Origin of the sequence: Burkholderia stagnalis (assembly GCF_902830275.1) — a bacterium.
Classification (GTDB): domain Bacteria; phylum Pseudomonadota; class Gammaproteobacteria; order Burkholderiales; family Burkholderiaceae; genus Burkholderia; species Burkholderia stagnalis.
Window position 1 is genome coordinate 57,672 of the sequence record NZ_CADESW010000015.1, and the last position, 55,691, is coordinate 113,362.

The 55,691-nt window shown below is 68.2% G+C and carries 53 protein-coding genes (2 of these 53 cut by a window edge); 20 read left to right on the top strand and 33 right to left on the bottom strand.

Annotation, left to right across the window (positions count from 1 at the left end; genetic code table 11):
- The 4 genes from mfd to HWY45_RS24040 all read left to right on the top strand — a co-directional run.
- Positions 1–3,063: the 3' portion of a transcription-repair coupling factor gene (mfd, locus tag HWY45_RS24025; protein ID WP_059565542.1), read on the top strand. The gene continues 414 nt to the left of window position 1, outside the view; 3,063 of the gene's 3,477 nt are visible here — the last part of the coding sequence; its start codon lies beyond the left edge, outside the window; it ends in the stop codon at positions 3,061–3,063.
- A 117-nt stretch (positions 3,064–3,180) separates the two neighbouring features.
- Positions 3,181–4,401 carry an acetylornithine deacetylase gene (gene argE, locus HWY45_RS24030; protein ID WP_059885130.1) on the top strand — a complete coding sequence of 407 codons (1,221 nt, stop codon included), beginning with the start codon at positions 3,181–3,183 and terminating at the stop codon, positions 4,399–4,401.
- A gap of 59 nt (positions 4,402–4,460) precedes the next feature.
- Complete coding sequence (locus HWY45_RS24035; protein WP_059809548.1) at positions 4,461–5,477, top strand: threonine/serine dehydratase family protein; 1,017 nt, start codon at positions 4,461–4,463, stop codon at positions 5,475–5,477.
- A 293-nt stretch (positions 5,478–5,770) separates the two neighbouring features.
- Positions 5,771–6,205, top strand: coding sequence for a DUF3574 domain-containing protein (locus tag HWY45_RS24040; protein WP_059885133.1), 435 nt, complete (start codon positions 5,771–5,773; stop codon positions 6,203–6,205).
- An 80-nt stretch (positions 6,206–6,285) separates the two neighbouring features.
- Here HWY45_RS24040 and HWY45_RS24045 read toward each other — a convergent pair whose 3' ends face one another.
- Entirely contained in the window at positions 6,286–8,817 is a 2,532-nt protein-coding gene (locus tag HWY45_RS24045) for a penicillin-binding protein 1A (protein ID WP_059885207.1), read from the bottom strand.
- Between the two features lie 464 nt (positions 8,818–9,281).
- On the opposite strand from HWY45_RS24045, the gene HWY45_RS24050 reads away from it, so the two are divergent.
- The 4 genes from HWY45_RS24050 to HWY45_RS24065 all read left to right on the top strand — a co-directional run bounded on the left by HWY45_RS24050 (position 9,282) and on the right by HWY45_RS24065 (position 12,644).
- Positions 9,282–9,962 (top strand): PspA/IM30 family protein, encoded by a 681-nt coding sequence (locus HWY45_RS24050; RefSeq protein WP_059565549.1) that lies wholly within the window; start codon positions 9,282–9,284, stop codon positions 9,960–9,962.
- A gap of 79 nt (positions 9,963–10,041) precedes the next feature.
- Positions 10,042–11,211, top strand: a complete 1,170-nt coding sequence (locus HWY45_RS24055) for a tetratricopeptide repeat protein (protein ID WP_059885135.1) — start codon at positions 10,042–10,044, stop codon at positions 11,209–11,211.
- Positions 11,212–11,436: 225 nt separating this feature from the next.
- Complete coding sequence (gene mscL / locus HWY45_RS24060) at positions 11,437–11,868, top strand: large conductance mechanosensitive channel protein MscL (RefSeq protein WP_010092114.1); 432 nt, start codon at positions 11,437–11,439, stop codon at positions 11,866–11,868.
- A gap of 329 nt (positions 11,869–12,197) precedes the next feature.
- Positions 12,198–12,644 (top strand): hypothetical protein, encoded by a 447-nt coding sequence (locus HWY45_RS24065; protein ID WP_017331909.1) that lies wholly within the window; start codon positions 12,198–12,200, stop codon positions 12,642–12,644.
- 84 nt (positions 12,645–12,728) lie between these two features.
- On the opposite strand, the gene HWY45_RS24070 is transcribed toward HWY45_RS24065, so the two are convergent.
- Positions 12,729–13,619, bottom strand: coding sequence for an NAD(P)-dependent oxidoreductase (locus tag HWY45_RS24070; RefSeq protein ID WP_059885137.1), 891 nt, complete (start codon positions 13,617–13,619; stop codon positions 12,729–12,731).
- A gap of 148 nt (positions 13,620–13,767) precedes the next feature.
- On the opposite strand from HWY45_RS24070, the gene HWY45_RS24075 reads away from it, so the two are divergent.
- Positions 13,768–13,977 carry a dodecin gene (locus HWY45_RS24075; protein WP_059565555.1) on the top strand — a complete coding sequence of 70 codons (210 nt, stop codon included), beginning with the start codon at positions 13,768–13,770 and terminating at the stop codon, positions 13,975–13,977.
- 161 nt (positions 13,978–14,138) lie between these two features.
- Complete coding sequence (locus tag HWY45_RS24080; RefSeq protein WP_011885102.1) at positions 14,139–15,068, top strand: LysR substrate-binding domain-containing protein; 930 nt, start codon at positions 14,139–14,141, stop codon at positions 15,066–15,068.
- 80 nt (positions 15,069–15,148) lie between these two features.
- Here the strand turns inward: HWY45_RS24080 and HWY45_RS24085 are convergent, their stop codons facing one another.
- On the bottom strand, positions 15,149–16,567 hold the full coding sequence (locus tag HWY45_RS24085; protein WP_059885139.1) for an 8-oxoguanine deaminase: 1,419 nt from the start codon (positions 16,565–16,567) through the stop codon (positions 15,149–15,151).
- Between the two features lie 495 nt (positions 16,568–17,062).
- Here HWY45_RS24085 and uraH point away from each other — a divergent pair, with 495 nt between their 5' ends.
- Both uraH and HWY45_RS24095 read left to right on the top strand, forming a co-directional pair.
- Positions 17,063–17,416: a hydroxyisourate hydrolase gene (uraH, locus tag HWY45_RS24090; RefSeq protein ID WP_059565559.1), complete on the top strand. Its 354-nt coding sequence runs from the start codon at positions 17,063–17,065 to the stop codon at positions 17,414–17,416.
- A gap of 54 nt (positions 17,417–17,470) precedes the next feature.
- A complete protein-coding gene (locus HWY45_RS24095) occupies positions 17,471–18,664 on the top strand; it encodes a urate hydroxylase PuuD (RefSeq protein ID WP_059565561.1) in 1,194 nt (397 codons plus the stop codon).
- A gap of 105 nt (positions 18,665–18,769) precedes the next feature.
- On the opposite strand, the gene HWY45_RS24100 is transcribed toward HWY45_RS24095, so the two are convergent.
- Both HWY45_RS24100 and HWY45_RS24105 read right to left on the bottom strand, forming a co-directional pair.
- A complete protein-coding gene (locus HWY45_RS24100) occupies positions 18,770–19,180 on the bottom strand; it encodes an ACT domain-containing protein (RefSeq protein WP_059885142.1) in 411 nt (136 codons plus the stop codon).
- Positions 19,181–19,262: 82 nt separating this feature from the next.
- A complete protein-coding gene (locus HWY45_RS24105; RefSeq protein ID WP_059885144.1) occupies positions 19,263–20,183 on the bottom strand; it encodes a LysR substrate-binding domain-containing protein in 921 nt (306 codons plus the stop codon).
- A gap of 134 nt (positions 20,184–20,317) precedes the next feature.
- Here HWY45_RS24105 and HWY45_RS24110 point away from each other — a divergent pair, with 134 nt between their 5' ends.
- The gene (locus HWY45_RS24110) at positions 20,318–21,133 is read left to right on the top strand and encodes an aminotransferase class IV family protein (protein ID WP_059885146.1); all 816 of its coding nucleotides are present in this window, start codon (positions 20,318–20,320) and stop codon (positions 21,131–21,133) included.
- Between the two features lie 154 nt (positions 21,134–21,287).
- Here the strand turns inward: HWY45_RS24110 and HWY45_RS24115 are convergent, their stop codons facing one another.
- The 11 genes from HWY45_RS24115 to HWY45_RS24165 form a co-directional block, all read right to left on the bottom strand.
- A complete protein-coding gene (locus tag HWY45_RS24115) occupies positions 21,288–21,800 on the bottom strand; it encodes an ureidoglycolate lyase (RefSeq protein WP_059885148.1) in 513 nt (170 codons plus the stop codon).
- A complete protein-coding gene (gene alc, locus HWY45_RS24120) occupies positions 21,797–22,810 on the bottom strand; it encodes an allantoicase (RefSeq protein WP_059885150.1) in 1,014 nt (337 codons plus the stop codon). Before alc ends, HWY45_RS24115 begins: the two co-directional genes overlap by 4 nt.
- A gap of 72 nt (positions 22,811–22,882) precedes the next feature.
- The gene (uraD, locus tag HWY45_RS24125; protein WP_059565576.1) at positions 22,883–23,404 is read right to left on the bottom strand and encodes a 2-oxo-4-hydroxy-4-carboxy-5-ureidoimidazoline decarboxylase; all 522 of its coding nucleotides are present in this window, start codon (positions 23,402–23,404) and stop codon (positions 22,883–22,885) included.
- Positions 23,401–24,354 carry an allantoinase PuuE gene (gene puuE / locus HWY45_RS24130; RefSeq protein WP_059565577.1) on the bottom strand — a complete coding sequence of 318 codons (954 nt, stop codon included), beginning with the start codon at positions 24,352–24,354 and terminating at the stop codon, positions 23,401–23,403. The genes uraD and puuE overlap by 4 nt, the downstream gene beginning before the upstream one ends.
- Before the next feature lie 171 nt (positions 24,355–24,525).
- Positions 24,526–25,353, bottom strand: coding sequence for an aspartate/glutamate racemase family protein (locus HWY45_RS24135; protein WP_059885152.1), 828 nt, complete (start codon positions 25,351–25,353; stop codon positions 24,526–24,528).
- Positions 25,354–25,363: 10 nt separating this feature from the next.
- The gene (locus tag HWY45_RS24140; protein ID WP_059885154.1) at positions 25,364–26,848 is read right to left on the bottom strand and encodes an NCS1 family nucleobase:cation symporter-1; all 1,485 of its coding nucleotides are present in this window, start codon (positions 26,846–26,848) and stop codon (positions 25,364–25,366) included.
- Between the two features lie 150 nt (positions 26,849–26,998).
- Positions 26,999–27,706 (bottom strand): GntR family transcriptional regulator, encoded by a 708-nt coding sequence (locus HWY45_RS24145; protein WP_059565581.1) that lies wholly within the window; start codon positions 27,704–27,706, stop codon positions 26,999–27,001.
- 307 nt (positions 27,707–28,013) lie between these two features.
- Positions 28,014–28,952: a muramoyltetrapeptide carboxypeptidase gene (gene ldcA / locus HWY45_RS24150; protein ID WP_059885156.1), complete on the bottom strand. Its 939-nt coding sequence runs from the start codon at positions 28,950–28,952 to the stop codon at positions 28,014–28,016.
- Between the two features lie 98 nt (positions 28,953–29,050).
- Positions 29,051–29,623 carry a tRNA adenosine(34) deaminase TadA gene (gene tadA, locus HWY45_RS24155; RefSeq protein WP_059809576.1) on the bottom strand — a complete coding sequence of 191 codons (573 nt, stop codon included), beginning with the start codon at positions 29,621–29,623 and terminating at the stop codon, positions 29,051–29,053.
- Positions 29,620–30,021: a DnaJ family domain-containing protein gene (locus HWY45_RS24160; protein ID WP_026044634.1), complete on the bottom strand. Its 402-nt coding sequence runs from the start codon at positions 30,019–30,021 to the stop codon at positions 29,620–29,622. Before HWY45_RS24160 ends, tadA begins: the two co-directional genes overlap by 4 nt.
- Positions 30,022–30,286: 265 nt before the next feature.
- On the bottom strand, positions 30,287–30,559 hold the full coding sequence (locus tag HWY45_RS24165) for a DUF4148 domain-containing protein (RefSeq protein WP_059809578.1): 273 nt from the start codon (positions 30,557–30,559) through the stop codon (positions 30,287–30,289).
- A gap of 524 nt (positions 30,560–31,083) precedes the next feature.
- Between HWY45_RS24165 and HWY45_RS24170 the strand changes: the two genes are divergently transcribed.
- The gene (locus HWY45_RS24170) at positions 31,084–32,166 is read left to right on the top strand and encodes a helix-turn-helix transcriptional regulator (RefSeq protein ID WP_059809580.1); all 1,083 of its coding nucleotides are present in this window, start codon (positions 31,084–31,086) and stop codon (positions 32,164–32,166) included.
- Positions 32,167–32,261: 95 nt separating this feature from the next.
- Here HWY45_RS24170 and HWY45_RS24175 read toward each other — a convergent pair whose 3' ends face one another.
- Positions 32,262–33,476, bottom strand: coding sequence for an MFS transporter (locus tag HWY45_RS24175; protein WP_059885158.1), 1,215 nt, complete (start codon positions 33,474–33,476; stop codon positions 32,262–32,264).
- Between the two features lie 228 nt (positions 33,477–33,704).
- Here HWY45_RS24175 and HWY45_RS24180 point away from each other — a divergent pair, with 228 nt between their 5' ends.
- Positions 33,705–34,958 (top strand): lipoprotein-releasing ABC transporter permease subunit, encoded by a 1,254-nt coding sequence (locus HWY45_RS24180; protein ID WP_059809584.1) that lies wholly within the window; start codon positions 33,705–33,707, stop codon positions 34,956–34,958.
- Positions 34,959–35,100: 142 nt separating this feature from the next.
- Here HWY45_RS24180 and guaA read toward each other — a convergent pair whose 3' ends face one another.
- From guaA to HWY45_RS24205, 5 genes are all read right to left on the bottom strand, one after another.
- The gene (gene guaA, locus HWY45_RS24185; protein WP_059809586.1) at positions 35,101–36,720 is read right to left on the bottom strand and encodes a glutamine-hydrolyzing GMP synthase; all 1,620 of its coding nucleotides are present in this window, start codon (positions 36,718–36,720) and stop codon (positions 35,101–35,103) included.
- A gap of 109 nt (positions 36,721–36,829) precedes the next feature.
- Entirely contained in the window at positions 36,830–37,438 is a 609-nt protein-coding gene (locus HWY45_RS24190; protein WP_059885160.1) for a hypothetical protein, read from the bottom strand.
- A gap of 6 nt (positions 37,439–37,444) precedes the next feature.
- A complete protein-coding gene (guaB, locus tag HWY45_RS24195; RefSeq protein ID WP_059563450.1) occupies positions 37,445–38,905 on the bottom strand; it encodes an IMP dehydrogenase in 1,461 nt (486 codons plus the stop codon).
- A 229-nt stretch (positions 38,906–39,134) separates the two neighbouring features.
- Positions 39,135–39,956, bottom strand: a complete 822-nt coding sequence (locus tag HWY45_RS24200) for a copper chaperone (protein ID WP_059885162.1) — start codon at positions 39,954–39,956, stop codon at positions 39,135–39,137.
- 28 nt (positions 39,957–39,984) lie between these two features.
- Complete coding sequence (locus HWY45_RS24205) at positions 39,985–40,749, bottom strand: DUF899 domain-containing protein (RefSeq protein WP_059809591.1); 765 nt, start codon at positions 40,747–40,749, stop codon at positions 39,985–39,987.
- 129 nt (positions 40,750–40,878) lie between these two features.
- Here HWY45_RS24205 and HWY45_RS24210 point away from each other — a divergent pair, with 129 nt between their 5' ends.
- The 3 genes from HWY45_RS24210 (at position 40,879) to HWY45_RS24220 (ending at position 43,812) form a co-directional block, all read left to right on the top strand.
- Positions 40,879–42,099: a hypothetical protein gene (locus tag HWY45_RS24210; RefSeq protein WP_059885164.1), complete on the top strand. Its 1,221-nt coding sequence runs from the start codon at positions 40,879–40,881 to the stop codon at positions 42,097–42,099.
- A 31-nt stretch (positions 42,100–42,130) separates the two neighbouring features.
- The gene (locus HWY45_RS24215; protein WP_059809840.1) at positions 42,131–42,778 is read left to right on the top strand and encodes a Vgb family protein; all 648 of its coding nucleotides are present in this window, start codon (positions 42,131–42,133) and stop codon (positions 42,776–42,778) included.
- Between the two features lie 65 nt (positions 42,779–42,843).
- Positions 42,844–43,812: a DMT family transporter gene (locus HWY45_RS24220; RefSeq protein ID WP_059563454.1), complete on the top strand. Its 969-nt coding sequence runs from the start codon at positions 42,844–42,846 to the stop codon at positions 43,810–43,812.
- 86 nt (positions 43,813–43,898) lie between these two features.
- On the opposite strand, the gene HWY45_RS24225 is transcribed toward HWY45_RS24220, so the two are convergent.
- Together HWY45_RS24225 and HWY45_RS24230 are read right to left on the bottom strand one after the other, a co-directional pair.
- Positions 43,899–44,222 carry an RnfH family protein gene (locus HWY45_RS24225; RefSeq protein ID WP_059563455.1) on the bottom strand — a complete coding sequence of 108 codons (324 nt, stop codon included), beginning with the start codon at positions 44,220–44,222 and terminating at the stop codon, positions 43,899–43,901.
- A gap of 4 nt (positions 44,223–44,226) precedes the next feature.
- Positions 44,227–44,664, bottom strand: a complete 438-nt coding sequence (locus tag HWY45_RS24230; RefSeq protein ID WP_059563456.1) for a type II toxin-antitoxin system RatA family toxin — start codon at positions 44,662–44,664, stop codon at positions 44,227–44,229.
- Between the two features lie 97 nt (positions 44,665–44,761).
- Between HWY45_RS24230 and smpB the strand changes: the two genes are divergently transcribed.
- Complete coding sequence (smpB, locus tag HWY45_RS24235; protein ID WP_017331942.1) at positions 44,762–45,208, top strand: SsrA-binding protein SmpB; 447 nt, start codon at positions 44,762–44,764, stop codon at positions 45,206–45,208.
- Positions 45,209–45,375: 167 nt separating this feature from the next.
- Here the strand turns inward: smpB and HWY45_RS24240 are convergent, their stop codons facing one another.
- The 3 genes from HWY45_RS24240 to ppsA form a co-directional block, all read right to left on the bottom strand.
- The gene (locus HWY45_RS24240; RefSeq protein ID WP_059563457.1) at positions 45,376–46,323 is read right to left on the bottom strand and encodes an SPFH domain-containing protein; all 948 of its coding nucleotides are present in this window, start codon (positions 46,321–46,323) and stop codon (positions 45,376–45,378) included.
- Between the two features lie 31 nt (positions 46,324–46,354).
- Positions 46,355–46,786, bottom strand: a complete 432-nt coding sequence (locus HWY45_RS24245; protein WP_059563458.1) for an NfeD family protein — start codon at positions 46,784–46,786, stop codon at positions 46,355–46,357.
- Positions 46,787–46,907: 121 nt separating this feature from the next.
- Positions 46,908–49,307, bottom strand: coding sequence for a phosphoenolpyruvate synthase (gene ppsA, locus HWY45_RS24250; protein WP_059563459.1), 2,400 nt, complete (start codon positions 49,305–49,307; stop codon positions 46,908–46,910).
- Positions 49,308–49,679: 372 nt separating this feature from the next.
- Here ppsA and ppsR point away from each other — a divergent pair, with 372 nt between their 5' ends.
- Positions 49,680–50,495 (top strand): posphoenolpyruvate synthetase regulatory kinase/phosphorylase PpsR, encoded by an 816-nt coding sequence (ppsR, locus tag HWY45_RS24255; RefSeq protein ID WP_017331946.1) that lies wholly within the window; start codon positions 49,680–49,682, stop codon positions 50,493–50,495.
- A gap of 98 nt (positions 50,496–50,593) precedes the next feature.
- On the opposite strand, the gene HWY45_RS24260 is transcribed toward ppsR, so the two are convergent.
- From HWY45_RS24260 to lpxD, 6 genes are all read right to left on the bottom strand, one after another.
- Complete coding sequence (locus tag HWY45_RS24260) at positions 50,594–51,376, bottom strand: TrmH family RNA methyltransferase (protein WP_017331947.1); 783 nt, start codon at positions 51,374–51,376, stop codon at positions 50,594–50,596.
- The gene (gene rnhB / locus HWY45_RS24265; protein ID WP_059885166.1) at positions 51,373–52,017 is read right to left on the bottom strand and encodes a ribonuclease HII; all 645 of its coding nucleotides are present in this window, start codon (positions 52,015–52,017) and stop codon (positions 51,373–51,375) included. Before rnhB ends, HWY45_RS24260 begins: the two co-directional genes overlap by 4 nt.
- The gene (lpxB, locus tag HWY45_RS24270) at positions 52,014–53,183 is read right to left on the bottom strand and encodes a lipid-A-disaccharide synthase (RefSeq protein WP_059563461.1); all 1,170 of its coding nucleotides are present in this window, start codon (positions 53,181–53,183) and stop codon (positions 52,014–52,016) included. The genes rnhB and lpxB overlap by 4 nt, the downstream gene beginning before the upstream one ends.
- A 3-nt stretch (positions 53,184–53,186) precedes the next feature.
- Positions 53,187–53,975 (bottom strand): acyl-ACP--UDP-N-acetylglucosamine O-acyltransferase, encoded by a 789-nt coding sequence (gene lpxA, locus HWY45_RS24275; RefSeq protein WP_059563462.1) that lies wholly within the window; start codon positions 53,973–53,975, stop codon positions 53,187–53,189.
- A gap of 52 nt (positions 53,976–54,027) precedes the next feature.
- A complete protein-coding gene (gene fabZ, locus HWY45_RS24280; protein WP_017331951.1) occupies positions 54,028–54,495 on the bottom strand; it encodes a 3-hydroxyacyl-ACP dehydratase FabZ in 468 nt (155 codons plus the stop codon).
- Positions 54,496–54,625: 130 nt separating this feature from the next.
- A protein-coding gene (gene lpxD / locus HWY45_RS24285; protein ID WP_059885168.1) for a UDP-3-O-(3-hydroxymyristoyl)glucosamine N-acyltransferase crosses the window boundary here: on the bottom strand, positions 54,626–55,691 show its 3' portion. 17 nt of this gene lie beyond the right edge of the window; only the last 1,066 of its 1,083 coding nucleotides appear in the window; its start codon lies off the right edge, out of view; the stop codon is at positions 54,626–54,628.

The window sequence follows — 55,691 nt, forward strand, 5'->3', positions numbered from 1 at the left end:
TTCGCGCAGGGCGAGCGGCTCGACGAGGCGAAGCTGAAGGCGCAGCTGACGCTCGCCGGCTACGAGCACGTGAGCCAGGTCGTGCGGCCCGGCGAATACTGCGTGCGCGGCTCGCTGATCGACCTGTTCCCGATGGGCTCGCCGCTGCCGTACCGGATCGACCTGTTCGACGATCAGGTCGACTCGATCCGCGCGTTCGACCCGGACACGCAGCGCAGCCTGTACCCGGTGCGCGACGTGCGCCTGCTGCCGGGCCGCGAATTCCCGTTCGACGAGGCCGCGCGCACCGCGTTCCGCAGCCGCTGGCGCGAGACCTTCGAGGGCGACCCGAGCCGCGCGCCGATCTACAAGGACATCGGCAACGGCGTGCCGTCGGCCGGCATCGAGTATTACCTGCCGCTGTTCTTCGACGAGACGGCCACGCTGTTCCACTATCTGCCGCAGGATGCGCACCTCGTGTTCGCGGGCGACCTCGACACGTCGATCCGCCGCTTCACCGCCGACACGAAGCAGCGCCACGCGTTCCTGTCGCACGACCGCGAACGGCCGATCCTCGAGCCGCAGCGGCTGTTCCTGTCCGACGAGGATTTCTTCGCGTTCGCGAAGCCGTTCGCGCGCGTCGTGCTGCCCGCGCAGCCGGCGGGCGGCTGGGCGACCGGCCTGCCCGAACTCACCGTCGACCGCCACGCCGACGATCCGCTCGCCGCGCTGCGCACGTTCGTCGAGACGTCGGGCAAGCGCGTGCTGCTGACCGTCGAATCGGCGGGCCGCCGCGAGACGATCCTGCAACTGCTCGCCGAGCATCACCTGCGGCCCGCATCGAACGATCACTTCGCCGGCTGGCTCGCGAGCGACGAGCGCTTCGCGCTCGGCGTCGCGCCGCTGTCCAGCGGCTTCGCGGTGCCCGGCGAAGGCTACGCGATCGTCACCGAGACCGAACTGTACGGCGCGCTCGGCCGCCGCGCGGGGCGCCGCCGCCAGGAACAGGCGAGCAACGTCGACGCGATGGTGCGCGACCTGTCGGAGCTGAAGGTCGGCGATCCGGTGGTGCACGCGCAGCACGGCATCGGCCGCTACATGGGCCTCGTGTCGATGGACCTCGGCGAAGGCGAGACGGAATTCCTGCATCTCGAATACGCGGGCGAGAGCAAGCTCTACGTGCCGGTCGCGCAGCTGCACGTGATCTCGCGCTACAGCGGCGCCGATCCGGACAGCGCGCCGCTGCATGCGCTCGGCTCGGGCCAGTGGGAGCGCGCGAAACGCAAGGCCGCGCAGCAGATTCGCGACACGGCCGCCGAGCTGCTGAACCTGTACGCGCGCCGCGCGGCCCGCGAGGGCCACGCGTTCGCGCTCGAGCCGCGCGACTACGTGAAGTTCGCGGAAAGCTTCGGCTTCGAGGAAACGCCCGACCAGGCCGCCGCGATCGCGGCCGTGATCGGCGACATGACGAGCGGCAAGCCGATGGACCGCCTCGTGTGCGGCGACGTCGGTTTCGGCAAGACCGAGGTCGCGCTGCGCGCGGCCTTCATCGCGGTGATGGGCGGCAAGCAGGTCGCGCTGCTGTCGCCGACCACGCTGCTCGCCGAGCAGCACACGCAGACCTTCGCGGACCGCTTCGCCGACTGGCCGGTGCGGATCGTCGAGCTGTCGCGCTTCAAGACGGCCAAGGAAGTGAACGCGGCGATCGCGCAGATCAACGAAGGCAGCGTCGACATCGTGATCGGCACGCACAAGCTGCTGTCGTCGGACGTGCAGTTCAAGCGGCTCGGCCTCGTGATCATCGACGAGGAGCACCGCTTCGGCGTGCGCCAGAAGGAAGCGCTGAAGGCGCTGCGCGCGGAGGTCGACGTGCTGACGCTGACCGCGACGCCGATCCCCCGCACGCTCGGGATGGCGCTCGAGGGCCTGCGCGACTTCTCGGTGATCGCGACCGCGCCGCAGAAGCGGCTCGCGATCAAGACCTTCGTGCGCCGCGAGGAGGAAAGCGTGATTCGCGAGGCGATGCTGCGCGAGCTGAAGCGCGGCGGCCAGGTGTACTTCCTGCACAACGAGGTCGAGACGATCGAGAACCGCAAGGCGATGCTCGAGGAACTGGTGCCCGAGGCGCGCATCGCAATCGCGCACGGCCAGATGCACGAGCGCGAGCTCGAGCGCGTGATGCGCGATTTCGTCGCGCAGCGCGCGAACGTGCTGCTGTGCACGACGATCATCGAGACCGGCATCGACGTGCCGAGCGCGAACACGATCATCATGCATCGCTCCGACAAGTTCGGCCTTGCGCAGCTCCACCAGCTGCGCGGCCGCGTCGGCCGTTCGCACCACCAGGCTTACGCGTACCTGCTCGTGCACGATCCGCAGGCGCTGACCAAGCAGGCGCAGCGCCGGCTCGAAGCGATCCAGCAGATGGAGGAACTCGGCTCGGGCTTCTATCTCGCGATGCACGACCTCGAGATCCGCGGCACCGGCGAGGTGCTCGGCGACAAGCAGTCGGGCGAGATCCACGAGATCGGCTTCCAGCTCTATACGGACATGCTGAACGACGCGGTGAAGGCGCTGAAGAACGGCAAGGAGCCCGACCTCACCGCCCCGCTCGCCGCGACGACCGAAATCAACCTGCATGCGCCCGCGATCCTGCCGGCCGACTACTGCGCGGACGTGCAGGAACGGCTGTCGCTGTACAAGCGGCTCGCGAACTGCGAACACGGCGATGCGATCGACGGTATCCAGGAGGAACTGATCGACCGCTTCGGCAAGATGCCGCCGCAGGCGCACGCGCTGGTCGAGACGCACCGCCTGCGCCTCGCCGCGAAACCGCTCGGCATCGTGAAGATCGATGCGAGCGAGGTTGCCATCGGGCTGCAGTTCGAGCCGAACCCGCCGATCGATCCGATGCGGATCATCGAGATGGTGCAGAAGCATCGCCACATCAAGCTCGCCGGGCAGGACCGCCTGCGCATCGAGACGCGCTCGCCGGATCTCGCGATCCGCGTGTCGACGATCAAGGAGACGCTGCGCGCGCTCGGCCACTCGCCGCGGCAAGGCGCGGCTGCGGCGTCGCGTTGACGGAACCGGCGCTGCTGCGCAGGGCACGGCAGCGATGCTGCACCGCATCGCGCCCCGCGAAGGCGGGCCGGGGCGTTTTTGAGTATGATTTTCCCATTCATCAGACGGAGTTGAGCCATGTCCACTCTCGACGCGACGGCGCTCGCCGCCGCCGACCAAGGCGACGCAGCGCTGGTCAGCCTGCCCTGGATCCAGCAGCTGGTGTCGATGGACACGACGAGCCGCGTGCCGAACCTCGGCCTGATCGAAACCGTGCGTGACGCGCTCGCCGCGCAAGGCATCGCGTCCGTGATCACGCACGACCCGCGCGACGGCTGGGCGAACCTGTTCGCCACCGTGCCCGCGCACGACGGCTCGACCGACGGCGGCATCGTGCTGTCCGGGCACACCGACGTCGTGCCCGTCGACGGCCAGCAGTGGGACAGCGATCCGTTCCGGCCGGAGATTCGCGACGGCCGCCTGTACGGCCGCGGCACCTGCGACATGAAGGGCTTCATCGGCGCGGCGCTCGCGCTGTTGCCCGAGATGCAGGCCGCGAAGCTCGCGAAGCCGATCCATTTCGCGCTGTCCTACGACGAGGAAATCGGCTGCGCGGGCGCGCCGCTGATGATCGCCGACCTCGTCGCGCGCGGCGTGAAGCCGTCCGGCTGCATCGTCGGCGAACCCACCAGCATGCGGCCGATCATCGCGCACAAGGGCATCAACGCGTACCGCTGCTGCGTGCGCGGCCATGCGGCGCACTCGTCGCTGACGCCGAAGGGGCTGAACGCGATCGAATACGCGGCGCGCCTGATCTGCCACATCCGCGACATTGCCGACCGGTTCCGCGCGGAAGGCCCGTTCGACGCGCTCTACGACGTGCCGTTCACGACCGCGCAGACGAGCACGATCCAGGGCGGCAACGCGATCAACACGGTGCCGGCCGAGTGCCGTTTCGATTTCGAGTTCCGCAACCTGCCGACGCTCGACCCGGAGCAGATCTTCGCGCGCATCGAGGCGTATGCGCACGACACGCTGCTGCCGCAGATGCGCCGCGAGCATCCGAACGCCGCGATCGAGTTCTCGAAGATCGCCGCGGCGCCCGGCCTCGACGCCACCGAGCAGGCAGCCATTACGCAGCTCGTGCGGGCGCTGACGGCCGACCAGGACAGGCGCAAGGTCGCGTACGGCACCGAGGCCGGCCTGTTCGAACGGGCGGGCATTCCGAGCGTCGTGTGCGGGCCCGGCAACATCGAGCAGGCGCACAAGCCGAACGAATACGTCGAACTCGCGCAACTGGCCGCCTGCGAGCAGTTCCTGCGCAAGTTCATCCGCAGCATGTCGGTCGACGCGCACTGACGGTTGCCCGCCACGCCGGCCCGCGCGTGCGGGCCGGGACACTCCCCACACGCCAGGCCATGTCGACTACCCAACCGGGCACCGCCCACACGATCGACGGCGAGCCGATTCCGACGCTCGACGAAATCGCCGCGCAGCACTTCGCGCTGTCGCCGTGGGTCGCGCGCACGCCGGTGTTCGAGCGCGGCGACCTGCCGTCGCTCGAAGGCACGCACGTGAACTTCAAGTTCGAGCTGCTGCAGGCGAGTGGCAGCTTCAAGGCGCGCGGCGCGTTCACGCACCTGCTCGCGCTCGACGAAGCGCGCAAGAGCGCCGGCGTCACCTGCGTGTCGGCCGGCAATCACGCGGCGGCGGTCGCGTATGCGGCGATGCGGCTCGGCAGCAGCGCGAAGGTCGTGATGTTCCACACCGCGAGCCCGTCGCGCATCGCGCAGTGCAAGCAGTACCGCGCGGAAGTCGTGCTGGCCGCGAGCGCGTCGCAGGCGTTCGACCTCGTGCGCCGCATCGAGGCCGAGGAAGGCCGCTTCTTCATCCATCCGTTCAACGGCTATCACACGATCCTCGGCACCGCGACGCTCGGCTACGAATGGGCGACGCAGACGCCCGACCTCGACGCGGTGATCGTGCCGATCGGCGGCGGCGGGCTCGCGGCCGGCGTGTCGACCGCGCTGCGGCTCGCGAACCCGCGCGTGCACGTGTACGGCGTCGAGCCGGAAGGCTCGGACGCGATGAGCCGCAGCTTCGCGGCCAACCACACGGTCAAGATGGCCGCGATGCACACGATCGCGGACTCGCTGATGGCGCCGCACACCGAGGAATACAGCTACCAGCTGTGCCGGCGCCACATCGACAGCATCGTCACCGTGTCCGACGACGCGCTGCGCGCCGCGATGCTGTTCCTGTTCTCGCACCTGAAGATCGCCGTCGAGCCGGCGTGCGCCGCGGCGATGGCCGCCCTGCTCGGCCCGCTGCGCGAAACGCTGCAGGGCAAGCGGGTCGGCGTGCTGCTGTCGGGCACCAACACCGATCCGGTCACGCTCGGCATGCACCTCGCGCACGCGAAGCTGCTGCGCTGAGCGGCACGGGCGCCCGCGCGGCGGTTATCCCCAGATCGTGTTGAAGAGCCTGTGGACAAGCTTCTGAAAGGCTTCCTAAGCTGTTGATGCACCGGCGATTTCGGCCGGCGCTGCAAAACGCGTCGCGGGCCGGCGCGTCGCGGCGCGATCGGGGCGGCGCATGGTTATGCACAGATTGTGTTGACAGCCTTGTTGATAACCGGCCGGAGAACCGCGCAAGTCATTGAGCGCGCAACGTTTTATGAGGTTGCCGCACCATGCATCCAACGCGTGCACCCAACGGAGGAATCGCCATGCGCGCCCTGTCGACCAGTCTCGTGTTCGCCATCGCCCTGCTCTCCGGCTGCGCGGCCACGCAGTTGCCGGCCGCGGCCGACCCGGCGTCTTGCGCGCAGGCCGGCGGCAGCCGTCAATTGCAGGCCGACCTGCTGTTCGGTCGCGACATCGCAGGGCGCGGCCCCGTCACCGATGCCGAACGCGCGGCCTTCCTCGCCGACGTCGTCACGCCCCGCTTCCCCGACGGCTTCACGTTCTGGGATACCCACGGCCAATGGCGCGACCGCACGACCGGCCGCATCACGCGGGAAGACAGCTTCGTCATCCGTATCATTGCCGGCGACACGCGCGATACGCTCGAGCGCCTGACGGCCATCCGTCGCGCGTATGCGGAACGGTTCAGGCAGGAATCGGTCGGCGTGACGCTCGCGCCGGTCTGCGCGTCGTTCTGACGGCGTGCGGCGCAGCCACGCGCGCGGGCAAAAAAAACGGGCGCCCGCAGGCGCCCGTCGATTGGCGAACCCCAGCCGCGTTACGGCTTGTTGCTCTCGAACATGTCCATGATCTGCTGCTTCTCCTGCGAGCTCACCGGCGGCGGCGTCAGGCCCGCCGCGCCGGCCGAGCCGAGCGCGTCGTTCGCGCTGATCGCGTTGGCCGCCGGGTTGATGTCGACGCTCGCGACGAAGCCGGCACCCGGCGTGCGATCCGCGTAGTACAGCTCGCCGTCGAGCGTCGTCAGCCCGTCGGGCATCGGCATCGGCTGCTCGGGCACGCCGTTCAGCGCGGCGCGCATGTAGTTCACCCAGATCGGCAGCGCGAGCTGCGCGCCGAACTCGCGGCTGCCGAGGCTCTTCGGCTGGTCGAAGCCCATCCACGCGACCGCGACGAGCGACTGCTGGTAGCCGGCGAACCAGCCGTCCTTCGCATCGTTCGTCGTCCCCGTCTTGCCCTGCAGGTCGCCGCGGCCGAGCACGTTGGAACCCGCACCCGTGCCGGCCGTCGCGACCGTGTGCAGCAGGCTGTTCATCACGTACGCGTTGCGGCCTTCGATCGTGCGCGGCGCGGTATTGCCCGCGATCACCGGCTGCGCCTTCTGCAGCGCCTGGCCGCGTGCGTCGTCGACCTCGGCGATCAGGTACGGATCGACCTTGTAGCCGCCGTTCGCGAACACCGCATAGCCGGTCGCGAGCTGCAGCGGCGTGACGAGCCCCGCGCCGAGCGCCATCGGCAGGTACGGCGGCGTCTTCGCCGGATCGAAGCCGAAGCGCTGCGTCACGTACTCCTGCGCATACTGCGTGCCGATCGATGCAAGGATGCGGATCGACACGAGGTTCTTCGAACGCTGCAGGCCGGTGCGCATCGACATCGGGCCGTCGGGCTGGTCGTCGTCCTTCGGTTCCCACGCGGTACCGCCCGGCACGCTCGGCGGGAAATACAGCGGCGCGTCGTTGATGATCGTCGCCGGCCCGAGGCCCTTGTCGAGCGAGGCCGAATAGATGAACGGCTTGAACGACGAGCCCGGCTGGCGCCACGCCTGCGTCACGTGGTTGAACTTGCTCTTGTTGAAGTCGAAGCCGCCGACGAGCGAGCGGATCGCGCCGTCCTGCGGCGCGATCGCGACGAGCGCGCCTTCGACCTGCGGCAGCTGCACGACCTGCCAGCCGCTTTTCGCGTCCTTCAGCACGCGCACGATCGAACCGGGCTTGATCTTCAGCGTGTTGTTCGCGCGCGGCCCCAGCGCGGCCGCGACGAAGCGCAGCCCGCCAGCGCCGATGGTCGTCTTCGCGCCGCCGACGAACTGCACCTCGACCGCGTTCGGCGCGGCCGACAGCACCACCGCCGACTGCAGGTCGCCGTTGTCCGGGTGATCGGCGAGCGCGTCGTCGATCGCCTCGTCGCGATCGTCGCCGGTCGCCGGCAGCGTGATGAAGCCTTCCGGCCCGCGATAGCCGTGACGGCGCTCGTAGTCGAGAATGCCGCGCCGCACCGCCTGGTACGCCGCTTCCTGGTCGGCCGCGTTGATCGTCGTCGTGACCGTCAGGCCGCGCGTGTACGTCTCGTCCTTGTACTGCGCGTACATCATCTGCCGCACCATCTCGGCGACGTACTCGCCGTGCACCGCGTACTGGTTGCCCGGCGTGCGCACGTGGATCTCTTCCTTCAGCGCCTGCTCGTATTGCGGCTGCGTGATGTAGCCGACCTCGTACATCCGCTTCAGGATGTATTCCTGGCGCACCTTCGCGCGCTTCGGATTGACAACCGGGTTGTACGCGGACGGCGCTTTCGGCAGCCCGGCCAGCATTGCGGCCTCCGCGACCGTGATGTCCTTCAGGTCCTTGCCGAAGTACACGCGCGCCGCCGCGGCAAAGCCGTACGAGCGCTGGCCGAGGTAGATCTGGTTCATGTACAGCTCGAGGATCTGGTCCTTCGTCAGCGCCTTCTCGATCTTGTACGCGAGCAGCATTTCGTAGATCTTGCGCGTGTAGGTCTTCTCGCTCGACAGGAAGAAGTTGCGCGCGACCTGCATCGTGATCGTGCTCGCGCCCTGGCGCGCGCCGCCGTGCATCAGGTCGGCGACGCCCGCGCGCAGGATGCCGAGGAAGTCCACGCCGCCGTGCTCGTAGAAGCGGTAGTCCTCGATCGCGAGCACCGCCTTCTTCATCACGTCGGGAATGTCCTGGAAGCGCACGAGGCTGCGGCGCTCCTCGCCGAACTCGCCGATCAGCACGTGATCGGCCGTCATCACGCGCAGCGGCACTTTCGGCTGGTAGTTGGTCAGCGCGTCGAGCGACGGCAGCTGCGGGGCCATCACGACGAGCGCGTAGCCGACGATCAGCGCGCCGACGATGGCCAGCGTGATGAACAGGCCGACGAACCACAGCGCGACGCGCGAGCCGAACGAACGGCGGCGACGGCCCCCGCTGTCGCCATCGCCATTGCGTGGCGCGCGGTGCGCATCGCGGTCGTCGTCATCGGTGTAATAGGCTCCGGCAGGCGAACGGCGCAGCGTGTAGTGGGGTTCGTTCCTGGCCGAAGAAGAAGGCGGTCGTTTGATAATTGGCATGTCGGAATGGCGGGCGCGCATGGCGCCCTCGGACGCATGCGGTATGCAAGCGGATGAATCGAGAGAGAGAGTGCATCGTGACAATCGTCACGTCGACAGACCCCGCCGCGCGGCGATCCGTTCCCGCGACGTGACAGCGCATTTTAATGAAATCAATCGATTAGCTTCGCGATTTTTTGTAAAAATTCCCGCATAACCCCGTTTTCAGCGCGTTTTTGCCTGGCCGCGCGGCCTATCATGGACACGGAACGCGTTGTAGATGCCGGCCGAGCTTTCAATTCGGAAAGCTTGGCCGGCATGTCGCGCGGTGTGGCGCCCGCCTGGTCGCGCGGCTTGAACTCGCGCGTTTAAGCCGTATTTAAGTGTGCAGGTGGTCTAATGTCTGCCGGCACGGGCGGGCCGCAACCGGCACCGTCGCGGGCCACGCCGCAGCGATGCGGCGCCTTTCACACTCGGAGGATTTCATGTCGCTTTTCGACTCTGTTTCGCGCACGATCAAGGGCCTGTTGAACGATGCGGCCGACTCGGTGCAGGACCCGTCGCGCGACGCACGCCAGATCGTGCGGGAGCTCGACGACAGCATCGGCCGCGCCGAGAATTCGCTGATCGAGATCGAGGCGCAGGTCGCGACCCAGCGCAGCAAGCGCGATGCAGCCGACGACAAGGCGAAGAAGTACGAAGATGGCGCGAAGCGCGCGCTGCAGGCGGGCGACGAGTCGCTCGCGCGCGAGGCGCTCGGCGCGCAGGCGAACGCCGAGGCGGAGCGCGACGCGCTCGCGAAGGAACTCGCGACGCTCGAGCCGTCGGTCGACAAGCTCAAGGGGCAGATCGCCGACATGCGCCAGCGCCGCAACGACCTGAACGCGCGCTCGAACATCCTGCAGGCGAAACAGGAAATCGCGCAGGCGAAGGACGTCGCGGCCACCGCGCTCGGCGGCATCGGCGGCAAGAACCTGTCGGAGGATTTCCAGAAGCTCGAGGACAAGGTCGCGCTGGAGAACGCGCGTTCCGACGCACGCCTCAATTCGGCCGACACGTCGAGCGGCAAGGCGCTCGACGACAAGCTCGCCGCGCTGAACAAGGGCCCGTCGGTCGAGGATCGCCTCGCCGCCCTGAAGAAGCAGCTCGACACGCCCGCGCAGTAACCGGCTGCGCGCCGCCCGCCGGATTCCGGCACGGCGCGCATCGATCGCAAGGAGACGGGCGCCCGCGCCCGGTTCGATCATGAAGAAACCCCTCGCCGCTTTCGGCTTCGCGCTGCTGATGCTGTCGTCCGCCGCGTTTGCGGTGCCCTCGCTGCAGCAGGTCGAGCAGTCGATCGCGCAGCGCGACTGGCAGCGCGCCGATACGCAGCTGTCGCAAGTCATCGACGCGCATCCGAACAACGCGCACGCGCGCTATCTCTATGCGCAGGTGCTCGACCGCGAAGGCCGCGCGTCGGACGCGCTCGCGCAGCTGCAGCGCGCGAAGACGCTCGATCCGCAACTGCGCTTCGCCGACCCTGCCCGCTTCGCGCAGACGGAAGCGCGCATCCGCGCCGACGCGGGGCGCGTCGCCGGCACGCTGCAGTCGTCGCTCGCGCCCGCCGTGCCGCCCGCCGAAAAACACGGGCCGTCCACCGGCATGTGGATCGGCCTCGGCCTGATCGTCGCGGTGATCGCGCTGGTGCTGCGCTGGACGCTGCGGCGCGCGCGCTCGACCGACGATCGCCGCGCCGACGACGAGCGCCGCGCGCAGTTGAAGCGCGCGACCGACGTGCTCAACGACATCCGGCCGCTGAAGCTCGACGCGCGGCTGTCGACGGCGCCCGGCGCGGCCGCGCTGACGAGCGAGCTGGAGGGCATCGAGACCGACGCGCGCGAGCTCGTCGAAGCGCTGTCGAACGGCAGGAATCCGGTGCCGCCGTACCGCGTCGACGAACTCGAGCAGCGCCACGCGAGCGTGAAGGCGCGCGTCGAGGGCCGGCCCGATCCGGCCACGCAGGCTGCCCCGCCGCCGGCCGCCGGCAGCGGTTCGGTGTTCGCGCAGGAAGCGGACCGCGTGACCGGCGCGCAGGGCCAGCCGTATCCCTCACAATATCCGCAGCAATATCCGCCGCAGCCGCAGTATCCGCAGCAACAGCAACCGCCCGTCGTGATCCAGCAAGGTGGCGGCTTCGGCGGCGGGATGGGCGGGCTGCTGACCGGCGTGCTGCTCGGCCAGGCGATGTCGGGCGGCCGTGACCGCGTGGTCGAACGCGACGTGATCGTTGACGACGAGCGCCGCCGGCACGATGCCGACCCCGGCTTCGACCTCGGCCGCGGCGACAATACGAACTGGGACAACGGCAACGGTGGCGGCAGCGACGGCGGCGTCGATCTCGGCAGCAACGACGACGGCTGGACCGACACCTGATCGCCGCGCGTCGGGAGCAGCCGCATCGCGCGCCCGCTCCCCCGGCGGGTGCGCTGCGGCCTTGCGGCGCGCGCCTGCCGCGCCGATTTGTCAATCATTCAAAGATGGGCTATCGGCATTGGGGCACGTTCGCTATCATGCGGCCATCGGCGTGCCACCGACCCTGAATTCGACACGATGCGTCGCGGCGCGCCTCCATTTGCCCTAAAAAGGAGAAACCCGCTCATGAGCATCATCAAGGAATTCAAGGAGTTCGCCGTCAAGGGCAACGTGATGGATCTCGCCGTCGGCGTGATCATCGGCGGCGCATTCTCGAAGATCGTCGATTCGATCGTGAAGGACCTGATCATGCCGGTCATCGGTGTCCTGACGGGCGGCCTGGATTTCTCGAACAAGTTCGTACTGCTCGGCACGATCCCGCCGTCGTTCAAGGGTAATCCCGATTCGTTCAAGGATCTGCAGGCCGCCGGCGTCGCGGCGTTCGGCTACGGTTCGTTCATCACCGTGCTGATCAACTTCATCATCCTCGCATTCATCATTTTCCTGATGGTGAAATTCATCAACAAGCTGCGCAAGCCGGCGGAAGCCGCGCCGGCCGCAACGCCGGAAGACATCGTGCTGCTGCGCGAAATCCGCGATTCGCTCAAGCAGCGCTGAGCGTTCGCGCACGACCGTCAGCCAGGCCCGCCGCGTGCGGGCCTTTTTATTGCCCGCGCCGCGCGATGCGCGGGCCTCGCATTTTTTTGTGACGAGCGGATGCACGCGCCGGGAAAGCGGGTCTATCATGGAGACTAAACCGACAGTGCAGGCGCCAGGCGCCGACTGTGTCGATCGTGGCGAGCGGGTCGACGGGAGACATCGATCGTCGCACCGCACGAGCGCAGCATGTTCGTGTGCTATAAAGGATCGGCATGCGGCGTACATAGCCGGGAGTGGGTCGCATGAAAGTGCCGCATTTCTTGCAATTGTTTTTGAGGCGAGTGTTTATGTCCTTCCCGAAAAAACGTCGACGCGCGCAGCAGGATGGCCAGGAGTCGTTCCTCGCGGTATTGCGCCATTCGAAACCGTTCGCCCAGCTCGACACCAAGATCGCACGCGCCCGCGCGCAGGACGAACCTGTGCTGTACGCGCATGTGCTGCCCGGCCTGGACGTGCTTCTGTGCAGCGTGCGCGGCGCGCAGCCGCCGTATCCGGCGATCGCCGAATTGCGAAAGCGCTGCATCGAATCGATCGCCAACGCGCTCGAACAGCCGCTCGACGGCCTCGAGAACGGTGGTTACTGGTACGAATCGAATGGCTTCGGCTTCCTCGTCTTCGCGAGCCGCGCCCGCGCGCGCATCCTGCCCGAATTTGGTGCAGGCACGAAAGCGAGCCTGCGCAGCGGGCTCGGGCGACAGAATGCCGGGGACACGACGCCCCGTTCGCTCGGCTGATTCCACGCCATGTTCCGATGGGCCGCCTCCGGGCGGCCCATCTGCCATGCGCGCCATTCGTGCCATTCGCGCATTACGCCGCGATCACGCCTGCCCGCGCCCGTTCCCCGGCCTGACGATATCGATGAACGCGGCGAAATCCGCATCGGCGAGCCCCATTGCCGCGCCGAGCCGCAGCACCTGCTGCACGGTGGCCGACACCGGCATCACCGCACCCGTATCGCGCGCCGCATCGGCGATCGTGTCGACATCCTTCTGAAACGTGCTGAGCGCGCCGATCGGCGGATGCCCGCCCGACGTCATGCGCGGCACGAACGTCTGCAGCAGCACCGAATCGGCCCAGCCGCCGGCAAGCGCCTGCGCGAGACGCGCGGCGTCGATGCCGCTCGCCTGCGCGAGGCCGACCGCCTCGGCGATCGCCGTGACGGTCGCGGTGACGATCGCCTGGTTGCACAGCTTCGCCGTCTGGCCCGCGCCGGCGTCGCCCATGTGCGTGATGCGCGCCGCGTACGTATCGATCAGCGGCCGCGCCGCGTCGAGATCCGCCGCGCGGCCGCCGGCCATGACGGCCAGCGTGCCGGCCTGCGCGCCGGGCACGCCGCCCGACACCGGCGCGTCGACCCAGCCGATGCCCAGCTCCGCCGCGCGCCGCGCATAGTCGCGCGTCACGCCGGGTGGAATGCTCGAGTGATCGACGATGCGCCGCAACTTGCGCGCGGCGACATCGCCGGACAACAGGCCGTCCGGGCCGAACACGACGTCGCCGACCGCGCGCGCGTCGAGCACGCACATCAGCACCGTCTCGACCTGCTCCGCCAGCGCGCGCGGCGTATCGGCCACGCGCGCGCCGTCGGCCACGAGCGCGTCCGATTTCGCGCGCGTGCGGTTCCATACGCCGACCTGGTGGCCCGCCGCCAGCAAATGCCGAATCATCGGCGCGCCCATCAATCCCGGTCCGCAAAATCCGACTTCCACGATGCGCCTCGTCTCCAATATGGGTTGAACTTGCCGCCCATCATACCTATCACTCAAGAAGCCGGACGCATTCCGTACCCGTTTGCGCTTGTGCCTAGCGCCTGCGCGCTGCGCCCGTGGCAGAACCCGGCACGACAGGGAGCGCATCATGAGCGACCACGTCTACAAGCTGATCGAACTGACCGGTTCGTCGCGGGAATCGAGCGACGACGCGATCCGCAATGCGATCGCGAAAGCCGCCGCGACGCTGCACAACCTCCACTGGTTCCAGGTGACCGAGACGCGCGGCCACATCGAAGGCAACCAGGTCGTCCACTGGCAAGTGACGCTGAAAGTCGGCCTGCGCATCGACGACTGACGCGCCAGCCGCGCGCTTCACGCGCACCGTTCCGGCTGCGGCCACCGCCGCGCCGGCGGATGCGTGCGGGTATCCATCCCTTGACGCTGGTTTTCGTTCATATTAAAAATCATATACCCCATCCCCCACTCGATCAGCCCGGACATATAAACGGAGAAATCATGAGTCAGCAACGCGAGGCGATCGACACGTACCTCTTGCGCGTCTTGCACACCCTGTTGATGGAGCGCAGCGTCACGCGCGCGGCCGTCAAACTGAACCAGTCGCAGCCGGCGATCAGCGCCGCGCTGCGGCGCCTGCGCGACATCACCGGCGATCCGCTGCTGGTGCGCGGCAAGTCCGGCATGGTGCCGACCGAATACGGGCTGCGCCTGCTCGAGCCCGTGCAGAACGCGCTTCGCGAAATCGAGCGCATCAAGTTCCAGCAGCACAGCTTCGACCCGGCCACGTCGATCCGCTGCTACCGGATCGGCTGCCCCGACTACCTGAACGTGCTGTTCGTGCCGACCGTCGTCGAACGCTTCCGCCAGGCCGCGCCGAATGCGACGCTCGAATTCCATTCGCTCGGCCCCGCGTTCGACTACGAGCTCGCGCTCGAGGACGGCAAGCTCGACATCGTGGTCGGCAACTGGCCGGAGCCGCCCGAGCAGCTGCACCTGTCGAACCTGTTCGTCGACGAGATCGTCTGCCTGATGAGCAACACGCATCCGTTCGCGAAACGCGGCGGCCTCACGCTCGACCAGTACCTGAACGCGCCGCACCTCGCGCCGACGCCGTACTCCGTCGGCCAGCGCGGCGCGATCGACGTGCACCTCGCGCGCGAGCGGCTGAAGCGCCACGTCGTCGTCACGCTGCCGTACTTCAACCTCGCGCCGTACGTGCTCGTGAAATCCGACCTGATCTTCACGACGACGCGCCTGTTCGCCGACCACTACGCGAAGTTCCTGCCGCTGTCGGTCGTGCCCGCGCCGCTCGACTTCCCGCCGATGCAGTACTACCAGCTGTGGCACGAGCGCTGCCATTACTCCGACGAAGTGCGCTGGCTGCGCAGCCTCGTCGCCGAGGCCACCCGTACGCTGATCGAGGCGTAACGGCGCGCGATGGCGCGCAAAGGCATGCAATAGGCCGGCCGCCGCCGTGCATCGTCACGGCGGGCGGCCGGTGCGCCGCGTCAGTGCGACGCTTCGACGAGCGCCTGCGCGAGCGCGTTGTGACGCGCGATGACGGGAGGCAGGTCGAGCGTCGCCAACTGCCCTTCCCGCACCACGACCTTCCCGTTCACCACCGTGTACGCCGCCTGCGACGGCGCGCAGAACACCAGCGCCGCGACCGGATCGTGCAGCGCGCCCGCGAACAGCGGCTGGCGCAGGTCGAACGCGGCGAAGTCGGCGGCCATGCCGGGCTTCAACGCGCCGATGTCGTCGCGGTTCAGCACCTTCGCGCCGCCGAGCGTCGCGATCTCGAGCGCCTCGCGCGCAGTCATCGCGTCGGGCCCGAAGCCGACGCGCTGGAGCAGCAGCGCCTGCCGCACTTCCGCGACCATCTGCGCGCCGTCGTTCGACGCCGAGCCGTCGACGCCGAGCCCGACCGGCACGCCGGCGAGCCGCATCTTCTTCACCGGCGCGATGCCCGACGCGAGCCGCATGTTCGAGCACGGGCAATGCGCGACGCCCGTGCCGGTGCGCGCGAACAGGCCGATGCCCGCGTCGTCGAGCTGCACGCAATGCGCATGCCAGACGTCGTGCCCAACCCAGCCGAGATCTTCCGCGTATTCGGCCGGCGTCATCCCGAACTTCTCGCGGCTGTACGCGATGTCGTTGACGTTCTCCGCGAGGTGGGTGTGCAGCGACACGCGGTATTCGCGCGCGAGCCGCGCAGCGTCGCGCATCAGCTCGCGGCTCACCGAAAACGGCGAGCACGGCGCGACGACGACCCGCAGCATCGCGTAGCGTCCTTCGTCGTGATAGGTCTCGATCAGCCGCTGCGCATCGCGCAGGATGTCGGGCTCGCGCTCGACGACCGAATCGGGCGGCAGCCCGCCGTCGCGCTGGCCGACGCTCATCGCGCCGCGGCTCGCGTGAAAGCGCATGCCGATCCGCTGCGCGGCGCCGATGCTGTCGTCGAGCCGGCTGCCGTTCGGATAGATGTACAGATGATCGCTCGACGTCGTGCAGCCCGACTGCAGCAGCTCGGCCATCGCGGTGAGCGTCGACACCTCGATCATCTCGGGCGTCAGGTGCGCCCAGATCCGGTACAGGTTCGTGAGCCAGCCGAACAGCTCGGCGTTCTGCGCGGCCGGCACCGCGCGCGTGAGGCTCTGGTACATGTGATGGTGCGTGTTCACGAGCCCCGGGATCACGAGGTGCCCGCGCAGGTCGAGCACTTCATCGGCGGTATCGGGCAGCTCGGCGCTCGGGCCGATCGCGACGATCCGGTTGTCTTCGATATAGAGCCCCGCGTCGCGCAGCTCGCGGCGCGCGTCGTCCATGGTCACGAGCACGTCGGCGTGCTTGACCAGCAAGGTCTTCGGGCGGGATGGGGATACGTGCGGCGCGCGTGCCTGCGCGCCGGAGTGCTGCTCGGGATTCATGCGTTCTCCGCGTCGGTCAGCCCTTTCGGGCAATCGCAAAGCCGTTCGAACGCTGATTCGCGGCACGCCCCGGTGCCTGCGTCCGTTCGAACGCCCTGGCCCGGTTACCCGGCGTGCTCGCCGTCTTCGGGGTGCGCGCCGGCCTCGGGCCGACGCGCACGGCGGGAGGATCGCCGATGCGCGCGCGCCGCACAATGCGCCACGCCGAATACTGCGCTTCACGGTTTCGATATGGTACGCGCGAGGGCCGTTCAACAGCCCGCCGAGCGCGGCACGGCGGGGTTTTTTCCCGCCGTCGACAGCGGCTCATGCGCGGCGCATTATCTTTGCTATCGCGCCCGTATTTGCATCGGGAACGTTCTTACAATGCCTGCACGGCGCTCGCTTCTACTTCGCCGACGGGTATGTAGCCACGTGACGTGGAGCCTCGATCCGCCGCACAGTCCATGGATCGAGCCGCCGCCGAACCTCGCATTCACACAAGGAAAACTGCGAATGGGAAAGCTCACTACCCACGTCCTCGATACGGCGCACGGCCGCCCCGGCGCCGCACTCAAGGTGGACCTCTACGCGCTGGACGGCGAATCGCGCCGCGCGATCAAGACCGTGCTGACCAATAGCGACGGCCGCTGCGACGAACCCCTTCTGGAAGGCGCCGCGCTCAGCGCCGGCGAATACGAACTCGTGTTCCATGCCGGCGACTACTTCGCGTCGCTCGGCGTGAAGGTGCCCGAACCCCGCTTCGTCGATCGCGTCGTGCTGCGCTTCGGCATCGCCGACGCCGGCTCGCACTACCACGTGCCGCTGCTCGTGTCGCCGTGGTCGTACAGCACGTATCGCGGCAGCTGACACACGTATCGGCTGCCCGCATCAAAGACAACGATCTGAGTCTGGAGGAGTTTCATGGAAGGCTTCATCACCGACTGGCTGAACCTCGCGCTGCGGTGGCTGCACGTCATCGTCGCCATTGCGTGGATCGGCGAGTCGTTCTATTTCGTCGCGCTCGACAACAGCCTGAAACCGCCGACCGACCCGAACCAGCGCAAGCGCGGCGTGTTCGGCGAGCTGTGGCACGTCCACGGCGGCGGCTTCTACAACATGCAGAAGTACACGGTCGCCCCGCCGGAAATGCCGGATGACCTGCACTGGTCGAAGTGGCCGTCGTACACCACCTGGCTGTCGGGCTTCTCGCTGTTCTTCGTGCTGTACCTGCTCGCGCCGAACACGTACCTGATCGACAAGAACGTGCTCGACATGGGCCCGGTGGTCGCTGTCGCGTCCGCGCTCGGCTTCCTCGCGGCCGGCTGGATCGTCTACGACTCGCTGTGCCGCATCCTCGGCACCAACGACCGCCTGCTCGGCATCTGCGTCGGCATCTACGTCGTCGTCGCCGCGTACCTCGCGTGCCACATCTTCGCAGGCCGTGCCGCGTACCTGATCGTCGGCGCGATGCTCGCGACGATCATGTCGGCGAACGTGTTCTTCGTGATCATTCCCGGCCAGCGCAAGATGGTCGACAAGATGCTCAAGGGCGAGGAGCCGAACCCGATCTACGGCAAGCGCGGCAAGCAGCGCTCGGTGCACAACACGTACTTCACGCTGCCCGTCGTGTTCGCGATGCTGTCGAACCACTACGCGATGACGTACACGAACAAGTTCAACTGGGTCGTGCTCGTGCTGATCATGCTGGCCGGCGCGCTGATCCGCCAGTTCTTCGTGATGCGCCACCGCGGCAAGCAGCTGTGGTACCTGCCGATCGGCGGCGTCGCGCTGCTGGCCGGCGCGCTGGTGTGGACGACGCCGAAGCCGGTCGCACCGGAAGCGCAGGCCGCGAACGCGCCGAAGGTCGTGATCAACGACATCATGCCGATCCTGCAGCAGCGCTGCGTCCAGTGCCACTCGGCCAAGCCGACGCTGATGGGCAGCGCGCCCGCCGGCGTGATGTTCGATACGCCGGACGAAGTGTCGAAGAACGCGCAGCGCATCTACGAACAGGCCGTGCGACTGAAGGCGATGCCGATCGGCAACGTCACGCACATGACGGACGACGAGCGCATCAAGCTCGCCGCGTGGTTCGAGGGCGGCGCGACGAAGTAAGCTGCCGCGTGCCGGTGCGCCGGCGCCACCCTCTCCCTTTGCGGGCCCGGAAGCGGGCCCGTTTTTTGTTCCAGCGAGGATTACCGGGGTATGCGGCCCGGCTCGCTAGCCGCGCGCTGCATCGCGTTGCAGCGCGACCAGTGCGTCGAGCGCCCGGGCGCCTTCGTCGAACGGCACGAAGATGTGGTCGTGGTACGCAGCCGCCATCACGTTGCAACTGATGCCGGCCGCGCCGAGCGCCCGGGCGAACGCGGCCGTGAGCCCGACCGCCTGCAGGTCGGAGTGCACGGTCAGCGTGATCCATGCGGCGCGGAACAGCACCGGCCAGCCGTGGCGGGCCGCCGTTTCCTCGCTGACGACGACCGTCAGTCCCTCCGCTTCATGGAAGGTCGCAATCGTTTCGGATAACGATACGTGGGCATCGTGCGGCAGCGACACGAATGCGTACGCGCCCGGGTGCAGCTCGGGCTGCATCGTGCGCAACAGGATCGCGAGGTCGGTTTCGGGTTGGCTCATCGTGAGATCGGCGTCCGGGCGAGACGCGATGTGGTGACGATGCGCGCACGATACCACGCGCGATAGTCGCGATCGCGGGCGGTCACGCGGGCATCGACGCGATCTCGCCCGCGAGCCAGCCGCGCAGCGCGACGATGCGCGGATCGTCGCGCGTGCGTTCCGGGTACACGACGTGGTACGCGACAGTCGGCGCGACCTCGACGCGCACGTCGAACAGGCGCACGATGCGCCCTTCCGCAAGGTCGCGCGCGATCAGCTCCGGCTCCGCAAGCCCGATCGCCGTGCCGTCCATCACGGCCTGCACGACATGGCTCGCGTCCGGAAACGCGACGCAACGACCGTCGTCGAAGCCGTCGACGCCGGCCGCCGCCATCCACGCCGACCAGCCGGGCCACGCCACGCCGTCGACCTCGCACGCCACGTGGCAGAGCGTATGGCGCAGCAGGTCGTGCGGCGCACGCAAAGCCGGCCCAGCCGCCAGCAGCGCCGGGCTGCAGACCGCGACGACCGACGTGCCGAACAGGCGCTCCGCGCACGCATCGCGATAGCGCCCGGCGCCGAAGCGGATCGCGACGTCCACGTCGTCGGCGTCGAAATCGCGCAGCCGGTCGGTGATGTCGAACGTCAGGTCGAGCGCAGGATGCGCGGCCCGCCAGCGCGGCAGGCGCGGCAACAGCCAGTGCGTCGCGAAGCGCGCGCCGACCGACACGCGCAGTTCGGTCTGTTCGCGCGCCATGCGCCGCGCCCGCGCGGTCGCGCGCCGCAGCCCCGCGAGCGCATCGGCGGCGGCTTCGGCCAGCACGGCGCCGGCAGGCGTCAGCCGGATGCTGCGGCTCGTGCGGACGAACAGCGCGACGCCAAGCTGTTCCTCGATTTCCTTGACCTGGTGACTGACGGCGGCCGGCGTCAGCCCGACCTCGTCCGCCGCCCGCGTGAAATTCAGGTGCCGCGCCGCCGCATCGAACGTCCTCAGCGCGCGCGTACCGGGCCACATGCGTTCCATCGATCTTCAAGAGAAATTTGATGACCGTTCGAAAACTACTCGTTTTTCAGCACGCCATCAATCGGCAAACAATACATCTTCTTGAAGATCACGCGGGCCGCGCACTGCCCGCGACCGAACCCGGAGATCCATCGATGACCGTCACCCCGTTTCCGTTCGTCACCCAGCTCAACGGCATGGCCGCCACGCAGGACGCGCTCGCCCCGCTCGCGTTCGCGGGCCACGCGCACTTCACCGCGATGCAGGTGCGCGACGGCCGCATACGCGGCCTCGACCTGCATCTCGCCAGGCTGCGCGATGCATCACATGCATTGTTCGGGCAGGCACTGCCGGACGAGCGGATGCGCGCGTTCCTGCGCGCCGCGCTCGCGCATGCACCGTCGGCGCTTTCGCTGACCGCGACCGTTCACGCGACGACCGGCGAATTCGCCGCCGCGCGCGACGACGAGGCACTCGACGTGCTGGTCCGCACCGCGCCGCCGTCGTCGGGCCCCGCCGGCCCGCTCGATCTCGCGCTGTTCGACTACGAGCGCGTGCTGCCGGGCATCAAGCACGTCGGCGAAGTCGCCAAGACGCACTTCCTGCGCCGCGCGGTCGCACAAGGTTTCGACGACGCGGCATTCGTCGATCGTCACGGGCGCATCAGCGAAGGCTCGATCTGGAACCTCGCATTCCGGGACGGCGACACGGTGGTCTGGCCAGCGGCCGACCGGCTCGACGGCGTCACGATGCAGATCGTGCGCCGGCAGCTGGCACGGCTCGGCGTGGCGCAACACGATCGCGCGCTGACGCCTGCCGATGTTCCCGCGATGACGGGCGCCGTCGTCATGAACTCGTGGACGCCGGGCATCGCGGTGCGCCGGTTCGGCGCGGCAACGCTGCCCGACGCGGCGTCGTTCGTCGCGCTGCTGCATCGTGCGTATGAAGCGGAGCCGCTCGTCGCGCCTTGACGCTTCGCGCCGTCGACCGTCGACACCCTCATGCAGTCGCGCGATCACCTCGATCCCGAACCGCAAACCGCCTGAGCGCATCACGCACGCACAAAAAAACCCGCGCAAAATGCGCGGGTTTCGCCAGGCCGATGCCGTGACGTCGGCAGAAAGCTCAGGCCGCCGGCGCGAGCAGCGCCGCCTCGGTCAGCCACAGCGATTGCGGCAGATCCTGTTCGTTGAGGTTCAGCCCGTCCCCGCCACGATCGACGACGATGAAATCGCTGACGTCGCCGAGCGCGATCAGCGGGTGATGCCACACACCCTTCGCATAGTTGACACCCTGCCAGCCGCTCGTCACGAACGCGCGGATCTTCGCCGGATCGAGCTCGCCCGCGGGCGCGACCACGACGAGATACGGCTTGTCGTTCAGCGGCACGAACGCCTGGCTGCCGAGCGGATGCCGCTCGAGCATCTTCACCTCGAACGGCAGCGTGCGCGGCTGGCCGCGGAACAGGTTGACGAGCGTGCGGCCGCCTTGCTCTTCGACGTCGACCTTGGCGAGATCGTGAAAGCGGATCGTCGTGCCGAGGTTGATCGGAATCTGCTTCGCGCCGTCCGTCTCGATCACGTCGCCGAACGGCGCGAATGCTTCCCGGGTCAGCGCTTCGATGACGAGCGTGTTCATTTGTCGAGCGTCCCGATGAGACGCAGGCGCGACACGCCGCCGTCCGGAATGATGTTCAGGCGCACGTGCGTGACGGGGCCGAGCGAGGCGAGCTCGCGCTCGAAGTAGTGCTGCTTGTCCATCTGCAGCTTCTGCTCGCCGAGCAGCGCCGGCCAGAACATCGACTGCGTGATCAGCGAACTGTCGGTGCCGCCCGTCACGTACGCGGCCTGGATCGAGCAGCGGTCCGGATAGTTGCCCTTGAAGAACGCGGTGTCGACTTCGATCTTGCGGATCACGCCCGGCTGCGCCAGCGCGATGATCGCCCAGTCGTTGCCCGGCTCGCGGCGGCGGCGGGTTTCCCAGCCGTCGCCCATGTTCACGCCGCGCCCCGGCAGCAGCAGGTTCGACGCGACGCCGAAGTGCTGGTTGTTCGCGGCGACCACGTAGCCGCCGTTTTCCATCGCGGCGAGATCGAACAGCTCGCTCGCGCTCGCGCCCGCCCAGTCGAGCTGCGGCTGGCCGTACACGCGCAGGCGCGCGATGCCGCCGTCCGGGTAGATGTTCACGCGCAGGTGCGTGAACGCGCGCGCATCGCTCGCCTCGACGTAGTGGTGGCTGTTGCCCTGCAGCGTCGTCGACGGCACGATCTCGACCCACTCGGTCGCATGCGTGGGCGCGCCGTCGGCCACGAACGCGGCCTCGACCGACGCGGCCGGCGGGAAGTTGCCGGTGAAGTGGCTCGTATCGATGTCGAAGCCCTTGATCACGCCCGGGCGCGCGAGCTTGACGATGCACCAGTCGTAGCCGGTCGTGCGCTTGCGGCGCGTTTCCCAGCCGTCCATCCACTTGCCGTGGTCGTCGTACTTGCCGGGGATGAAGACGGCCGGCTCGGGGTTCAGCATGCGCTCCTTCGGCGCGAAGAAATCGTCGCTGGCCTCGAGCGCCTGCGCACCGAGACGCGGATCGGCGAGGTTCACGTAGCGCCGCGTGAAATCAGGTGCGTTGGGGTCGAGAAGCGGGATGGCCATGGTGTGTTCCTTGTCTGTGTTGCTTGTGTATTGCGTGGTCGCCGCCGCGACGCGGCAGGCGACGCAGCGGGTTCAGGCGTCGATCAGGTCGTCGAGCCGGAAACGCGCGATCCGGTAGATCTGGTCGAGGCTCGCGCGTAGCTCCTCGGTGCGCGTGTGGTTCACGCGCGACTCGAAGTTCGCGATGATGCCGTGCCGGTCGTAGCCGCGCACCGCGAGGATGAACGGGAACCCGAACTTCTCGCGATAGGTGCGGTTCAGCGTCTGCAGCCTGTCGAACTCTTCCTGCGTGCACTGCGCGAGGCCCGCGCCGCTCTGCTCGCGCGTCGATTCCTCCGTCAGTTCGCCGCGCACCGCGGCCTTGCCCGCGAGCTCCGGGTGCGCGTTGATCAGCGCGAGCTGGCGCACTTCGCCGGCCGTCTCCACGGCGCCCGACATCGTCTGGTGCAGCGCGTCGATGCTCGCGTACGGCCGTGCGCCCGCGGCCGCCTCGGCAACCCACGGCGAGTGTTCGAAGATCCCGGACAGCGCCGCGACGAATGCGCCCGGCGCCATCGTGTTCAGTTGCTCCAACGTGTAACGCATCGCCTTCATGCTTTCCCTTGGTTCCGAAGATTGGGCTGATACGGATGATGTTCGCGCCAGTGACGCGCGATATCGACACGCCGCGTCACCCATACGCGATCGTGCTGCTCGATGTGGTCGAGGAACTTCTGCAGCGCGCGGAACCGGCCCGGCCGGCCGAGCAGCCGGCAGTGCATGCCGATCGACAGCATCTTCGGCGCTTCGTCGCCCTCCTCGTACAGCACGTCGAACGCGTCGCGCAGGTAGTGGAAGAAGTGATCCGCGGTGTTGAAGCCCTGCGGCGTCGCGAAGCGCATGTCGTTGGTGTCGAGCGTGTACGGCACGATCAGCTGCGGCGTCGTGCCGCCGCCCGACACTTCGACGTCCATCCAGAACGGCAGGTCGTCGCCGTAGTTGTCGGAGTCGTACAGGAAGCCGCCGTATTCGGCGACGAGCCGGTGCGTGTTCGGGCTGTCGCGCCCGGTGTACCAGCCGAGCGGCCGCTCGCCCGTCACGCGCTCGATCGCTTCCATGCCGAGCCGCATGTGCTCGGCCTCGAGCTCCGGCGTCATGGCCTGGTAGTGGATCCAGCGCCAGCCGTGGCACGCGATTTCATGGCCCAGCTCGACGAACGCGCGCGCGAGCTCCGGATGCCGCTCGATCGCCATGCCGACGCCGAACACGGTGAGCGGCAGCCCGCGCTTCTCGAACTCGCGCAGGATGCGCCACACGCCGGCCCGCGACCCGTATTCGTAGATCGACTCCATGCTCATGTGGCGATCCGGATACGCGGCCGCGCCGACGATTTCCGACAGGAACTGCTCGGAACCGGGGTCGCCGTGCAGCACGCAGTTCTCGCCGCCCTCTTCGTAGTTCAGCACGAACTGCACAGCGACGCGCGCCCGCCCGGGCCAGTTCGCCTGCACCGGATGGCGGCCGTAGCCGATCAGATCGCGTGGATAGTTGGAATCGAGTGACATGGTTCGATGTGCGACGAATACCTGCTGAATTATTGGGTATCGATCGGCCCCGGCGAGGGGCCGCCGCGCTCGCACCGGCCTTGCGGCGCCCCCGCCGGAGCCGATGCGATTGACGGCCCAGTGTAGCGAAAACGCCCATACGCGCCCATACAGCGGCGCAGATAGTGCGTGTCAGACGGTGTGTATGTGCGGGTGCGGCAAGCCGGCCGCGGCGGCCTGCGGCGCGTCTGCGCCCGGCCGGCCGTGCGCCGGGCCCGGTGCGGCCGCGTCGGGGCTGAAACGCGCGAATTCGCCGTCGTAGCGCTTCGGCAGCGGCCGCGCATAGTCGCCGCGCTTCGCGGTCGCGAGCCGCAGCGTGACGAGCGCTTCCGCCCATTTGACCGCCGCGGTCACGCCCTCGACCACCGGCGCGCCGATCTCCCGCTCGATCTCGTGCGCGAATTCGGCCATCCCTGCACAGCCGAGCACGATCGCGTCGGCGCCGTCCTCGTCGAGCGCGCGCCGGCATTCGTCGACGATGATCCGGCGCGCGGCCGAGCCCGGGCGGTCGAGCTCGAGCACCGCGACGTCGGTCGCGCGCACGTTGCGGCAGAATCGCTTCATCCCGTAGCGCTCGGCGAGGTGCCACGCCATCCCGCAGGTGCGCGCGAGCGTCGTGACGACCGAGAAGCCGGGCGCGAGCACGCTCGCCGCATGCATCGCCGCCTCGGCGATGCCGATCACGGGCCCGCGCGCGAGCTCGCGCGCGGCATACAGCCCCGGATCGCCGAAGCACGCGATCACGTACGCATCGAAACCGTCGCGCTCGCCCTGCGCGATCTCGGCGAGCAGCCCGGGCGTCGCGAGCGCCTCGTCGTAATGGCCCTCGATCGACGGCGGCCCCATCGGCGGGCTGACCGCCACCACCGTGGTGCCGCCGGCCGCGACCTCGCGCGCGCAGCGGCCCATCGCGTCGGTCATCCGCTGCGTCGTGTTCGGATTGATCAGCTTGATCTTCATCGCGCGCTCCTCAGGCCTTCGGTTGCGCGAGCAGCCGGTAGAACACGAAGCCGAGCGCCGCGCCGATGAACCACGAGAAGTTCGCGACGCCCTGCCAGCCCGGCATCATCACGCAGACGATCGCGATCACCGCGGCCGGCAGCAGCGCGGCGAGCGCGCGGCGGTTCACGCCGCCCGTGTACCAGTACGCGCCGCGCTCGGACATCGTGTACAGGTCGTCGCGCACGAGCCTGCCGCGCTTGACGAGATAGAAGTCGGCGATCAGCACGCCGTAAAGCGGGCCGATGAACGCGCCGAGCACGTCGAGCGTGTAATGGATCACGGCCGGGTTGTTGAACAGGTTCCACGGCGTGATGAAGATCGACGCGACCGCCGCGAGCATCCCGCCCGCGCGCCAGCTGATGAGCCGCGGCGCGACGTTCGAGAAGTCGAACGCGGGCGACACGAAGTTCGCGACGATGTTGATGCCGATCGTCGCGATCGTGAAGGTCAGCGCACCGAGGATCACCGCGGTCGGATGGTCGATGCGGCCGACCGTCTCGACCGGGTCGGTGATCAGCTCGCCGAACACCGGCAGCGTCGCGGCGGTCGTGATCACCGTGACGAGCGAGAACGCGAGAAAGTTGACCGGCAGGCCCCAGAAGTTGCCGCGCTTCACGTCGCCGAAGCTGCGGCAATAGCGCGAGAAGTCGCCGAAGTTCAGCATCGGCCCCGAGAAGTACGACACGACGAGCGAGATGGCCGTGATCATCACCGGGATCACTTCGGCGCCGTGATACTTGACGCCGCCGAGGTTGATACCGATGTTGCGCCAGCCCGCGCGCCACACCATGTAGCCCGCGAGGATGAACATCACGACATAGACGGCCGGGCCCGCGAAGTCGATGAATTTCTTGATCGTCTCCATCCCGTTCCAGAACACGAACGCCTGCAGCACCCACAGCAGCATGAAGCCCGCCCAGCCGACGGCCGACAGGCCGAGCAAGCCGTAGCGGTGCACGTCCGCGTACGGCAGCCATTGCGGGAAGAACTTCAGCACGACGATCACCAGCGCGCTCGACGCGAGATAGGTCTGGATGCCGTACCACGCAATCGCGATCAGCCCGCGGATCACGGCCGGCACGTTCGCGCCGAGCACGCCGAAGGTCGCGCGGCACGCGACCGGATACGGCACGCCGATCTGCTGGCTCGGCCGCGCGATCAGGTTGCACAGCGCGTTGACGAGGCCGATGCCGACGATCAGCGCGATCAGCACCTGCCAGCTCGTCAGCCCGAGCGCGAACAGGCTGCCCGCGAACACGTAGCCGCCGACGCTGTGCACGTCCGACATCCAGAACGCGAAGATGTTGTACGCGCCCCAGGTCTGATTCTTCAGGGGTGCCAAATCTTCGTTGTACAGACGCTCGCTGAACCCGCCCGGCAACGGCGGATCACTGCCCTCGCCGCCGCTTTCCGCCGGATATGCGCTGTCGTGCGCGACACTAAACTGAGCCATGACTTCTCCTTGACCGCGGCCGGGCGGCCGCTCCATCGTCATCGAAATCGCCCCGGGGTCGTCGTCCGGGGTCGGACCTGCGGCCGCGGCGTGGGCCGCGGCCGGCATTGCTTCAGCTCAGGTGGCGCGCAAGCAGGGTTCCGTCGCCGCTTACGCGGCGCCGCCGAACACTTCGCGCAAATCGACCGCCCCGGTTGCGGGCCGGTCCAGCATTCTCAATTCGACGTGCTGCAGGTGGTGCGCCATCAGCTCGGCCGCGCGCTTCGCGTCCCCCGCTTCCAGCGCGACCAGGATCTCGCCGTGGTCGTCGAACGAACACGGGCTGCGCCCGTGCGACTCGTACAGCGCCGACATCAGCGTCGAGCGCGCGACGAGGCCGTCCAGACACGCACAGAGCGTCGCGTTGCCCATCAGCGCGGCAAGCGCCGTATGGAACTCGCCCGACAGGCGGATCCACGCGGGGAAATCGCGCCGCTCGAACGCCTTGCGCTCCTTGTCGATCAGCGCCGCGACGCCCTTCAGGCGTTTCGCGCCCGGCCCCGTCGCCAGCCGCTCGACGACGGCCAGCTCGATGATCCGGCGCATCTCGAACACCTCGTGCACGTCCTGCAGCGTGGGGCTCGCGACGAACGCGCCGCGGTTCGGCTCGAGATCGACCAGCCGGTCGGTCGCGAGCAGCGCGAGCGCCTGCCGGATCGTCCCGCGCTTGACGCCGAATACTTCGCACAGCTGCGCCTCGGTCAGCTTCGCGCCGGGCGCGAGCCGATGCTCGAGGATCGCCGTCCGGATCCTTTCGGCGATCGCTTCGGGTCCGGGCGCGCCGGACGGGGCGGATTCGGGTTCGTTCATGATCTGCATCGCGTGATGGTCCTCATCGTAGGACGGACATAAAGATTGTCAACAATTCATTTCGAGGATTCCGCACAATCGGTGCGCATCGCGGCGACCTGATCTGGTGCATCATGCGCGAAATCCATGCACGGCAAGCATCCCCCTTCCGCCAGTGGCCAATCTCGAGGTATACCCTCCCGGCCATTTTGTTGACAAAAATGGTGCAGACCGAGACAGCGATCTTGTTGAGGTCGACGAAAATTCTCGACCGTTAGTTGCGCATTCACTTAAAGAAAAAGGCGGAAACCCGCCTTTTCGATCGCGTGTACCGCCCTCAACCCAGATGCGGATAGTCCGACAGCGTGAGCCTGAAGCCGTGCGCATTCGCGACGAGCTGCGCGTGCGCGCCGAACGGCAGCGTCACCAGGTCCGGCACATGGCCGAACTGCAGCCCCGTGACGACCGGGATGCCGATCACCGCGCGCACCTGGTCGATCATCGCCTGCATGTCGTAGCCGTTGTCGTATTCGAACGACCGCGCGCCGGTCAGCTGGCCGATCACGAGCGCCTGCTGGCGCGCGAGCAGCCCGGACAGGTGCAGCTGGTAGATCATCCGCTCGATCCGGAACGGCTGCTCGTTGACGTCCTCGATGAACAGGATGCCGCCTTCGATGTCCGGCATGTAGGGTGTGCCGACCAGCGACGTAAGAATCGCGAGGTTGCCGCCCCACAGCGTGCCGGACACGTCGACGCTCTGCACCTGCGGCGCTTCCGCGACGATCGTCGTGGACGGCTGCGCGATCGTCCGCCAGAAGTGGCTCATCGTGAATTCGCTGGGCGTCTCCGCGCCGAAGTCGGCCGACAGCATCGGGCCGCCGAAGGTCTTGATGCGCGCCTTCGCATAGAGCGCGAGCTGGATCGCGGTGAAGTCGCTGTGGCCCACCAGCGCGATCGGCTGGTCGCGCAGCCGGCGCTCGAGCCCGCGATAGTCGAGCCCGTGCAGGATGCGCGCGGCGCCGTAGCCGCCGCGCACCGCGAGCCCGATGTCGGGCAGCGGCCGCGCGGGATCCGCGAGCCGGTTCAGGTCCCCTGCCCGCTCGCCGTCGGTGCCGCCGAAACGCTGGTAGCGGCGCTGCGTCGCCTCGATGTTGTCGATGCGGTGCCGCGCGCCGCTCAGCCGCTCGAGCGCCCGATTGATCGCATCGGGGTCGTGCGGATAGCCGGAAGGCGCCAGCAGGCGGATGGAATAGGACGCGGCGGACGGGAGGGACATGGGCGGAACGTGTCGGTGATCAAACCAGCTTAGAGGGTCCGAACCGCCCGCGGTTCACCGGCGGGCCGAACGGCTTCGGGTGCGCCGCATCCCGCGTGTCACGTGCCGGACGCCGGGTCGCGGGCGAGACGGGCCTCGCGCAGCGCGCGGCGGCGCTCGGCGAAGAACGACTTCAGCGCGGCGCCGCACTCGTCGGCCAGCACGCCGCCGAGTACCTCGGTGTGATGATTGAGCTGAGGATTCGCGAACGCGTCGATCACGCTGCCGCACGCGCCCGTCTTCGGATCGGTGGCGCCGAATACGACGCGTGCGATCCGCGCATGCATGATCGCGCCGGCACACATCAGGCACGGCTCGAGCGTCACGTACAGCTCGCAGCCGGGCATCCGGTAATTCTGCAGTTGCTGGGCCGCCATGCGCAGCGCGGCCATTTCGGCATGGGCGGACGGGTCGTGCCCGCCGATCGGGTGATTGAAGCCGCGCGCGATCACCTCGTCGCCGCGCACCAGCACCGCGCCCACCGGCACTTCGCCGGCAGCGCGCGCCTCTTCGGCAGCGGCCTGCGCGAGACGCATGAAATGCGCGTCGCGCGCCGACACCGGCGCGGCGGCTGGTACGGGATTATCGGTCGTGGATTCGGCAGGCGCGCCCGGCAGCACGTCGGACGTCACATCGGCCCCGCTTCGGCGGGCCCGTCGTCGAGCCCGCGCTCGCACAGGCGTTCGGCGATGCGGCGGCAATATTCGCGGGGCACGGTCATCGGGCCGCCGCGCAGCGACTCGAGCGCCATGTCGAGCGCCAGCATCTTCGCCTGCAGCCGGCAGCGCGTGGCGCGGTCGCTGACCGCGCGCAGCTCGTCCTGCAGGTTGCGCAGCGCGCGCAGTTGCTCGACGGCCGGGGGCACGAAGCCCGCATTCTTCAGGATACGGTTGGCCACCCGCACCTCCTCGGGCACGAGCAGGTCGTCGTCCAGCGTTTGCGGCGCGCCGGTACCCGGCAATTCGTCGAACTCGCCCCGCGCGGCGGCGGCGGCAATACGTTGTTCGACCAGGGCGTCAAGCAATCTCATCGGGTCAATCGAAACAATGCGGCAGCCGAATTCTAGCAGGGTGACGCGCGTATGACAGGCACTTCGAACGAATGCTCGACATTCCCGTGAAGGCAGAATGACGGCGCAATCGATTGCGCACTGTTCGCCCCCCGTTTTATGACGGCGCGGGACACGCGGCAACGCTTGATCGCGCCACATCGGGACGCGTTGCCGGGCCGGGCTCCCGACAAGCGGCGTGGCGACCGGTGCCTCTCCGGTCGCCACGCCGTGCACGGGCCGCCGGTCAGTTGCCTCCGCCGTAGAACCGGTTGAGCCGCTCGAACTCACCCGATTTCTGCGCGCGCCAGAGTTCCTGCCTGACCTGCGCACGCGTGAGCCCGGCCGGGCCGCCCGACTGCGTTCCGGCAGCGGGCATGCCGCCCACGGCCGTCGCGCCGATCGCGGCGTCGGACGGCGTCATCGACGACGCCGGTGCACTTCCCTCCTGTGCGAGCGCAGTCCCCACCGCACCCAGCATGCAGACAGCGCCGAGCGCCGCCTTGTACGTGGTCTTCATCGTGGCACCTCACATGAAGCAGCACTGCGATACATTCGACGCGGGCGGCGCGGTTGCCCCACCGCCCGTTCGCTTCGACGCGTGTTCCGTGCGCTGCGTACGGGCACGTTGCCTGCGCCGCCAGCCCGACCACGCAGGCGCGTGCCCGACACACCGGCCGTCGGCCGGCTCGCACGCCGGAGGCCGCATCGATCAGCCGTGGCATTTCCCCTATGAATTCCCCCGGGCCTGCGCATCGTCATGCGCGACATCGCACTGCGGCCGTATCGCACGTTGGCTCTCGTTTCGTTCGTGCATCGCGCCGCATCGCGAATCCGATACGCCCGCCGCGCGCACGACCGGTGGACGGCGGGAATGCGGCCATGATAGAGATCGCCCGCCCGTTTGACGCCCCCTTGAAAGGGGGTAACTGCGCGATTTGTCATGTTGTCCGCCTAAGCTCAACTGATCGCGCCAAACGCGCGAACGGCCCGCGTCGCGATGCAGTCGCGCGCGAATCCGTCGCACGCCCGGGGGACGTCGTCATGTCTGACAAGCACGTCGCGCTCGCAGGTCACATTCGGCGGCTGTGTTCGCTGGGCGTCGATCCGCGCCTCGTCATTCCTCATGTGATTGAAGCGGCACGGCAGATCGTCGGCGCCGACTGGGGCATGTTCCTCTTTGCAGACGAGCACCACGCGCTGAGCGACGTGTACAGCCAGAACGACACGGTCTACTCGGTGCTGCCCGCGTACTTCTCGAACGCCCGCGACACGGCGCAGCAGGACGTGCTCGGCGTCACGTTCTCCGACGCGATGCGGCGCGGGCGCGGCTTCGGCAACAGCGCGCACTACGACGATGCGCTGCTCGCGAGCGCGATGTATGCGGACCTGTGGCAGCCGGTGTCGATGCGCCACTGCCTCGAACTGACCGCGACCGATGGCGCGCGCGGCTGGGGCAGCCTGCAGTTGTCCCGCGCGCCGGGCAGTCGTCCGTTCTCCGAAAAGAATCACCGGGATCTCGAGCCGTTCGCGCGGCATCTCGCGCATGCGTTGTCGCGCCCCGTGCGGCCGCCGCTGCACGAGGCGGAAAGCAGCCTGTCCGCGATCGTGGTCGTCGACGACGCCGGCCGGTTCCTGTTGCACAACACCGACAGCGTCCGGATGCTGGCGCTCGCGGCCGACCAGCCGCTCGCGTTCGCCCGGCAAGACCGGCTGCAGGACTGGCTCGCACCGCTGCTGTCGAACGTCGACCGGATCTGGCGCGGCCACCCCGCGCCGCCCGCCATGCTCGAACGCCGCACCGCCGCGGGCCGCTTCCGCTTCAAGGCCTATCGCTTCGCCAATGCCGACGCGATGCAGCGCGAGTTCGCGATCGTGATCTACATCGAGCACTTTCCGCCGCTCGAACTCGAGATCGAGCGGCTCGGCTTCCGGCTCGGCCTCACCGAACGCCAGCGCGAGCTGTGCACGCAGCTCGTGCTCGGCCGCTCGCACAGCGAAATCGCCCGCGGTCTCGCGCTGCGCGACAGCACGGTCGTCGATCACGTCCGCAAGATCTATCGCAAGCTCGACGTCCACAATCACGACGAGCTGCGCAATCTTTTTCGAGCCGGCACGCAGGGGTAGCGCAATGCGGTGTGCCGCGCCGTTTCCGCGTTCGCGCGAAGTCGCGAAATTAGGTATGTATTCCTGATGAGGCTTTCGACGACGACGCACGCTCGTCACGCCGCCGCCGGCATCGACCGGTCGCGAGGAAACGGCCGGAAGGTCAGCGCAATCAGGAACGCGCCGACACCGATGGCGAAGGAGCCGACATACAGCCACCCATAGCTGCCGAGCGCGTCGAAGATCAGGCCGCCCGCAACCGGCCCCGCCGCCATGCCGAGGCTGCCGGCCATCGCGCTGCCGCCGATCACCGTGCCCATCATCCGCAGCGGAAAGTTCTCGCGCGCGATGACTGAATACAGCGGCATCACGCCCGCATAGACGAAACCGAACAGCGTCGCGACCGCATAGAAGCCGCCGAGGCCGCGCACGAAGCAATACGCGAGCGCGCCGAGCGCCTGGACCAGCAGGCCCGCGACCAGCATGCGCTTTGCGCCGATGCGATCGCCCAACACGCCGAACACGACGCGGCCGCCCATGCCGGCCAGCCCTTCGACGCTGTAGATCGAGACCGCCGCGAGCAGCGGTATGCCGCAGCTCACCGCATAGCTGACCGTGTGGAAGATCGGCCCCGAATGCGTCGCACAACAGAAGAAGTTGGTCAGCACGAGGATCGCGAACTGCGGCGAGCGCAGCGCCTGCCCGACCGACATCGCGGCCTGCGGCGCGCTCGCCTGCGACGCGGCGCCCTGCCCGCCGTCGAGTGCCGGCGCGCGACGGATCAGGAACGCGGCCGGGATCATCGACACCGCCGCGAGCGCGGCGATGATCAGCATCGACGTTCGCCAGTCGTGCGTCGACACGAGCCACGCGGCGAGCGGCGACATGGTCATCGGCGCGATGCCCATGCCGGCCGATACGAGCGACACGGCAAGGCTGCGGTGCGTGTCGAACCAGCCCGTCACGCACGCCATCACCGGCGCGAAAATGGCCGCCGCCCCGCTGCCGACGAGCACGCCGAAGATCAGCTGGAACGCGGCCAGCGACGTCGCGCGGCTGGCGAGCGCGAGACTCGCGGCCAGCAGCACCGCGCCCGACACGACGACGCGGCGCGGCCCCACGCGGTCCGACAGGCTGCCCCACGCGATGCTCGCGAATGCCAGCGCGAGGAAGCCGATCGTCATCGCACCCGAGATGCCGGTCACCGACCATCCGGTGTCGCGCGCGATCGGGCGCAGGAACACGGGCAGCGAGAACATCGCGCCGATCGCGATGCAGCCCAGCAGGCCGCCCGCGGCGACGATCACCCAACGGTAACGGGAATCTGGCATGGATGCCTCCTTGTCTCCGTAATCGGACCCGGTCCTCAAAGATGTTCGGACGCGCCGGCTTGCGTCGATACCACTACGACGGGCGGCACGGTCGTCAATCGACAGGCGTCGTGGCTTTATTTTCCGCCGCCGACGGAAGATGTCGCAGGAACGTTTCCGGACAGGATCCCCAATCGGGATTCGCTAGAATGCCCGGTTCGACGAATCGCGCACCCAGAGGATCTCGCGTTGAAACTCCCGTACGAATGGCAGGTCGGCTTGCGCTATACCCGCGCCGGCAAGCGCTCGACCGGCAACGGCTTCATCTCGTTCATCGCGGCCGTGTCGATGGCCGGCATCGCGCTCGGCGTGGCCGCGCTGATCATCGTGCTGTCCGTGATGAATGGCTTTCGCAGCGAAGTGCGCGACCGCATGCTGTCGGTGCTCGCGCACGTCGAGATCTTCTCGCCGACCGGCACCATGCCCGACTGGGTTCGCACCGCCGAGGAAGCGCTGCGCAACCCGTCGGTCAAGGCCGCGGCGCCCTACGTCGAGGCCCAGGCGCTGCTCACGAACAGCGGCAAGGTCACCGGCGTCGCGCTGCGCGGCATCGATCCGCGGCTCGAGCCGCGCGTCTCCGACATCGCGAAGGACATGAAGAGCGGGCGACTCGACGCGCTCGTGCCGGGCGAGCTCGGGATCGTGCTCGGCTCCGCGCTCGCCGCGAACCTGCAGGTACAGGTGGGCGACCGGCTGACGTTCTTCGCCCCCGGCGGCTCGGCGCAGATGCGCAACCTGCTGCCGCAGTTCAAGCAGTTCAAGGTGGTCGGCACCTTCGAATCCGGGCATTACCAGTACGACAGCGCACTCGCGTTCATCCACATCGGCGACGCGCAGACGCTGTTCCATTTCGCCGCGCCGACCGGCGTACGGCTGCGCGTCGACGACATGGAGCGCGCGCCCGAGATCGCGCTGCAGCTGTCGCGCTCGCTGTCCGGTGATCTCTATATCCGCGACTGGACCCAGCAGAACAAGACGTGGTTCATTGCCGAGCAGCTGCAAAAGCGGATGCTGTTCGTGATCCTGCTGCTGATCATCGCGGTGGCGGCGTTCAATCTCGTGTCGTCGCTGGTGATGACGGTGACCAACAAGCAGGCCGACATCGCGATCCTGCGCACGCTCGGCGCGCAGCCGGGCTCGATCACGAAGATCTTCATGATCCAGGGCATGACGATCGGCCTCGTCGGCACGTTGTCGGGCGTCGCGCTCGGCTGTGCGGTCGCGTGGAGCATCCCGTGGCTGCTGCCCGCGATCGAGCACACGCTCGGCATCCAGTTCCTGACGCCGTCGGTCTACTTCCTCAGCGAGCTGCCGTCGAAGCTCATGCTGGCCGACGTGATCGAAGTCGGCGTGGTGGCATTCCTGATGTCGTCGCTCGCGACGCTTTATCCGAGCTGGCGCGGCGCGCGGGTGCGGCCGGCGGAGGCACTGCGTTACGAGTGAGGGGCGCGGGGGCGTGCCCGGCATGGGCGTGCCCCAATGAAAAATGCCGCCAGACCGCTTGCGCGGCCTCGCGGCATTTTTCATGCGCCGGCCGGGGCCAGACGGAGCCGCGACGGCTACCGGCTGACACCCGACATCGGGCTCACTCCCACTCGATCGTCGCCGGCGGCTTCCCGGAGATGTCGTACACGGCCCGGTTGATGCCGCGCACTTCGTTGATGATCCGGTTCGACACACGGCCGAGCAGCGCATACGGCAGGTGCGCCCAGTGCGCGGTCATGAAGTCTGTCGTCTGCACCGCGCGCAGCGCGGTCACGTAGTCGTAGGTGCGGCCGTCGCCCATCACGCCGACCGACTTCACCGGCAGGAACACCGCGAACGCCTGGCTCGTGAGGTCGTACCAGCTCTTGCCGACGTCGGCCTCGCCGCACAAGCCCGCTGCCGCATCCTGCGCGGTCGCGATGGTGTTGCGCAGTTCCTCGATGAAAATCGCATCGGCGCGGCGCAGCAGGTCTGCATACTCGCGCTTCACTTCGCCGAGAATCCGCACGCCGAGGCCCGGGCCCGGGAACGGATGGCGGTAGACCATCTCCGGCGGCAGGCCGAGCGCGACGCCCAGTTCGCGCACTTCGTCCTTGAACAGGTCGCGCAGCGGCTCGAGCAGCTTCAGGCCAAGCGTTTCCGGCAGGCCGCCGACGTTGTGGTGGCTCTTGATCGTCGTCGCCTTCTTCGTCTTCGTGCCGCCCGATTCGACCACGTCCGGATAGATCGTGCCCTGCGCGAGCCACTTCGCGTTCGTGAGCTTCTTCGCCTCGGCCTGGAACACCTCGACGAACTCGCGGCCGATGATCTTGCGCTTCTGCTCCGGATCCGTCACGCCGGCCAGGTGGCCGAGGAACTGCTCCGACGCATCGACGTGCACGACCTTCGCGTGCAGGCGGCCCTCGAACATGTCGAGCACCATCTTGCCTTCGTTCAGGCGCAGCAGGCCGTGGTCGACGAACACGCAGGTCAGCTGATCGCCGATCGCGCGGTGGATCAGCGCGGCCGCGACGCTCGAATCGACGCCGCCCGACAGGCCGAGGATCACTTCCTCGTCGCCCACCTGCTCGCGAATGCGCGCGACGGCTTCCTCGATGTGGTTGCGCATGATCCAGTCCGGCTTCGCGCCGGCGATGTCGTGCACGAAGCGCTCGAGCAGTTGGCGGCCCTTCACGGTGTGCGTGACTTCCGGGTGGAACTGCACCGCGTAGTAGCCGCGCGCCTCGTCGGCCATGCCGGCGATCGGGCAGCTCGGCGTCGACGCCATCAGCTTGAAGCCCGGCGGCAGCTCGGTGACCTTGTCGCCGTGGCTCATCCAGACCTTCAGCATGCCGTGGCCTTCGGCCGTCTTGAAATCCTCGATGCCGTCGAGCAGGCGCGTGTGACCGTGCGCGCGCATTTCCGCGTAACCGAACTCGCGTTGGTCGCTCCACTCGACCTTGCCGCCGAGCTGCACGGCCATCGTCTGCATGCCGTAGCAGATGCCGAGCACCGGCACGCCGAGATCCCACACCGCCTGCGGCGCGCGCAGCTGGTGGTCTTCGTAGGTGCTGGCATGGCTGCCCGACAGGATCACGGCCTTCGGCGCGAACTCGCGGACGAATTCGTCGGACACGTCGTTCGGGTGGATTTCGCAGTAGACGTGCGCTTCGCGCACGCGCCGCGCGATCAGTTGGGTGACTTGCGAACCGAAGTCGAGAATCAGGATTTTGTCGTGCATGGCTGCGGACGGGAAGAAGAACAAACGGATAAGAAAAGCAGCGCATCGCGCGCTGCGTCAAAAGCATGGACAGCGGCGTCGGGCGGGGATGGCGCGCGACGCATGGCGGTCAATCCTGCATCGGCGGACGTTCGTCCAGCGCGACGTCGCTCGACGCGTTGCCGGATGCGGCCGGCGCGGAAGCCGCGGGCGTCGCCGCCGGCACCGCGACCTGGCCGATGACCGGCTCGGCGCGCCGCGGCGCAACCGCCACCGGCTCGGCCAGCCGCTTCGCCGCGCGGGCGTCGGGCGCCGGCGCGGCCTGCGCCACCTGCGCCTTTTCGCGCCGCCGCACCGCCGCGGCAAGCCGGACGCCGCCGAGGCCGAGCACGAACAGCACCGCGCCCGCCACCGCCGACAGCAACTGGCCGGCCGCCGCGAGCGCCGGGCCGTGCGAGCCGATCGCCCACACCAGCGTCAGCACGCCGATCAGCCAGTTCACGTGGCCGACCGCGCGCGCGACGGGCGCCGTCAGGTCGCCATTGACCGCCGCATGCGCGGCGAGCCACGCAAGGCCCAGCAGCGCGATGCCAAACGCCTGGCCGAGCATCGCCGGCTCGACGTTCGCCAGTTGCAGCGCGCTGAACAGCGCGCGCCACGGGGTCAGCACGAACAGCACGCCGAACCCGAGCATCAACAGCGCATCGACGACGAGCACGGCTCGCAGCAGCGGTTTCATCGGCGCTCAGTCCACGTGGTAGTTCGGCGCTTCCTTGGTGATCTGCACGTCGTGCACGTGCGACTCGCGCATGCCCGCCGCGGTGATCTGGACGAATTCCGCCTTGTCGTGCAGCTCGTCGATCGTCCGGCAGCCGCAGTAGCCCATGCTCGCGCGCACGCCGCCGACCAGCTGGAACAGGATCGCGTTGACCGAGCCCTTGTACGCGACGCGGCCTTCGATGCCTTCCGGCACGAGCTTGTCGATGTTCGCGGAGTTGTCCTGGAAGTAGCGGTCTGCCGCGCCGTCCTTCATCGCGCCGACCGAACCCATGCCGCGGTACGACTTGTACTGGCGGCCCTGGTACAGGAACACGTCGCCCGGCGCCTCTTCGGTGCCCGCGAACATGCTGCCCATCATCACCGCGTTCGCGCCGGCCGCGAGGGCCTTCGACACGTCGCCCGAGAAGCGCACGCCGCCGTCGGCGATGCACGGCACGCCCGTGCCCTTCAGCGCTTCGGCGACGTTCGCGATCGCGCTGATCTGCGGCACGCCGACGCCCGCGACGATCCGCGTCGTGCAGATCGAGCCGGGGCCGATGCCGACCTTCACCGCGTCCGCGCCGTATTCGACCAGCGCCTTCGCGGCCGCGGCCGTCGCGATGTTGCCGCCGATCACCTCGACGTGCGGGAAGTTCTGCTTCACCCAGCGCACGCGCTCCAGCACGCCCTTGCTGTGGCCGTGCGCGGTATCGACGACGATCACGTCGACGCCCGCCTGCACCAGCAGCTCGACGCGCTCTTCGTTGTCCGGGCCGACGCCGACCGCCGCGCCCGCGCGCAGCTTGCCGTGCTCGTCCTTGCAAGCGTCGGGGTGCTCGGTCTGCTTGGTGATGTCCTTGACGGTCATCAGGCCGCGCAGCTCGAATGCGTCGTTGACCACCAGCACGCGCTCGAGGCGGTGGCTGTGCATCAGCGCCTTCGCTTCGGCGAGCGGGGTGCCTTCCTTGACCGTCACGAGGCGATCGCGCGGCGTCATGATCGATTTGACGGGTTCGTCGAGGCGGGTTTCGAAACGCAGGTCGCGGTTCGTGACGATGCCGACGAGCTGCGGGCCTTCGACGACCGGGAAGCCCGAGATGCCGTGCTGGCGCGACAGCGCGATCACGTCGCGCACCTTCATTTGCGGCGGCACCGTGATCGGGTCGCGCACGACGCCCGATTCGAAACGCTTGACCTTCGCGACTTCGCGGGCCTGCTCGGCCGGCGTGAGGTTCTTGTGGACGATGCCGACGCCACCCTGCTGCGCCATCGCGATCGCGAGGCGACCTTCGGTGACCGTATCCATCGCGGCGGACACGAGCGGCATGTTCAGGGAGATGTTGCGGGTCAGCTTGGTCTTGAGGCTGGTGTCGCGCGGCAGAACGTCGGAGAAGGCCGGGACGAGGAGCACATCATCGAAAGTGAGTGCTTTTTGGATCAGACGCATGGCAAATCCTATGGGCGCAAAAGCGAATTATACGCGATGTGCCGTTGAATTTCACAACACGAACAAAGGCTTAGGCGGTTTTCTGGTGGTTGGGGGGCCGAATCGTTCGGATCGCCGTTCGGGTCGTTTTCGATCCGGTTTCGTTTTGGCCGGCGGCATGTCCGTTCGCGCCGGCGCCGGTGCCGGCCGATTTTGGCCGATTGCGGGCGATGGCGGCCGGCCCGCGGCGTCACGCGAGCCCGGCCGCACGCGCAACCAGCCACGCGCCCGCCCCGAGCGCACCGGCCCCGATGAGCCGCGCGGCCCGCGCGCCGTCCGGCGCGAGGCGCTCGGCGGCGATGGCGGCCGCCGCGACGGCCATCACGCGCGGGTCCATCACGCCCGCCGCGAGCGCGGCCGCCATCAGGTTCGCGCAGCACCCGCCGCAGTGGAGGCCGAGCCGCAGGCCGTGCCGCCATGCGGCCCAAGCGGCCCGCGCGTCCGGCGACGCCGGGCGCACGTGCGCGGGCGCGCCCCGGCAGCACGCAAGGCGACGCGCCTTCCAGCGCGTGAACTGCACCGCGGCCGCGCCCAGCACCGCGGCGCCCGCCGCGAACGGCACGGCCTGCGCGAACGCGGGCAGCCGGATCGCGGCCGCCGCCAGCGCGGTGCCGGCCGCGAACACGGCCACGCCAGCCAGCGCCCACACGGCAAAATACCCGGCGCCCGCAAGCGCAGTCAGCCACACGGCGCGCGCGGTGCCGGCCACCGCTGCGATCGCCTGCCGGTAGCGCCACAGCATCGGCGCCAGCGCAGGCAGCATCATCGCCGCCGTCATCGCGCCCCACATGCCGAGAAACGCCGCGGCGGCCCTCGTCCAGGCAAGGCCGCACGGTCGCGCCCACGCCATCGACATCGTCCAGCCGCCGGGCATCGGCACGCCGCCCATCGCGGCCATCGACACGCACTGCGCGACCGTCACCACACCCACGCCCGCGAACAGCACGGCCAGCACGCCGAAGCAGGCCGTGCGTCGCCGGCAAGCGGGCCCGGCCACCGTCGACAGCCACATCGCACCCTCCCGCCATTCAGACCCCGCCTCAACGCCGTTCGTACTCGTCGTGCCGGCGCCACCAGACGCCCTGCTCGTTGCGCCCCTTCGGCGCGCGGTCGAGCCACTGGTACATGCCCCACAGGCCGTCGAGGCCGCGCGCATAGGTCGAATAGGTGTGATAGACCACGCCGTCCTCGAGCACGAACGCGCTCATGCCGGGCCGGTCAAGCGAATACGTGGCGGCGTCGGTGCCGCAGGTCGCCGCGAAGCGGGCCACGGGCTCGGGCGGCGGCGTCAGGTCCATCGCATGGCCGGCCCGTCGGTAGTTGTATTCGAGCTCGCCCGTGCGCTGCTGCGCGGCGGTGAACGACACGTTGAAGTCGAAGTTGAAGTCGCTGTCGACCGACGACGCCCACGGAAACGTCCAGCCCATGCGCTGCCGGTAGGCCAGCAGCTTCGCGAGCGGCGCGCGCGACACCGCGGTCAGCGTGACGTCGTGGTTCGCCAGATGGACCGCGAAGCCGTCGAAGCCATCGGCGAGCGCCGAGCACGACGGGCACCCGGCCTTGTAGTCGGGCCCGAACATGAAGTGATAGACCAGCAATTGCGAGCGACCGCCGAACAGGTCCGCGAGCGTCGCCGGGCCGCCTTCGGTGTCGAACCGGTAGGTCTTGTCGACCCGCACCCACGGCAGCGCCTGGCGTTGCCGCGCCAGTTCGTCGCCCTGTCGCGTCAGCGCCTTTTCCGCGTCGAGCAGCGCACGCCGCGCCGCCAGCCATTCGTCGCGGGTTCCGGTGAGATGCGTCGTCATCGTTCGTCCCTCCTGTCGGTGTCCTGCATTGCAAGCCCCGCGGCCGGCACGGCGTGCCGCGCGGGGTTCGTGGTGCTAGATTAGTGCCGGGCTACGAACGACGGGAGTGACAAGTGTGGCGGGATTCGGATGGATGCGCTGATTACCGCCGCGGCCCGCGCACTCGCCGCCGGTGATCCGCTCGGCGCGCTGAACCGGGTCGCATTGCGCGACGATGCGCCCGCGCTCGCGCTACGCGGCATCGCGATGGCGCAGCTCGGTGACTTCGCACGCGCGAAGGCGCTCGTGCGCAGCGCCGCGCGCGCGTTCGGCCCGAAGGAGGCCGTGGCCCGTGCGCGCTGCGTCGTCGCGGAAGCCGAGATCGCGTTCGCGTCGCGCGATCTCCACTGGCCGGCCAAGGCGCTCGACGCAGCCCGCGCGACGCTCGACGCGCATGGCGATCGCGTCAATGCCGCGCACGCGCGCTATCTCGATGTGCGCCGCCTGCTGCTGCTCGGGCGTCTCGACGACGCCGAGCGCGTGCTGGCCGGCATCGACCCCGCGCCGCTGCCTGCGGCCTCGCGCGCCGCGCACGCGCTCGTCGCCGCGGGCATCGCGATGCGGCGCATCCGCGCCCAGGCGGCACGCGCGGCGCTTGCCCGCGCGCGGCAAGCCGCGCACGACGCCGGCATCGCCGCGCTGACGGCCGAGGTCGACGGCGCCCGCCGCATCCTCGACGCACCGGCCGCACGGCTGATCGCGCGCGGCGACGCGCGGCCCTTGCTGCTCGACGAAGTGGAGGCGCTGCTGGCGTCGAACGCCGTCGTCGTGGACGCATGCCGCCATGCCGTGCGCGACGCGGGCATGACGATCCCGCTCGCGCGGCGGCCGGTGCTGTTCGTGCTCGCCCGCGCGCTCGGCGAGGCATGGCCGGCGGACGTGCCGAGGGATGCGCTCGTCGCCGCCGCGTTTCGCGCGAAACACGCGGACGAATCGCATCGCGCGCGCCTGCGCGTGGAGATCGGCCGGCTTCGCGCGCTACTCCGTCCGCTCGCGAACGTCACCGCGACGCCGCGCGGATTCGCGCTCGCGCCGCACGGTGCACGCGAGGTGGTCGTGCTCGCGCGCCCGGTCGACGAGCAGCATGCGACGGTGCTCGCCCTCCTCGCCGATGGCGAATCGTGGTCGAGTTCCGCGCTGGCGCTCGCGCTCGACGCCAGCCAGCGCACGGTGCAGCGCGCACTCGACGCGCTCGCGCAGGCCGGCAAGGTGCAGGCGCTCGGCCGCGGGCGGGCGCGCCGCTGGACGACGCCGCCCGTCCCCGCATTCGCGACGACCTTGTTACTCCCTGCCCCGCTGCCCGGCGACTAGGATGTCGTTACCCAACGACGAGGATGCCGACATGAAACACACCCCCGCAGACATCATCCGCGAATACGGCCCGTTCCCGGGCGTCGACGGCGTGCACGGCGTCACGTTCGACGGCCGCAACGTCTGGTTCGCGTCCGGCGACCGGCTGAACGCGCTCGACCCCGACAGCGGCCGGACGGTGCGCTCGCTCGACGTCGCCGCGCATGCGGGCACGGCGTTCGACGGCCGGCACCTGTTCCAGATCGTCGAGAACCGTATCGAGAAGATCGATCCGCAGACCGGCCAAGTGCTCGCGACGATCCCCGCGCCGGGCAACGGCGGCGACTCGGGGCTCGCGTGGGCCGAAGGGGCGCTGTGGGTCGGCGAGTATCGCGCACGCAAGATTCATCAGATCGATCCGCAGACGGGCGCGCTGCTGCGCACCATCGAATCGAACCGTTTCGTGACGGGCGTGACCTGGGTCGACGGCGAGCTGTGGCACGGCACCTGGGAGAACGATGCGAGCGAGCTGCGGCGCATCGACCCGCAGTCGGGACAGGTGCTCGAACGCGTCGAGATGCCGCCGGGCGTCGGCGTATCGGGGCTCGAATCCGACGGCGGCGACCGGTTCTTCTGCGGCGGCGGCAGCAGCGGCAAGGTGCGGGCCGTGCGCCGCCCCGCTCGCGGAGTGCAGGAATGAACAAGACGATACCCGGCCAGCCCCGCTAAGATGCGCGCTCATCAGCAATTCAGCCGGAGAAGTCGATGCAGCGCGGTGTGGTGTATGGGGTATTGGCGGGGGCCCTGTGGGGCATGGTGTTCCTGGTCCCGAGACTGTTGACCGACTTCTCGCCGCTGCTGCTGAGCGCCGGGCGCTACGCGATGTACGGCCTCGTGTCGGTCGCGGCCGCGCTGCCGGCCGCGCGCTCGCTGCTCGCGCGCCTCACCCGCGAGGATTTCGTCGCGCTCGTGAAGCTCGCGCTGATCGGCAACGTCGCGTACTACATGCTGCTGTCCGGCGCGGTGCACCTGATCGGCATCGCGCCGAGCTCGCTGATCGTCGGCGTGCTGCCCGTGACGGTCACGCTCGCCGGCCTCGGCGACCACGGCGCGGTGCCGCTCAAGCGGCTCGCCGGCCCGCTCGCGCTGGTCGTCGCGGGCATCGCCTGCATCAACGTCGATCTGTTCACGTCCGAGGCCGCGCAGGCGACGACGCTCGCGCAGAAGCTCGCGGGCATCGCGTGCGCGGCGGGCGCACTCGCAAGCTGGACCTGGTACGCGGTGGCGAACGCACGCTACCTGCAGCGCCACCACCATTTCGACGGCAACGATTGGTCGGTGCTGTGGGGCGTCGTGACCGGGCTGATCGGCGGGCTGTGCTGGCTCGCGATCCTCGCGCTGCCGGCCGGCACGGTACAGCAGGCGCTGCCGGCGTCGCGCTGGCAGCTGTTCTGGCTGCTGAACCTCGGCCTCGCGATCGGCGCGTCGTGGCTCGGCAACGGCTTGTGGAACGCCGCGTCGAAACGGCTGCCGCTCACGCTGTCGGGCCAGCTGATCGTGTTCGAGACCGTCTTCGCACTGCTGTACGCGTTCGTCTACGACCATCGCCTGCCGCGCGTGCTCGAGATCGCGGCGCTCGTGCTGCTGCTCGCGGGCGTCTACGGCTCGGTGCGCCAGCACAGCAACACGCACTCCGACGACGATCCGCTGAACGCGAACCTCACCGCGCACTGAGCGCGGCGGGTTTCATCGGATGAATGGCGAGCGAATCGCGGGCTTCAGCGCGACGCGATTCGCGGCAGCGGGCTACAGGTGACGTGTCAGCGCGAATCCTTGTGCTGCCACTTGCGGCCCTCGACGGAGCCCGCGCGGCGGGTTTTCTCGACGCGGCGCTGGCGCGCGACCTTCGGGTCGACGATCAGCGGCCGGTAGATCTCGACCCGATCGTGGTCGGCAAGCGGCGCGTCGAGCGGCGCGAGCTTGCCGAATACGCCTGTCTTCGCGTGGTCGAGATCGATCTCCGGATGCAGCGCGAGCACGCCGCTCGCGTCGATCGCATCGCGGACGGTCGCGCCGTCCGGCAGCGTCACCGGGATCAGCGACTGGCGCTCCGGCAGCGCGTAGCAGACTTCGATCGACAGCATCGCGTCACCCCTTCCCGTAACGCTGGTCGGCGCGCTTGACGAACGAGTCGACGAACGTGTTCGCGATATGGTTGAACACCGGCCCGATGATCTTCTCGAGCAGGATGTTCGAGAACTCGTAATGCAGCGAAAACTCGATCTTGCATGCGTCGGCGCGCAGCGGCGTGAAGCGCCACGAGCCGGTGAACTTCTTGAACGGGCCGTCCGCGAACTCCATGTCGATCCGCGTCGGGCGCTGCTGCGAGTTGCGGGTCGCGAAATGCTGCCGGATGCCCTTGAAGTTGATGTCGATGCGCGCCTCCATCCCGTTCTCGTCCTGGCGGCGAATCTCGATACCGCCGCACCAGGGCAGGAAATTGGGGTAGTCGGCCACGTCGGTGACGAGGTCGAACATCTGTTCCGCCGAGTGACGGATCAATACGGTTTTCTGGACATCTGCCATAAATCGCGCGGCATCGCAAAGGTGAGAACGCAAGCCGGGCGATTCCCGCCCCGCTTTGCTAAAATCGTGATTTTAAACGAGTTGGCCCGATCCTTTCATGAGCATCATCGACAACAGGAAAGCGCACTTCGATTACCACATCGAGGAACGCTACGAGGCGGGGCTCGTGCTCGAGGGCTGGGAGGTCAAGGCGTTGCGCGCCGGCCGCGGCCAGATCAAGGAAGGCTACGTGGTCGTGAAGAACGCCGAGATCTTCCTGATCGGCACCCACATCAGCCCGCTGCCCGAAGCCTCGACGCACATCAAGCCCGACCCCGTGCGCACCCGCAAGCTGCTGCTGCACGCCGAGGAGATCAAGAAACTGATCGGCAAGGTCGAGCAGCGCGGCTACACGCTCGTGCCGCTGAACTTCCACTACAAGGGCGGCCGCGTGAAATGCGACATCGGCCTCGCGAAAGGCAAGAAGCTGCACGACAAGCGCGAAACCGAGAAGAAGCGCGACTGGGAGCGCGAGAAGGCGCGCATCATGCGCGCCGGCACCTGACGCGCACCGCCACGACCGCACATGCAACGGCCCGCTCGAAGCGGGCCGTTGTCGTTTCATGCCGCAAATAGCGAAAACCGGAGGCGAATACGCGATGCCTGCACGCGATCAGGCGGCAATTCGCCGCACCCTCGCGGCCCTGGGCGCCGCCGCCGCGATCCCGCCGATCAAGCCTTGCCGGCCGGCGCGCCGGAGGCCGCCGGCGTCGCGCGCTTGACGATCGACAGCGCCGACGCGATCGCGGTGCCGAGATCCGACAGGTTCGACGGCACGATCAGCGTGTTGCCCTGCTTCGCGAGATTCGAGAACGCGCCGACGTACTGCTCGGCGACCTTCAGGTTCACTGCGTCCATCCCGCCCTGCGACTGGATCGCGTTGGCGATCTTCTGGATCGCCTGCGCGTTCGCCTCCGCCACCGCGAGAATCGCGGCCGCCTCGCCCTGCGCCTGGTTGATCGCCGCCTGCCGCTCGCCTTCGGATTTCTGGATCGCCGCCTCGCGCGCGCCGGATGCGAGGTTGATCTGCTCCTGCTTGCGGCCTTCCGATGCGGCGATCAGCGCGCGCTTTTCCCGCTCCGCGGTGATCTGCGCCTGCATCGCGTGCAGGATTTCCTTCGGCGGCGTGAGATCCTTGATCTCGTAGCGCAGCACCTTCACGCCCCAGTTCGCCGCGGCCTGGTCCAGCGCCGACACGATATTGTGGTTGATGAAATCGCGCTCCTCGAACGTCTTGTCGAGCTCGAGCTTGCCGACCACCGAACGCAATGTCGTCTGCGCGAGCTGCGTGATCGCGAGCACGAAGTTGCTCGACCCGTACGACGCCTTCATCGGATCGGTCACCTGGAAATACAGCACGCCGTCGACCTGCAGCTGCGTGTTGTCGCGCGTGATGCAGACCTGGCTCGGCACGTCGAGCGGAATTTCCTTCAGCACGTGCCGGTACGCGATGCGGTCGACGAACGGCAGCACGATGTTCAGGCCCGGCGACAGCGTCGCGTGATAGCGCCCGAAGCGTTCGAGCACCCACGCGTGCTGCTGCGGCACGATCTTCACCGTCTTGGAGACGATCACGACGGCAATGACGAGCAGGACGACCCAGATGATCAGCGAGTCCATGAAGCGTTCCCTCCTTGTTGTCAGCGGACGATCAGACCGCGGGTTTCGCTACGACCACGAGACAGTTGCCGCGCACGGCGCTCACCTGGTAGAGGCGCGCGTCGTCGCGTTCGCCGTCGGCCAGCTCGACATCCCATTCGGCGCCGCGATACTGCACGCGCGCGCGGCGATCGCGCCATGCGTCGACCGTGACCGTCGCGCCGATATCGAGATTGATGTCCGGATTGGCCGATGCGTCGCGCTTCTGCCTGCGCCCGAGCCCCGAGCGGCGCAGCACGATCATCGCGGCGATCGCCACCCCGGCGGCGGCCGCGAACTGCAGGTGCGGCGGGAAGCCGGCCACCTGCAGCAGGCCGCCGGCGAGGAAGCCGAGCGCGATCATCAACAGATTGAACGTGCCGGTCAGCAGCTCGCCGACAACCAGCACGCCCACCCCGATCCACCAGAACAGTTGCCCTGACATTGTGTGGTCTCCTACAAGCAAAAACACCCCGGTGCTTACCGGGGTGTTTATAGCATGAACCTTGCGGTTTGCCTTCAGCGGGCGGGCGCATGCGCCGCCCGCCGGAGAACCGTTGCCGACCTTACTTGCGGTTGGCGAGCGCCTGCCACGTATCGATGATCGTGTCCGGGTTCAGCGAGATCGACACGATGCCTTCGTCGGTCAGCCATTGCGCGAAGTCCGGGTGATCGGACGGGCCCTGGCCGCAGATGCCGACGTACTTGCCCATCTTGCGGCAGGTGTCGATCGCACGCTTCAGCAGGAACTTGACCGCCGGGTCGCGCTCGTCGAAGTCGACAGCGAGCAGTTCCATGCCCGAATCGCGATCGAGGCCGAGCGTGAGCTGCGTGAGGTCGTTCGAGCCGATCGAGAAACCGTCGAAGTGTTGCAGGAACTCTTCGGCGAGGATCGCGTTGGTCGGCACTTCGCACATCATGATGAGGCGCAGGCCGTTTTCGCCGCGCTTCAGGCCGTACTTCGCGAGCAGGTTCACAACGCGCTCCGCCTGCTTCACGGTCCGCACGAACGGCACCATGATCTCGACGTTGCTCAGGCCCATCTCGTCACGCACGCGCTTGAGCGCGAGGCACTCCATCTCGAACGCCTGCGCGAAGTCGTCGGCGATGTAGCGCGACGCGCCGCGGAAGCCCAGCATCGGGTTTTCCTCGTCCGGCTCGTAGCGCGAACCGCCGATCAGCTTCTTGTACTCGTTCGACTTGAAGTCGGACATGCGCACGATCACGGGCTTCGGGTAGAACGCCGCGGCGATCGTCGCGATGCCTTCCGTCAGCTTGTCGACGTAGAACGCACGCGGCGACGCATGACCGCGCGCGACGCTCTCGACCGCCTTCTTCAGATCCTGGTCGATGTTCGGGTACTCGAGGATCGCCTTCGGGTGCACGCCGATGTTGTTGTTGATGATGAACTCGAGACGCGCGAGGCCGACACCGGCGTTCGGCAGCTGCGAGAAGTCGAACGCAAGCTGCGGGTTGCCGACGTTCATCATGATCTTCACCGGGATTTCCGGCAGTTCGCCGCGCTGCACTTCGGTGACTTCCGTCTCGAGCAGCCCGTCGTAGATCTTGCCTTCGTCGCCTTCCGCGCACGACACGGTGACGAGCGCGCCGTCCTTCAGCACGTCGGTCGCGTCGCCGCAGCCGACCACCGCCGGCACGCCGAGCTCACGCGCGATGATCGCCGCGTGGCAGGTCCGGCCGCCACGGTTCGTGACGATCGCGGCCGCGCGCTTCATCACCGGCTCCCAGTTCGGGTCGGTCATGTCGGCCACCAGCACGTCGCCCGGCTGCACGCGTTCCATTTCCGACGGATCCTGGATCACGCGCACGGGGCCCGCGCCGATCTTCTGGCCGATCGCGCGGCCCGTCGCCAGCACCTGCGACTGGCCCTTCAGCTTGAAGCGCTGCTCGGCCTTGCCGCTCGCCTGGCTCTTCACCGTTTCCGGGCGCGCCTGCAGGATGAAGATCTTGCCGTCGCGGCCGTCCTTGCCCCACTCGATGTCCATCGGGCGCTGGTAGTGCTTCTCGATGATCACCGCGTACTTCGCCAGCTCGATCACGTCAGCGTCGGTGATCGAGTAGCGGTTGCGCTGCTCGTGCGGCACGTCGACCGTCTTCACGCGGCCCGGCTCGCCCGGCTGCGTGAACTCCATCTTGATCAGCTTCGAGCCGATCGAGCGGCGGATGATCGGGTACTTGTCCTGCGCGAGCGTGGTCTTGAACACATAGAACTCGTCCGGGTTCACCGCGCCCTGCACGACGGTTTCGCCCAGGCCATAGCTCGACGTGATGAACACGGCGTCCTTGAAGCCCGATTCGGTGTCGATCGTGAACATCACGCCGGCCGCGCCAACGTCCGAGCGCACCATGCGCTGCACGCCGGCCGACAGAGCAACCTCGGCATGCGTGAAGCCCTTGTGGACGCGGTACGAGATCGCGCGGTCGTTGTAGAGCGACGCGAACACGTGCTTCATGCGGTCGAGCACGTCCTCGATGCCGACGACGTTCAGGTACGACTCCTGCTGGCCCGCGAACGATGCGTCGGGCAGGTCTTCCGCGGTCGCGGACGAACGCACGGCGAACGACAGCTCTTCCGGCGAGCTGGCCTTCAGGATCTCGAACTGGGCACGGATTTCCTCTTCCAGGCGCGGCTGCATCGGCGCGTCGACGATCCACTTGCGGATCTCGGCGCCGGCTTCGGCGAGCGCCTTCACGTCGTCGATGTCGAGCGACTCGAGACGTTTCGCGATGCGGTCGGTGAGGTCGTTGTGCGTGAGGAAATCGCGGAACGCGAGCGCGGTCGTGGCAAAACCGGTGGGAACGCGCACGCCTGCCTCGGCAAGCTGGCTGATCATCTCGCCGAGCGACGCATTCTTGCCGCCGACGATCTCCACATCGGTCATCCGCAACTGCTCGAACGGAATTACATACGCCTGGTCCTTTGCGACGTTTGCTGCGTTAGTCATACAAGCCCCTAAGTGTGAAAAAAATACTCGATCGCGCAAGTGGGCTTGAACGCGGGCGCTTGCAAAAAGGCGCGGCGCGTCTTGTGCAACCTGTTAGATAAACAATCGCGGATGCGGAAATCTTTCGACCCGAATTACAAAAATCCCGGCAGAAGGGCGAAATTTGAAGACAGATCGCCGAACTTGCCGGGAATTTTTGGTCGGTCGCGGCGGGCTCGCCGCGCGTGTCGCGCACCGCCCCCGCAATTGCTTATCCAACAGGTTGCCGCTATTCTACCGTGCCGGCTGCCGGATGTGGCGCGACCTTGTCATTGCGTCTGGAATGCGGCCTCCAGCCCGCGCAACCGCCCTTCACGTTCGACGTCCAGATTCATGCTGCCTACCGTTTTCATCGTCTCCGACGGCACCGGGATCACTGCCGAGACCTTCGCGCATTCGATCCTCTCCCAGTTCGACCAGAAATTCCGCCTCGTGCGCGTGCCGTTCGTCGACTCGCTCGACAAGGCCTACGCGACCGTCGAGAAGATCAACGAAGCCGCCGTGCACGACGGCCGCCGCTCGATCGTGTTCACGACGCTCGTCGACAGCGAGTCGAACGAGATCGTCAAGCGCTCGAACGCGCTCGTGCTCGACATGTTCCAGCGCTTCGTCGAGCCGCTCGAGCAGGAACTGCAGCTGAAGTCGAGCCACGCGATGGGCCGCGGCCACCAGAACGCGGACACCGAGGAATACAAGACGCGGATCGAGGCGATCAACTTCTCGCTCGCGCACGACGACGGCCAGTCGAACCGCAACCTGTCGGAAGCCGACGTGATTCTCGTCGGCGTGTCGCGCAGCGGCAAGACGCCGACCAGCCTGTACCTCGCGATGCAGTACGGCGTGAAGGCGGCGAACTATCCGCTGATTCCGGAAGATTTCGAGCGCGGCAAGCTGCCGTCGGCGCTGTCCACGCACCGCGAAAAGCTGTTCGGGCTGTCGATCGATCCGCAGCGCCTGTCGGAGATCCGCAACGAGCGCCGCCCGGGCAGCAAGTACGCAGCGCCCGAGAACTGCCGCTACGAGATCAACGAAGCCGAGGCGATGATGCGCCGCGAAGGCATCAAGTGGCTGTCGTCGACGCACAAGTCGATCGAGGAGATCGCCACGACGATCCTGCAGGAAATCCGCCTCGACCGGCAGTCGTACTGATCGCGCGCGGCCCCGCGGGGCTGCCGCCGGAATGAGCAAAGGCCGCGTTCGACGCGGCCTTTTTCATGTCGGGAAAACGGGGGAGCGATGCCGGCGCGTCACGCGCCCCGCTGCTGCCGGCACTGCTCGAACAGGCAGACGGCCGCCGCCGCCGCGACGTTGAGCGACTCCATCCCGCCCGGCTGCGGAATCGTCACGCGATGGGTGGCCGCGTCGCGCCAGAATGCCGACACGCCAGCGCCCTCGTTGCCGAACACCCAGACGACCGGCCGTGCGAGGTCGCAGTCGTAGATCGCCTGCGCGCCATGCGAATCGGTCAGCGCGACCGGCACGCCGATCCGCTCGGCGAGCGCGCCCGCTTCGACGTCCTCATGGATCGACAGCAGGAAATGCGCGCCCATGCCCGAGCGCAGCACCTTCGACGACCATGCATACGCGGTGCCCGGCGCGCAGAACACGTGTTTCACGCCTGCCGCCGCCGCGCTGCGCAGGATCGAGCCGACGTTGCCGGCGTCCTGCACGCCGTCGAGCACCACGGAGGTCTCGGTCACGCGCGCGGGCAGCGCATGGGACGGCCGGTCGACGAGCAGCAGGAAGCCAACGCCGTTGACCACGTTCGACAGTTGCCCAAACAGCGCATCGGGCAGCGTGACGAGCCGGTGCGCGTCGATGCGCGCGACGATCGCCTGCGCTTCCGCGTGGCCCAACGCGCCTTCGGTCGCGACGCACAGTTCGGGCGTCGCACCCGTATCGAGATACGCGCTCGCGAGATGGAAACCTTCGAGCAGCGCCTGGCCGCTGCGGCGCTGATGCGGCGTCGACCCGGCAAGCGCCTTCAGGCGCTTGTACAGCGGGTTGTCGCGGGAGGTGATGACTTTCATTGACTCAGGTGAAGCGTCGCGCGCACCGGCGCGAACGAGCGTCGATGCGCTTCGCACGGGCCGTGCTCGCGCAATGCGGCAAGGTGTTTCGCGGTGCCGTAGCCCGCATGCACGTTGAAGCCGTAGACGGGGAAGCGTTCGTGCAGGTCGACCAGCATCCGGTCGCGCGTGACCTTCGCGAGAATCGACGCGGCCGAGATGCTCGGCACCAGCGCGTCGCCGCTGACGATCGCCTCGGCGCGCACCGACAGCGTCGGGCAGCGGTTGCCGTCGATCTGCGCGAGCGTCGGCACGACCGCGAGCCCTTCGACCGCGCGCTTCATCGCGAGCATCGTCGCGTGCAGGATGTTCAGCGTGTCGATTTCCTCGACGCTCGCCGACGCGATGCAATAGGCGTGCGAACGCGCGACGATCAGCTCGTACAGCGCGTCGCGCTTCTTCGCGGAGAGCGCCTTCGAATCGTCGAGCCCGTCGATCGGCCGCGCGGGATCGAGGATCACCGCGGCGGCCACGACCGGGCCCGCAAGCGGGCCGCGCCCGGCCTCGTCGACGCCGCAGACGATCTCGTCGGGCCGGCTGAAGTCGAAGCCGCCCAGCGCGTCGGCCGGCGCGCGGCGACGCGGGGTGCGTACTGCCGTCATGCGCGCCCCTTGCGCTGTTCGAGCACGCGGACCACCGCCTCGGCGGCTTTCGCGGCCGTGTTCTGCCGCAGCGAATGATGCATTTCGGTGAAGATCTCGGTGAGCGTGCGGCGGTTCGCGTCGTCGCGCAACTGCGTAAGCGTCGCATCGGCGAGCGCCTCGGGCGTCGCGAAATGCTGCAGCAGCTCCGGCACGACGAAGCGCCCGGCCAGGATGTTCGGCAGGCCGACGTAAGGCAGGTAGCCCTGGCGGCGCATGATCTGGCCGGTCAGCCAGGGCACCTTGTACGAGATCACCATCGGCTTCTTCAGCAGCGCGGCTTCCAGCGTCACGGTGCCGCTCTTGACGAGGATCGCGTCCGCCGCGGTCATCGCGACCTGCGAACGGCCTTCGGTGATCGTCAGCGCCAGTTGCGGATGCGCGTCGACGAGCGGTTGCAGCAGCTCGCGCAACGCGGGCGTCGCCGCCGGCATCACGAAGCGCACGCCCGGCTCGCGCTGCTGCATCAGCGCCATCGCCGCGAAGAAGGTCGGGCCGATCAGCGCGATTTCCGAGCGCCGGCTGCCGGGCAGCACGGCGATCACCGGGCCGTCGGCCGGCAACCCGAGCGCGATGCGCGCGCCGTGCGTGTCGGGTTCGATCGGGATCTCGTCGGCGAGCGGATGGCCGACGTAGGTCGACGCGATGCCCGCCTTGTCGAGAATCGCCGGCTCGAACGGGAACAGGCACAGCATGTGGTCGACCGACTTGACGATCTTCTTGATCCGGCCGCCACGCCAGGCCCAGATCGACGGGCACACGAAGTGGATCGACGGAATGCCCGCATCGCGGGCGGCCTGCTCGACGTTGAAGTTGAAGTCCGGCGCATCGACGCCGATGAACGCGTCGGGCCGCTCGGCGAGCAGCTGGCGCTTCAGTTCGCCGCGAATGCGCAGGATGTCCGGAATCTGGCCCAGCGCCTCGACGTAGCCGCGCACCGTCAGCTTGTCCATCTGCCAGTGCGAGTCGAAGCCCTGCGCGATCATCCGCTGGCCGCCGATCCCGTAATACCGGGCCGACGCCGGCAGCCGCTCGCGCAGCCCGCCGAGGAGCGACGCCGCGAGCAGGTCGCCCGACGGCTCGCCCGCCACCATCGCGAGCCGGAGCTGATTGGTCGGGAGCGGCATCGCTTAGCGGATGATGCCGCGCTGGGACGCGTCGATGAACGTGACGAGCGCCTTGACCGGCGCGTCGCCGTCGCCGCCGGCTTCCGCCAGCTCGCGCAACTGCACCTTCGCCTCCTCGAGCGACAGGCCGTTCTTGTACAGCAGCCGGTACGCGCTGCGCAGCGCCGAGATCGCGTCGGCCGAGAAGCCGCGGCGGCGCAGCCCTTCGACGTTGATGCCGTGCGGCTCGGCCTTGTTGCCGGCCGCGATCACGAACGGCGGCACGTCCTGCACGAGCGCCGACGCGCCGCCGAGCATCGAGTGTGCGCCGATGCGCACGAACTGGTGCACGCCGGACATGCCGCCGACGATCGCCCAGTCGCCGATCTCGACGTGCCCGGCCATCTGCGCGTTGCTCGACAGGATCACGTGGTTGCCGACGCGGCAATCGTGACCGATGTGCACGTACGCCATGATCCAGTTGTCGTCGCCGAGCGTCGTCACGCCGGCGTCCTGCACCGTGCCGGTGTGGATCGTCGTGAATTCGCGGATCGTGTTGCGGTTGCCGATCACGAGCCGGGTCGGCTCGTCCTTGTACTTCATGTCCTGCGGGCGGCCACCGACCGACGCGTAATGGCCGATGCGGTTGTCCTCGCCGATCGTCGTGTGACCTTCGATCACGCTGTGCGAACCGACCGTGGTGCGCGCGCCGATCGTGACGTGCGGACCGACGATCGCGTACGGGCCGATCTCGACCGATTCGTCGATTTGCGCACCCGGCTCGACGATCGCGGTGGGATGAATCCTGGTCATGCGCCGTTGCCTCTCAATGTGATGTGTCGCGTTGCGTTGCGTGCGGCGACGCTCAGGGCGCCGCGTCGGTCGTCTTGACCGTGCACATCAGCTCGGCTTCCGCCGCGACCTTGCCGTCCACTTCCGCCACCGCCTTGAACTTCCAGATGCCGCGGATATAGCGTTCGAACGTCACGTTCAGGATCAGCTGGTCGCCCGGCTCGACGACGCGCTTGAAGCGTGCGCCATCGATGCCGACGAAGTAGTACAGCGTGTTCTCCGGATCCTTCGGCTGTTCTTCGGCGAAGGTCAGGAGCGCGGCAGCCTGCGCGAGCGCCTCGAGAATCAGCACACCCGGCATCACCGGCCGCTTCGGGAAATGCCCCTGGAAGAACGGCTCGTTGATCGACACGTTCTTCAGCGCCTTGATGCCTTTGTGCGGTTCGAGTTCGAGCACGCGGTCGACGAGCAGAATCGGGTAGCGATGCGGCAGCAGCGTGAGGATCTTGTGGATGTCGAGATTGATTTTTTCAGTGCTCATGATGGTTCGTCTCACGCAGAGGCTGCGCGGTGGTGAAGCAGATGCTGATGCGGGCCGTCGCCCGGCCCTGTCGGTTGAACCGGGCGACCTGCGCTGTCCGTGCCCGGTTCATGATGTCGCATGATATGGGTTACGCGTCCGCGCCGCCGCTCTGGGCGGCCAGTGCGGTCTCGAGCGCCTTGATGCGGTCTCGCAGCTTGTCGAGATTGCGCACGAGCGCAGCGCTCTTGTTCCAGTCGCCGTGCTCGACGGCCGGGAACGCGCTCGTGTAGATGCCGGCCTTCGGCAGCGACTTCGACACGCCGGACTTCGCGGTGACGATCACGTAGTCGCCGAGCGTCACGTGCCCGGCGACGCCGACCGCGCCGCCGATCATGCAGTGGCGTCCGATCGTCGTGCTGCCGGCGATCCCGGCGCAGCCGGCGATCACCGTGTACGCGCCGATCCGGCAGTTGTGACCGATCTGGACCTGGTTGTCGATCTTCACGCACTCTTCGATGACGGTGTCCGCCATCGCGCCGCGGTCGATCGTCGTGTTCGCGCCGATTTCGACGTCCGGCCCGATCGACACGCCGCCGACCTGCGGAATCTTGACCCAGCTGCCCGTGCGCGCGTCGCCTTCGCCGACGAAATCCGGCGCGAAGCCAAAGCCGTCGGAGCCGATCACCGCGCCCGCGTGGACGATCGCGCGCGGGCCAATCCGGCAGCCGTGGTAGACCGACACGTTCGGATACAGGTGCGACGCGGCGCCGATCCGCGTGCCGCGGCCGACGAACACGTTCGCGTCGAGCTGCACGCCGTCTTCGATCACCGCGCCCGCCTCGATCACCACGTGCGGGCCGATCACCGCGGTCGCGGCAACCTGCGCGGCCGGATCGATCGTCGCGCTCGAATGCACACCCGCTGCACGCGGCGGTGCGGCCAGATCGATGAACATCTGCGCGACGCGCGCGAAGTACGCGTACGGATTCGGCGTCACGATGAACGTGCGGCCGGTAGCGGCCGCGCCCAGCTTCTCCAGATCCTTCGGCGCAATCAGCACCGCGCCTGCGCGGGTCGTCTCGACCTGCGACAGGTACTTCGGATTCGCGAGGAACGCGAGTTGCTGGGGGCCGGCCTGATCGAGCGGCGCGAGGCCCGCGACCTGACACTGGCGGTCGCCGACGATCTCGCCGCCGAACCGCTTTACGAGTTCC

Excerpts from the sequence above, each read along its gene's own strand:
- argE (WP_059885130.1), top strand. The coding sequence starts at position 3,181 with ATGTCCACTCTCGACGCGACGGCGCTCGCCGCCGCCGACCAAGGCGAC.
- HWY45_RS24035 (WP_059809548.1), top strand. The coding sequence starts at position 4,461 with ATGTCGACTACCCAACCGGGCACCGCCCACACGATCGACGGCGAGCCG.
- HWY45_RS24040 (WP_059885133.1), top strand. The coding sequence starts at position 5,771 with ATGCGCGCCCTGTCGACCAGTCTCGTGTTCGCCATCGCCCTGCTCTCC.
- HWY45_RS24045 (WP_059885207.1), bottom strand. The coding sequence starts at position 8,817 with ATGCCAATTATCAAACGACCGCCTTCTTCTTCGGCCAGGAACGAACCC.
- HWY45_RS24050 (WP_059565549.1), top strand. The coding sequence starts at position 9,282 with ATGTCGCTTTTCGACTCTGTTTCGCGCACGATCAAGGGCCTGTTGAAC.
- HWY45_RS24055 (WP_059885135.1), top strand. The coding sequence starts at position 10,042 with ATGAAGAAACCCCTCGCCGCTTTCGGCTTCGCGCTGCTGATGCTGTCG.
- mscL (WP_010092114.1), top strand. The coding sequence starts at position 11,437 with ATGAGCATCATCAAGGAATTCAAGGAGTTCGCCGTCAAGGGCAACGTG.
- HWY45_RS24065 (WP_017331909.1), top strand. The coding sequence starts at position 12,198 with ATGTCCTTCCCGAAAAAACGTCGACGCGCGCAGCAGGATGGCCAGGAG.
- HWY45_RS24075 (WP_059565555.1), top strand. The coding sequence starts at position 13,768 with ATGAGCGACCACGTCTACAAGCTGATCGAACTGACCGGTTCGTCGCGG.
- HWY45_RS24080 (WP_011885102.1), top strand. The coding sequence starts at position 14,139 with ATGAGTCAGCAACGCGAGGCGATCGACACGTACCTCTTGCGCGTCTTG.
- HWY45_RS24085 (WP_059885139.1), bottom strand. The coding sequence starts at position 16,567 with ATGAATCCCGAGCAGCACTCCGGCGCGCAGGCACGCGCGCCGCACGTA.
- uraH (WP_059565559.1), top strand. The coding sequence starts at position 17,063 with ATGGGAAAGCTCACTACCCACGTCCTCGATACGGCGCACGGCCGCCCC.
- HWY45_RS24095 (WP_059565561.1), top strand. The coding sequence starts at position 17,471 with ATGGAAGGCTTCATCACCGACTGGCTGAACCTCGCGCTGCGGTGGCTG.
- HWY45_RS24100 (WP_059885142.1), bottom strand. The coding sequence starts at position 19,180 with ATGAGCCAACCCGAAACCGACCTCGCGATCCTGTTGCGCACGATGCAG.
- HWY45_RS24105 (WP_059885144.1), bottom strand. The coding sequence starts at position 20,183 with ATGGAACGCATGTGGCCCGGTACGCGCGCGCTGAGGACGTTCGATGCG.
- HWY45_RS24110 (WP_059885146.1), top strand. The coding sequence starts at position 20,318 with ATGACCGTCACCCCGTTTCCGTTCGTCACCCAGCTCAACGGCATGGCC.
- HWY45_RS24115 (WP_059885148.1), bottom strand. The coding sequence starts at position 21,800 with ATGAACACGCTCGTCATCGAAGCGCTGACCCGGGAAGCATTCGCGCCG.
- alc (WP_059885150.1), bottom strand. The coding sequence starts at position 22,810 with ATGGCCATCCCGCTTCTCGACCCCAACGCACCTGATTTCACGCGGCGC.
- uraD (WP_059565576.1), bottom strand. The coding sequence starts at position 23,404 with ATGAAGGCGATGCGTTACACGTTGGAGCAACTGAACACGATGGCGCCG.
- puuE (WP_059565577.1), bottom strand. The coding sequence starts at position 24,354 with ATGTCACTCGATTCCAACTATCCACGCGATCTGATCGGCTACGGCCGC.
- HWY45_RS24135 (WP_059885152.1), bottom strand. The coding sequence starts at position 25,353 with ATGAAGATCAAGCTGATCAATCCGAACACGACGCAGCGGATGACCGAC.
- HWY45_RS24140 (WP_059885154.1), bottom strand. The coding sequence starts at position 26,848 with ATGGCTCAGTTTAGTGTCGCGCACGACAGCGCATATCCGGCGGAAAGC.
- HWY45_RS24145 (WP_059565581.1), bottom strand. The coding sequence starts at position 27,706 with ATGCAGATCATGAACGAACCCGAATCCGCCCCGTCCGGCGCGCCCGGA.
- ldcA (WP_059885156.1), bottom strand. The coding sequence starts at position 28,952 with ATGTCCCTCCCGTCCGCCGCGTCCTATTCCATCCGCCTGCTGGCGCCT.
- HWY45_RS24160 (WP_026044634.1), bottom strand. The coding sequence starts at position 30,021 with ATGAGATTGCTTGACGCCCTGGTCGAACAACGTATTGCCGCCGCCGCC.
- HWY45_RS24165 (WP_059809578.1), bottom strand. The coding sequence starts at position 30,559 with ATGAAGACCACGTACAAGGCGGCGCTCGGCGCTGTCTGCATGCTGGGT.
- HWY45_RS24170 (WP_059809580.1), top strand. The coding sequence starts at position 31,084 with ATGTCTGACAAGCACGTCGCGCTCGCAGGTCACATTCGGCGGCTGTGT.
- HWY45_RS24175 (WP_059885158.1), bottom strand. The coding sequence starts at position 33,476 with ATGCCAGATTCCCGTTACCGTTGGGTGATCGTCGCCGCGGGCGGCCTG.
- guaA (WP_059809586.1), bottom strand. The coding sequence starts at position 36,720 with ATGCACGACAAAATCCTGATTCTCGACTTCGGTTCGCAAGTCACCCAA.
- HWY45_RS24190 (WP_059885160.1), bottom strand. The coding sequence starts at position 37,438 with ATGAAACCGCTGCTGCGAGCCGTGCTCGTCGTCGATGCGCTGTTGATG.
- guaB (WP_059563450.1), bottom strand. The coding sequence starts at position 38,905 with ATGCGTCTGATCCAAAAAGCACTCACTTTCGATGATGTGCTCCTCGTC.
- HWY45_RS24200 (WP_059885162.1), bottom strand. The coding sequence starts at position 39,956 with ATGTGGCTGTCGACGGTGGCCGGGCCCGCTTGCCGGCGACGCACGGCC.
- HWY45_RS24205 (WP_059809591.1), bottom strand. The coding sequence starts at position 40,749 with ATGACGACGCATCTCACCGGAACCCGCGACGAATGGCTGGCGGCGCGG.
- HWY45_RS24210 (WP_059885164.1), top strand. The coding sequence starts at position 40,879 with ATGGATGCGCTGATTACCGCCGCGGCCCGCGCACTCGCCGCCGGTGAT.
- HWY45_RS24215 (WP_059809840.1), top strand. The coding sequence starts at position 42,131 with ATGAAACACACCCCCGCAGACATCATCCGCGAATACGGCCCGTTCCCG.
- HWY45_RS24220 (WP_059563454.1), top strand. The coding sequence starts at position 42,844 with ATGCAGCGCGGTGTGGTGTATGGGGTATTGGCGGGGGCCCTGTGGGGC.
- HWY45_RS24225 (WP_059563455.1), bottom strand. The coding sequence starts at position 44,222 with ATGCTGTCGATCGAAGTCTGCTACGCGCTGCCGGAGCGCCAGTCGCTG.
- HWY45_RS24230 (WP_059563456.1), bottom strand. The coding sequence starts at position 44,664 with ATGGCAGATGTCCAGAAAACCGTATTGATCCGTCACTCGGCGGAACAG.
- smpB (WP_017331942.1), top strand. The coding sequence starts at position 44,762 with ATGAGCATCATCGACAACAGGAAAGCGCACTTCGATTACCACATCGAG.
- HWY45_RS24240 (WP_059563457.1), bottom strand. The coding sequence starts at position 46,323 with ATGGACTCGCTGATCATCTGGGTCGTCCTGCTCGTCATTGCCGTCGTG.
- HWY45_RS24245 (WP_059563458.1), bottom strand. The coding sequence starts at position 46,786 with ATGTCAGGGCAACTGTTCTGGTGGATCGGGGTGGGCGTGCTGGTTGTC.
- ppsA (WP_059563459.1), bottom strand. The coding sequence starts at position 49,307 with ATGACTAACGCAGCAAACGTCGCAAAGGACCAGGCGTATGTAATTCCG.
- ppsR (WP_017331946.1), top strand. The coding sequence starts at position 49,680 with ATGCTGCCTACCGTTTTCATCGTCTCCGACGGCACCGGGATCACTGCC.
- HWY45_RS24260 (WP_017331947.1), bottom strand. The coding sequence starts at position 51,376 with ATGAAAGTCATCACCTCCCGCGACAACCCGCTGTACAAGCGCCTGAAG.
- rnhB (WP_059885166.1), bottom strand. The coding sequence starts at position 52,017 with ATGACGGCAGTACGCACCCCGCGTCGCCGCGCGCCGGCCGACGCGCTG.
- lpxB (WP_059563461.1), bottom strand. The coding sequence starts at position 53,183 with ATGCCGCTCCCGACCAATCAGCTCCGGCTCGCGATGGTGGCGGGCGAG.
- lpxA (WP_059563462.1), bottom strand. The coding sequence starts at position 53,975 with ATGACCAGGATTCATCCCACCGCGATCGTCGAGCCGGGTGCGCAAATC.
- fabZ (WP_017331951.1), bottom strand. The coding sequence starts at position 54,495 with ATGAGCACTGAAAAAATCAATCTCGACATCCACAAGATCCTCACGCTG.